Raw genomic sequence first — 56,653 nt, 5'->3', positions numbered from 1 at the left:
CTCCTCGCGATCCGGGCGAGTGGTACCGGCCAGAACCTTGAGGTTGGGCGCCGTTGGCTTCCGTCCTCGGGTCATTTTTCAACCTTCAATTTTCAAATGCTAATTTTGACGGCGCGAAAGAATGGTTTCGGGCGCGGTCTAGAAGCAAAAGGCCCCAGACTTTTTCCCTCCCCCCACCTCAGCAGCGAGATTCAGTCTCATTTCGTCGTTCTTGGTCATTTTTTGAGCCATGCGTGCGCGCTCGGGATCAGGTGCGCCGGGCGTTGCCGAAGCCACCATCCTCTGCCGCCGTCTTGCGCGAGTGGTGCGTTCGGCACAGGCCCTGCCAGTTCGATCTGGACCAGAACAGGTCCTTGTCACCACGGTGAGGGACGATGTGATCCAGCTCAGTGGCAGGCTCTACTCTTCCCTCTCGCTGGCAATGCACGCAAAGCGGATGCTTGCGCAGGTAGCCAGCGCGGGCCTGCTGCCACCTGTACCCGTAGCCGCGCTCGGTGCTGGTTTGTCGCGTCTCTGGTGGCTTGTGCTTGGCCGTAGTCGGCGCATGAGGCTTGTGCGTGCCAGGCCTTACCGGCATGGCGTGCCGTCCAGGTAGGTGCGCGCCTCGTCGTCCAGGTCAGCACCCTGGTCATCAGCCAGCGCTTCGATCAGGGCCAGGTTCTGGGTTGCGATCTGCTCGAGCAGGCCGGTCTGCTTCTTCTGCTCGGCCAGCATCTGCACCAGCAAGGAGACCGCGTGCTCGTTCATATGCCACCTTCGTCCACTTCATCATTCGTTCGCGCCGGGCGGCACATCCAATGCAGGCCATCACATGCCACGCCGGGTCAGTCCGTAGACCTCCAAGGCGCCTGCGATATTCTTGCCTTCGGCCTGACTGATGGTGTTGACCACCTCCACGCAAGCAGCGGTGTTGGGCTCCATGCGAATGGTGATGGATGTGACTTTCGATGGGTCCAGCCCAAGCACTTGGCAGACGGTCTGGCCAAGCTCCTGCCCAAGGATCAGGGGTTTCTTTTCCATGGTGATTCCTCGCGCCACGAAACGGCACTCTCTGATTTTGTGGCGCTGATTACTCGGGTTTGCGGCCCGGCAGCTTGAAGTCGGTAACGCGATCAGCAATCGCACGAACTTTCTCCACCCCAAGGAGGCCAACCCACCCACCAACGAAGGCAGCCATGCTCTGTGGCAGGCCGAAGAACTCGAAGCCACTGATGATTGTCAGGGTCAGGCCGCCGCAGATAGCACCCTCCACCAGCATTTGCCGGCGAGTGCCACCACCGTAGGTGATGCGCAGTACAGCCATGGCGCAGGACAGGCCAGCCGCGTACAGCAGGGGCGAATGCTGGCTCAACCACGCAAGGGCAACTGCCCAGGTGTCTGGTTTGTCTGGCATGTTGGACATCCGGGTTCCTCCCTTGCGGGAAGCAGAAAAAGAAAAGGCCCGCCGTAATGGCGAGCCCTTGAAATGGTTGAAGCGAGTCTGATCGCTTAACGCATAGAGTCGAGCAAATCGTGCCCGCTCCAAGTTAGCTGGAAGTTGATCTCATCGGCCTGGTCAGAATACGGCTCAGTCTCCGTCTTCACTACAAAGCCACCAGTTTCCAATATATTCAGCTGATAGACGATCTGCTCATTGAGATCCTCTTCAGCTTCACCACTGTCCCACACTCCGCGATTTGTGCCGACCTCCTGCATGATCTCAAGCAGCGTCGGCCCGCAATCGTTGACGGTGATCTCGATGAACTGCAGCACCTCATGCACCAGCTTTAAGTCACGCTTCATGGTTAGCCTCAAATCCTGCCTTGGATGATGGCTGAGTCTAGCCGGGGATACGGGCAATAAAAACCCCGACACAATGGCCGGGGTTTCTATGCTCGCGTGCGTCACCTTTTTACGCACCGAACCGCAGGTTATTAAGTTACGCGGTCACTCGGTCACTGTCAAGCGGCGGATTGCAGCAAAAGACCATGCTCCTCGAGCAAACCCTCGACAACGACGTGGGCCTCATTCACACGATCGTCCAGCCAGCGCATGGTCACTGCTCTCCAGCGCCGAAGCGTTCGGTCTGGAGTTCCTTCAGCGTCCCAGCTATGCAGCACATAGAACGACGCCGGTAGCCCGCGACGGCGCTCAGGCACCATCCAGGCCATAACACACTTCATCTTGAACAGGTGGTGCGCCGGGCTCACCACGCGCGGGGTCAGGTATCTGGCAGCCTCCTGTACCTCGGCCTCATTGATTGAGTACTTCCCAGCCAGTGCATGCCACTGCACATCTGGCAGCATTCGCTTGAGCATGGATCGGGTCATGGCGTCCTGGGTGGTCCGCTCTTCCGGGGAAAGCCCGTCATCGATCCGCTCAGTCAGCAACTCATCATCGGCGGTGGCTTTGTAGCGGTTCTGCCATGCCGGCTTGGCCGTGCCGTCATGGATCTCGATCGACATAACACGGCTGATGCAGTGTCCAGCGTCCTTATATACGGTCATGCAGCCCTCCGGATTCGGCGAGGTGGCGGATTGTCGTCCAGACCCAACAGGTTGCGCAGCAGCTTGTCAGCGGCGGCGTTCTTCGTGTTGCCCTCGGCAACCCAGCGCTTGCAGTACTCCCCGAATTCTATGTCGATCCGGGTGGCGTGCCAGCTGGCGACCATGTCCAGCAGCGCGGCCATGGCGTGTGGGCCGGCCTTCTCCTCAGCCAGATGCTGGCCAGCGATCTTCAGGAACTTGCGCTCATGCTCCTGGAGGCTCTTGCGCGGCAGTGCCGCAGTTACCTTACTCATGGCCGTCCCCCGGCTTGGATTCTTGATTAAACATCCTCCCTTGGGATGGATGCTGTGAGGTGCTGCAACCCGCGCCCGTATTGGCGTCAGCGGTTGCAGGTCCAGTTTTCTGTCCCGGCAATGTCTCGGTGTGAATGGCGGCGAAACCCTGCCCATCGAGGTGCTTGTGCCAGGCCTCCAGCGCCTGACGCTTCAGCCCTTCGGCCGTGGTGTGGATGTAGGTGGCGTCCAGATCCTTCATGGCGTGATTCAGCAGCAGCTCGCCCACCATGTAATCCACCCCGAGGTCGGTCCACGCCGTGCGGGCCACCTTGCGCAGGTCGTGGCTTGACCACTCGCCCTTGGCCAGATCGGTGAACAAGGTGTTGGCCTTGCTCGGGCTCAGCGGTGCACCTTGGCTGCCCGGGAACAACAGCAGGCCGGTGTAACCCTGGGCTGCCTGCAGGCGCCGGTACCGGCGCAGCAGTGCGCAAGCCTGGGTGGTCAGCGGCAGGGTGTGTTCGGCCTTCGTCTTCGTGTCACCCGCCGGAATGAACCAGCGGCCCGCTTCAAGGTTGACGTTGCGCCAGCGCGCCAGCCGGGTCTCGCCCAGCCGCGAACCGTGGCACAGCATCATCAAAGCCAGCATGCAGCCCGCCGGCTCCACCTCGAAGCGTTCGGCGACCACCTCCAGCAGGCCCGGCACATCATCCCCACGCAGTCGCGCAGGTCGCGGCCTGATCCGGGTCCGCACGAAGTCGGTGAACTTCAATGAGGCCATGGGGTTGGCGGGCAGCATGTCCAGACGCAGGGCCTGGCGGAACGCGACCGAAAGCACGCCGTAGACCGAACGCACGAAGGACAGGGCATAGCGTTCCTGCAGCGGCCACATCAGGCGCTGGTCGATCGCCTGCTTGTTGGTCTCGGCCAATAGCAGATCCCCAAGGCGCGGCACCAGGTGGCGGTCCAGCGCCGACTTGGCACTGGCCTTGCGCTTGGCGGACAGGCCTCGATCACGGTTCATCCGGTCGCGGTACCACGCCAGCACGTCGCCCACCGTGGCCCAGCTGGTGGTGGTGGACTTGGCGTCGGCATCGGCGGCACGGCGGGCCAGGATTGCCGGCAGCGTGGCCAGCATGGTCTTGGTGTTGATCCCTGGGTAATCGCCTGCCTTGCCCCAGCGCCCGCGCACCACGACGTGCCAGGCGCCGCGGGAGCGGTCCACGGTAGAGAAGCGGAACCGCAGCTCACGATGTCGGGTATCGCGCAGCTGGAAGACCTCGCCGGCAGCGTGGCGACGGATCTCCGCATCGCTGAGGGTGACGGTCAGGGTCTTAGAATCGCTCATTGCCAGCCCCCTTGTAGCGTTGGGCGTAGCTGCCACGCCCGGCCTCGACCTCGTCGTCGCTGGGCAGCGAGCCGGAGAAGTTGGCAAAACGCCCATACTGGCCTTCCTGCTGGACGATGCAGCTGCCCACCCGGGCGTGACGGCACTTGGTCATCAGGATTTCGGTGAGGCCGTTCTGGCCCTCTTCCGTGTCCATGTCACGGTGCACCATCAGGATGCAGCTGGCGTCAGCCTCGATCTCGCCGGAGTCGCGCAAGTCGCTGGACTGGGGCTTCTTGCCGGGGCGCTTGGTCGAGTCGCGGTTCAGCTGGGCCAGCTCAATAACCGGGATACCCATTTCCTTGGCCAGTTGGAGCAGGGCCTTGCTGATCTTGCCCACTTCCTCAGTGCGAGAACGGCCGCCGCGCTCAAGGCGAACCAGAGTCAGGTAATCGACAACGATCCCGGCCAGGCCATGCTCGCGCTGGCACTGCCGTGCAGTGGCGCGAATGGTGGCCGGGGTCTGCACTGGGTCGTCGCAGACAAAGAGAGGGGCATCCAGCGCCTGGGCCACCGCTCCGCCCATGCGCGCCCAATCGTCATCGCCCATCTTGGCGGGGTTATCCAGCTTATGCAGCGCAACCCCACCCAGCGAAGCGATGGCGCGAAGCCCAAGTTCTTCACCCGGCATTTCGATGGAGAACACCAACCACGGCTTCCGCACCTTGACGGCGTTGTGCTGGGCGATCTGCAGGGCCAGGGTGGTTTTGCCGCTACCCGGCAGCCCAGCGATCACGGTTACTTTCTTCGGGCGGATGCCCTGGACCAGTTCATCCAGATCCCCCAGGCCAGTGGCCGGCCAAGCCGGGGCATTGCCATTCAGCTTGTCATCCACCATCTGGGCCGCGTCCCCCATCCAAGCGTCAAGGCGCTTGAAACCCTTGGTTTCGCCGTCGAGATCTCGAAGGTCAGCCATAGCCTGCTGGGCTGCAGCGATGACCTCGCCCGTGGGGACGCCAGCCTGCACCATCTCTTGTGCCCCGCCCGCCACGTCCAGAATGCGGCGGATCACGCCCCACTCCTTGACGTGCTTGGCGTAGGCCTTCCAGTTGGCCAGTGAGGGAACCTTGCTGGCCAGTTCAGCGGCATAGGCCATGACGTTGTCGCCACCCGGGAGCAGGCGCTGAACAGCGCCCAAGGTCACCGGGTCGATGGGCATGGCTTGCTCGCGGCACTCCAGCATGGCCTCGAATAAGGCCGCATTGTCGGCGTGGTAGAAGTCGGCGGAGGTCATCTGGCCGAGCATGTCTTCGACCAGGCCTGCGTCCTGCCGCAGCGAAGCATGGATGACCGCGCCAAGCACGCCGTGCTCGGCCTCGTCACTATAGAGCGCCCTCATGCCGCCGCCCTCATCGAGGACCAGGTGAAGCCAACCTGCTGACCACCGTTCTGCCGCAGGCGGTCGAGGGCACGATCACCAATGTAGGACTTGAGGCCCTCGGCATTCAGGTTGCTGATCACCACTGTCGGCAGTACCGCCTGGTACCGGCGGTCGATGATGCTGTGTAGCATGCCCAGCTCGTACTCGCTGCCCTTCTGGGCGCCAACCTCATCGATCACCAGTAGATCCAGGCTGCCAAGGTGGACCGCTACATCGCGGTCGGTGTAGCCCGAGCCGGGCACCATCGAGGCGCGGGCGATACTCACGATGTCCCCGGCCGGGATGATCAGCGCACGGCATTGATCGGCCACCACCGCGCGGACGATAGCGCTGGCCAGGTGAGTCTTACCGCAACCGACGTTGCCGGTCAGCAGCAGGGACCGGCCCGCCCGGAAGTTGGCCGGGAACTGCTCGGCATAGGCCTGGCACTTGGCCAGAGCCCTGTGCTGCGGCTCCGTCTCGGCGCGGTAGCTGTCGAAGGTGGCGCCAGCAAAGCGCGGGGTGATCCCGGCAGCGATCAGCGCTTCGCTGGCTTTCTCGACCTTGTGCTGGGCAGTGGCCAGGGCGCGTTCTGCCGAGTCGCGGGGGCTGGTATGCAAGGCCTCCCAAGCGCAGCGCTTGCAGCCACGCGCCAGCATCGAGCCGTCCAGCTGCTCGACTTCGCTCATATCGACGCGACCATGCACCGGGCACTCGCCGGAGAAGATGCGCTTGGCCGGGGTACGGTGGAACAGATCAGAAATTTGGGCGGCCATCGTGGCTCTCCTGGTACATGTCATCGGTGTGCTGCGGGAGGTTGTTGAATGCGCCAGGCCGGCCTGGTCGCGCGCCAGCGTTTGCCGTCGCCTCTGGGTAAACATCGGTCCAACAGCTGACGGTGGACTTGTCGAGGACCGCATCAGCGTTCTGGTGCCCTTCCAGCTTCTTGGCAATCAGGTCACAAGCGCGCTTGGTCAGCGGTGCACGTTTTGCCTTGCGCATCTCGCAGAAATCGGCCCAAGCGCGATCAGAGCAGTTCTCCGGCTTGACCATTAGAGGGTCAAAGGATTCTTTTGCCTTCCGCTTCCTTTTGCCATCACCAGAGGCGCCTGCGCCTTCTTTACGGTTATGGGTGGTTAATTGGTGGTTAATTGATGGTTCGGGTGCATGCTGTGCACCCCGTTCTGTCGTGGCGTGCACCCCGTTGTGTTCTGGGGTGCGCCCCGGTACGTCTTGGCGTGCACCGGGTGCATGCTGTGCACCCCGCTCCATAGCGATGTCGTAGCACACCGGAATGCGGTCGCGCTGGGTGATGTAGGCAGCGGGAATCGCTTGGTTGCCCCGGCGGATCGCTCCCTTCTGCTCTAGGTCTCGAAGCCGATACTGGACAGTGCGAGGGCTCAGGCCGGTATCGACTGCAAGACGAGCCACCGAAGGGAACGCGGCGCGCCCATCCTGATCGGCATAGTTGGCCAGGCACAGCAGGACGTGGCGGGCGTGCGGTTCGCCAACCTCCTGCTGCTCTAGGGCCCAGGTCATTGCTTGAACGCTCATGGATTCAAATCTCCAACTCGGCGGTCACCCGCCGGACAAACTGGTCGTAGCTCTCGGCCATCTGGAAACCCTGAAGCTCCAGCGCCTCGCGATAAGCCTTCGCGCTTCCGTACAGCACCCAACGCTCGCGCTCTGGTAGGCCTCGGAAGGCGGCATAGCTTGGCCAAGGGCCGGTGATGATCGACGCGCCAGCGCGCTGCCGGAGCGCCTGGGCATGGATTGGGGTCGTGGTCATTGGAGGGTCTCCGATGAGGGACCGGTGATGGCCGGAAGAGAAGCACTCACATCCTGCGCAGCACTGCCAGCAAGCCGGGAAATCAGTTGGCTGTATGCGTTCAAGGCGTCAACCGAGTGGGCTCTCGCCAGGTCTAGCTCAACCAGCTGAGGGCAATTCCCGTTGATGAGCTCACCGACACGCCTGATGTAGTTGAATCCAGCCTGCGCCAGCTCCAGATCGGCCAGGCCGGCAAAAGCAGACGCGGGCAACGGCTTGAGCTCAGGCGGGCGGATAGGGATCGGTAGCGAACTGATCACCTCTCCCGCCAACAGCGCCTGGCGCTGCTTCTCCAGGTGATCAGCAGAAACAGTCTGCACGGCATGGCCAGTCCGCCTACGGAAGAGCACCGCCAGCGCCATGCATGCCTCAATAAGGCTGACGTGCGTTTCGTCGCGCTCATGGATCTTGACGCCCTCCTCCACCACCTCGATGGCGTTGGCGACGGTCTCGAAGCACGTCATCAGCAGGGCAGCATCGGCGAACTTCTCGAAGAAGGCTTCGTCGATCACCTCAGCTGCGGGGGCGGCGGGGAAATTGATAACGTTGCTCATGCAGCACCTCCCACATCTTTTGCATCATGGAAGGCAGCCGCGTTGCGGTGAGGCCACATAAAGTTTCGCGTGTCGAAAACGACGCGCTCAAACAGGCGCTCAAGTTCGCCGGCTACAGGATTGTCGAATCCCCCGAGCGAGGGCACGACATGTGCCCAGTACAAGGCTTTGATCAACTTGAATGATTCGCGCGCTTCGTTGAAACGCGCTATATCCGCTGCGGTGAGGGTCACGTCGTTAACGATCTCACCATGCAAACCATCTGGATTCCACGCGGGGACAATATGGTTCATTGTGGGATCTCCAAGTCCGTAGCCATCTGACAAAACTCTCGGTGAGCCGCCCAGGCGATTACTCGCATGGAGCGGATGATGCCGTCCTCGCCGCGTTCGCCGATCATTGCTGGGTGTTCGCCTGGGGCGCTGTCCTTGAAGCCGCCGTTGTGCTCAAGCACCTCGGCGAGGATCGCCAGCAGCTCAAGCCCCTCCTCTACGCGCTTGGCGGGGGAAGAAAACTTGGTCATGGGATGGCTCATTCCGACACCCCCGCGCCACGAACCGGAGATGCAAGGTTTTGTGGCGCGAAGTCTTCGGCCTGCTCGACAGGTCCAACCCCGGAGTCGATCAGCGCTCTCGCTTGGCCAACCAATGCGCGGATCGCAAAAGCCAAGTTACAGCTTGCATTGGCCTGGATGAGCTGGCCGAGCAGGTCTTCTGCTGCGCTCAGATTGGCACTTGCAAAGTTGAACGCCTCAGAGCAGCTGATCCCAGGCACCGTCGAGAAGAAGAACTCATCGCCGTTCTGGTTGAACTTTGTCGCCATGGTCACGAGCAGGCCCGCTTGCGTTGGCGGTGCCTCAGTGATATTTTTCGGGTGCATCTCGTCCTCCTACAGAACGAAGATTCAAAAAGTCCCTGCCAGGGGACTGGTTAAGAAGCCCGGCCTGCGAAGCCGGGTTTTCTGCTTTCTGGGCTAAGCCAAATGCAGAAACTGGTGGGGCCGCTCGGTTAAGCCGGCTTTCCGGTGTCTGTGCTAGTCATTGAAATTTCCCCCCTGCCTTCCAAGCTCTCACAGAAAAAGTCGAAATCAAGGCCTGGCGACTGATCTGGCTTGAAATCAATTTTGCCCTGCCTTTCCGCGCTATGAATTTCTTGCCCATGACAGCTTTCCCTGAGGTATCGATATGGCATGAGGGGCATTCATTGGGAGGCCTGCACGGCACTGGATGGATTAACAGCAGATTCGTTGGTCTGCGCTTGATGGCTCTTGGCTGGTACCTTTTGATCCAAGCTCGGGAGCGATTCCGCCAGCGAGGGACGAATGCTTGAAGCGGCGAAACGCCCATGAGTTTTGGCCTGAATGATCAGCGCCATATCAGCAGAGCAGCCATGGACGCCCCGCACCCAACCGCTGACAGTGCCTTGCGTCACGCCAAGCGCTTTCGCTGTTGCCACCTGGCCGCCAAAAAACTTGACCAGGTCATTGAAGATTTCATTCATGGGCTTAACGCCGAATAGAGGTATGCCTTTACTGTATTTTAGAGGCATACCTTTTTGCAAGGAAAAAGGCTAACCATTAGATTGGTGCGTTATGGAACTCAAAGATCGACTCAAACACGCCCGCCGCCTGAAAGGGCTTACCCAGACCGAGCTGGCCGAAAGGGCTGGCATCGCGCAAGCCTCAATCTCGGAAATCGAGAGAGGGCTCTCCCGATCCAGTAGCCACCTGGTGAAGATCGCCCAGATCTGTGGGGTTGACGCGCTATGGTTGGCGGAGGGAGTGGGTAGCATCCCCGCCCCAACCGAGCCTGGCTACGCTCTCGTCGGTGAGGAGATACAGAAGCTCTCGGCTGCTGACATGGTCAGGCAGATGCTGGCAAAAACGGGCTCGGGCCTGTCGGAAGAGGCGCGCAATCGCCTACTCCAAGCTGCCGAAGAGACCGATTCACACCCTGGCGACGGCTCTGCAAAGGTGGGTTCTACTCGTGGCTCCGCTGGCGATATGATCCGAATTGCACACTATGACGTGCGAGGAGCAATGGGTGGAGGCCAAGTAACGCACGACTACCCGGAGATGCTCAGAGACGTTCGCGTCAGCTTGAGCCACCTACGGGAACTGGGGCTTGACTTCAAAGAGCCACATCACCTGAAGCTCGTCACTGGCTGGGGTCAATCAATGGCTCCAACCATCAAGGATCGCGATCCATTGATTGTCGACGTGACTGTTCGCGACTTCATCGGCGATGGAGTGTATTTCATCTCTTGGGGTGGGCATGAGTACATCAAGCGCCTCCAAGTCGCGGACGATGAGCATTACGAGATGATCTCCGACAACCCTAAACATAAGGATCGGATGATCCGCAAAGAGGAGACCTACATCCAGGCAAAGGTCCTATACGTCTGGAATGGCAACCTTCTGTAGCGCGCCGAGCAAGGGCACAGCGCGCAATTGCCGCCCTTAAAACGGGGCGGCGACCTCCTCTTCGGCTTCTGCCTCCTCCATCGCCAAGGTGGAGGTCTGCTCTTCGTCGGCCTCCCACTGAAGCGTCACGCTTCCATCATCGCTGAAGGTCATTTCTATTCCTGGGGTCTCAGCGATCATGCTCATGACCTCCTCCCAACTCTGATCGCTATCAGTATCAAGCTGGTGAATTGTGACCCATCTCTGGGTCTGAGCTATCGGGTGGTTGATCATCGAAGAAACCCTCAAGACCAAGCGCTCCATGCCTGTCATCTCCGTGCGCTGCTCTGCCGCTTGTTTTTTTTGCTTGGCCACAACCCTCTCCTGATAACTGTATATCCATACAGCAAAGGGTACCCAAGCGATACCGTATGAGGGAAGTGTCGCGAAAAAATAAAGGCATACCTGTTGACAGAAAAATAAAGGGAAACCATTATTTGCGTATCAACTCACTCGCACGGAGCGAAGAACATGAACGCACTGACTTTCGGTAACTGGACTGGCAGCCTTGGGCTGGGCTTGGCAGAACGCGAGCTCCAGTGCGTCATGGCTGTGGCATGCGGGATGACCAGCAAAGAAGCCGCCCGTGAGCTGGGCGTAGCCAAGGACACTATCGACAAGCGCTTGCTTGCTGCCAGCACCAAACTCGGTGTGATCAAGCGTGCGCAACTCGTGGCAGAAGCAATGCGGAGAGGCCTGATTTCCCCGATGGTCGTGACCATTTGCGCTGTGTTGGTTGGACATTCCGTATCCAGCACTGACGAATTCACACGCGTACGCCGTCAAGGCGAACGTAAGATTGAAACCCGTATAGCAACCCGACGCGCTGAGTGCGCCTTGGCGGTGGCGTGACGCTGCCAGCCTGACCTGATCCAACCCTGATTTTGCGAAAGCCAACAAACGCGGCAGGCCACCGGCTTGCCTGAAAAAGGAGTTTGACCATGTTGATTTTGACGCGCCGCGTAGGCGAAACCATCCGCATCAACAACGATATCGCTGTCACCATTCTCGGCGTGAAGGGCATGCAAACCCGAGTCGGGGTCGAAGCCCCGGCCGGAGTGCCCGTGCATCGCCAGGAAATCTTCGAGCGCATTCGTGCTCAGGGCGACCATCTTCCATCCACAGCGCCAAGCTCCGAGACCGCGCCAGCATCAGTCGATCCTCGCGACCTGTCGATCGGCGCCAGCGAGGGCGACCTGCAGGCCAGGCTGGCGGAACGTGAGGCCCAACTGCAGGAGGCCGACGTACTGCTGCGCGAGGCGATCGCCTACATCAACGACGATCTGGTCAACGTCGAGTATCGCGACCTGCTCCTAGCCCGGATCGACCGGCTCCTTGATCGTGACCAGGTGCAGCAGACGGAAAAGCCTCGAGATCAGGAGCCATGAGCCAGGCCGGCCTGCTCTTACTGCTGTGGGATGCCCTGCAGCAGCGCGACACCACCTTTGGCCAGGTCCTCGACCTGTCTGCCGCCTGCGGCCTGGACGGGCGACGAGTTCTGGCCGACCACTTTCGGAGCAGAGCGTGACTAAGCGCGGGCCGGTCAAGCGCTGGACTGAGGCGGAGGATGCACTCCTTCGCCAGCTGTATCCCAACAAAACCAACAAGGAGCTTTGCCTGCTTTTGCCAGGGCGGACGAAGACAGCCATCACGTTGAGGGCAGCCCAGTTTGGACTGGTTAAGACCGATGCCCACAGGTCGGAAACGCATCGCCGAATCCTGCTTGCCAGGCTGGAGGCCAAAGGGGGTCAGATTGGCCAAGATCCAATGCCAGTAGGCGCCACCCACCGCAAGGGTCGGTACACGCTGATCAAGGTAGCTCAGCCCGACGTGTGGAAGCCGCTTCATACCTACACCTGGGAGCAAGCCAACGGACCCGTTCCAGAGGGGATGGTTGTAGCAGCCAAAGACGGCGACGTGCAGAACACGGACTTGGCCAACCTATGCCTGCGCACACGTGCCGAGCACCAGCTGCGCAACAACCATCACTACAAAGGTTTGCCGGAAGAGATCGTAGACATCCTCCACCTGCAGAACGAACTGAAAAAAGAGATCAAGAGGAAGACTAGGAATGAAAAATAAGCTCAGTGACCTTCGCGACCACCTCTTCGCTCAGCTTGAAGCGGTGCGTGAAGCCGACGACGACAGTCTGGCCAAAGAGGTTCAGCGTGCCCAGTCAGTATCGGATATCAGCCGCGTTCTTATTGAAAGCGCAAAGGTTGAGATTGACTACTTCCGCCACATTGGCGGCGAGAACTCAGCCAGCACGTTCATCGAATCGAAACCAGCCCTGCCGCCGGCAAAAAGGACCTGACGTGACAGATCAACGTGACAACCAAAACCTGACGCGTCAGGTGGAGTAAGGCAATGCGCTACATGACCGTCAGAAAGTTTGCCAGTGAGTCTGGCTACACCGAGGACGCGATCCGCTCAAAGATCCGCGACGGGATCTGGCGGCTTGGTGAAATTTGGCTAAAGGCGCCGGATGGCCGGACGCTTATTGACATGGAAGGATATGAATCATGGGTAGAGGCGGGAGCGGTGTCAGGGCAGTCTCAGACTCGAGCATCGAGATCACGTTCATGTTCCGGGGTGTTAGGTGCCGCGAGCGCGTCCCGCTTAAGCCCACCGCCACTAATCTGAAGAAGGCCCAGCAGCACAAGGCAGCGATCGAGCATGCGATCGCCCAGGGGACGTTCGACTATGCCGTCACGTTCCCTGGCTCGCCCAGGGCCTCCAAGTTCGCACCCGAGACCAGTCAGGAAACGGTGGGTGGGTTTCTCACCAGGTGGCTGGCCGCCAAGCAAAAGCACATATCGAGCAGCACCTTCGAGGGCTACAGGAAGATTGTCGAGCTTCGACTGGTGCCAGCGCTCGGTCATCACCTGGTGGTGGACTTCAAACGGAAGCTGGTGCGTGACTGGCTGGATGACCTGCAGGTCGGCAACAAGACACTGAGCAACATCCAGAGCTGCCTCCGGTCTGCACTCAATGATGCCGTCGATGAGGAGTTGCTAGATATCAACCCGCTGGCCGGGTGGACCTACGCCAGGAAGGAAGCTCCGCCGAAGGATGACGATGTGGACCCGTTCTTGCCTGAGGAGCAGCAAGCGATCCTAGCGGCCTTGAACGGCCAGGCCAAGAACATGGTGCAGTTCGCGCTGTGGACTGGCCTGCGGACAAGCGAGCTGGTGGCCCTGGATTGGGGTGATGTGGACTGGGTACGGGGGGAAGTGCTGATCAGCCGGGCAATGACCCAGGCTGCAGGTGGAGAGGCCGAGGTGACCAAGACGGCTGCCGGCCGGCGGTCAGTGAAGTTGCTGCGCCCTGCCCTCGAAGCGCTAACGGCGCAGAAGGCATACACGTTCTTGGCTGACAAAGAAGTATTCCAAAACCCACGCACCCTTGAGCGCTGGACTGGCGATCAGCCGATCCGCAAGACCATGTGGCACCCCGCGATGAAGAAGGCAGGTGTTCGGTACCGGCGCCCCTACCAGACTCGCCACACCTACGCTTCGATGATGCTCTCGGCCGGGGAGCATCCGATGTGGGTGGCGAAGCAGATGGGGCACAGCGACTGGACGATGATTGCACGGGTCTATGGCCGATGGATGCCTACGGCGGATACTGTCGCAGGGGAAAAAGCCGTTCAGATGTGGACATCTGATGGGAAGGTCGACAACATCGAAAAAAATCAACAACAGGTGAAGGGATGAACACTGTCGCGCCCGTAGGGCTCCCGCAGCGAATACTAGATTTCTGCAAAAAAATCTCATCAGAGAACCCGATTATATTGGACGTTACGCCTGAGTCGTTCAGCCAGATAGGAGAGTGTTTCGATAACGTCGCAACCAAGGCTCGAAACGAAGGTGGTGAAGCTGTTCACGGATGGCTGATATGGGACTGGCCTGGGGTGTTTACCGAGGCCGAATTTCACGCAGTATGGAAATCCAAGGACGGTGTTATTCGCGACGTAACGCCCACCCATGACGGTGACAAGCAGGTCGTATTTTTGCCCGACCCATCACTCATCTTCCAAGGGCGAAGAGTCGACAGTATTCGAGTTCCCGCCAGCGATAATAAAATAGTTGGCGATTTCATTAAGTTATGCGAAGCAAATCATTTGCGGTTTGGCCAAGTCAGGAACGGTGCGCAACTCGAAGGTCAGGAAGCGCATCTGTACACAAGTTTCGCCCAAGCAAAAGAGTTTATTATGGGCGCCATCATAAACGGAGCTAACAGAAACGCATTGTGCGCATGCGGCAGTGGTGAAAGGTACAAACGATGCCACGAAAAAAAGCTTCATCAGCTGACGGCGGCGCTTATCGGAAAATGACAGCTTAATGCCAGCTTCTGCTCTGGAGAGCTGGAGAAGCAAGGCCTAGACGCGGGTTCAAATCCCCCCGGCTCCACCAAATCCAAAGAAGAAGACGCCCTCGGGCGTCTTTTTTTGTGCCTGGCATTTGGGCGCTGCGGGTCGTAAAAATCGGATTTAACCCCTTTCTTGTAGGGCGTTTCCCAAACCGCATCGAAGCCGGCATTCCTTGCCAAAACGCCCGCGAATAGGCCTCGGAACTGATGGGCTATGAATAGGGTAGGCAACGCGTTGAGATCAGCAATTTGACTCACCAAAGCGCAGTCGCCCTCACCCCACCAGCGACAATCCCCTACCCACCCCACCACGCGGCAGATCCTCGAGCCCGTCGATACCATTGGCCAGGTACCGACTACGCCACTTGAACACCACCGGCGCGGTAACGTTCAGCCGCAAGCTGACCTCCTTCGGTGTCAGTCCACTGTCCAGCAACAGCAGAATCGAGGCCCGGGTAACGCTGCGATAGGGCATTCGCCCGGAGCGAGCAGTCTTCCTCAGATGTGCGCGGTCGTCATCCGACAGCAGGAATTCCAGTGCCTTCCTGGCCATGCAGCCTCCTGGTTACATTCAAAACGGTTCATTTGCTGGCCGACGCCATCAGCATGCCAAAACAGAAGAAAGTGACGCCCGAAAGCTTGCCGACAATCCGAGCGCCGCGGTTGGTCGACAACCAGCCCCTGGCGCCGTTGGCCACCAGCGCATAGCCGGTGTGCACCAGCACCACCAGCAGGGCGTAGGACGACACCAGTATGAAGAACTGGCTGTAGTAGCTGTCCTGCGCACGGATGAACTGCGGGAAAACCGCCAGGAAGAAAAACCCTGCCTTGGGGTTGAGCAACTGGATCGACAGCGCCTCGACAAAACGGCGCCAGGGTTGCGTGGCGGTCACTGTGAGCTCAGAGATAAAGCGCTGCGTGCGCCACATCTTGACCCCCAGGTACAGCAGGTACAGGGCACCAACATACTTGAGCACGGTGAACGCCATCGCAGAGGTCGCTAGGATCAACCCGACACTGCTGGCCGAGAGTCCGGCGACGATGAAGGCGCCCAGGGCGATACCGAGGATCCCGGGCAGCGCGCCACTCCATCCATGGCGCAGGGCGTTGGAAAGTGTCAGCACCACTCCGGGGCCAGGGCTGAGTACGGTAAGCGTCGCGAGAATGAGGAACAGTCCATAACTAGCCATGCAGCATGCCTCCTGGCAGCAGGTTCAACAACGTCCGCGCCGCCCAGAGCAGGTATTGCCCCGGCAGCCGGGTGAACAGCAGGCCGGCACCGACCACATAGAGGTACGGTTGCAAGCCTTGATAACGCCTCTACCCCCGCTCGCCACACAGCGCCTGAATACAGGTGGCGCCATCCAGCGGCTGCATCGACAGCAACAGATACAGCAGGACATCGCCGGGCAGGCACAAGCCAAGTATCACGACGGCGCGCAGCGAATCCCGATCGGCAGCTTGGGTGGTGTTCACAGACACGGGGCGGTGGCCAGGGCAGAAAGAGCGGCCCTCAGGGTGGCGCGAAGCGCGACTGCTGACAAACGCTTTAATTGCGCCTTTGATGTGACTAAATTAGACAGATGATCGCCGACCTCCCGCCCTTGAACGCCGTCCGAGCCTTTTCCTCGGCTGCGCGTCACCAGAGCTTCAGCCGTGCCGCCGAAGAGCTGCACGTTACCCACAGCGCCGTCAGCCGCCATATCCGGCTGCTCGAGGAACACCTGGGGGTGGTGCTGTTCGAACGCCGCAACCGGCAATCGCTGCTGACCCCGATCGGCCAGGCCTATTTCGAACAGATCAGCCAGGGCCTGGCGCAGATCGCCAACGCCACCAACGCCCTGACCCGCGGCAGTGCGCCGCGCAAGGTAATGATCAATGTCCGACCGTCTTTCGCGGTGCGCTGGCTGATCCCGCGCCTGCCCGATTTCATGGCGCAGCATCCGGACATCCAGCCTGAGGTGGTCACCAGCACCCTGGCCCCGGACCAGTCACGGGAAGCCTTCGATGTGGTGGTACGCCGTGGCAGCTCGGGCTGGGCGGCCAACGTGGAACCGCACGTCCTGCTCGAGGACGACATGCTGCTGGTCGCCGCACCCGCCCTGCTGCAGGCGATACCGGTAGTTGCACCGAGCGATGTGCTGCGCCATACCCTGCTCTCGGGCCGCACCCGCAGTGGCGACTGGGCGGCCTGGTGCAAACTGGCCGGTGTCAGCCAGCCGCAGCGCCAGCCAAGTCTGCAGTTCGACCACATGCACCTGGTGCTGCAGGCCGCCGTCGATGGACTTGGCGTGGCGCTGTGTCCGGCCTCGCTGCTGGGCAAAGACCTGGCCACCGGTCGCCTGCACAGCCCACTGCCACACCTGCGCCTGCCACTGACCCGTTACTACTACGGCGTATCCCAGGATGCGGTCGCCGAGACCCAGGTGTTCATCGACTGGATGTTCTCGCAATTCAGCCCGGGCAGCGACCCGTTGCCGTTATGAGCGCCACTGACCCGCAGCGCGCCGTCCTGCACCGGTAACGGCGCATCGAGAAGACACCTGCAGTGTTATCGAAGGGGACCTCGGGCGTCTTTTTTTGTGCCTGGCAGTTGGCGCTGCGGGTCGAAAAAATCGGATTTAACCCCTTTCTTGTAGGGCGTTTCCCAAAGATACTGCCTGCGCCTGTTTTCCGTTGCACATGTTAAATATGGTCTCTAGTCTCGACGTGTCGTTGGCATTCAACGACCGGGTTTAGCCGCCCGCTATCGTCAGACAACACAGCCGTGCAATTCCGAGCAATCGGCATTGGCGCTTTATGGCGGCTGTGCGTGGGGCACCTTCGGGTGCGCCGGGTGCCTGACGTCCCGGTCGGCTAACCCGCGTACAGTTGCCACCTTACTGTTTAGCCGCGGTGGGTGGTTGCTTCACTACGACAGGAGCCACGCCATGCTGAAGATAGTCCCCGACCCACCCCATCACCTCCACTCCCTGGAAGACACGATCATGATGGCCTCGGACTACGCGCTCTGCGCAGAAGCCGTAGCCCAGCAGGCAATTCTGATGCAGCCCAAGTCACCCGCATCGGTGTTGATCATGGCCTCGATGCACGAGCTTGAAACCCTGCGGCGATTACTCGAATCCGCGCTGACGCAAATACAGCAAACAGCCAACCCGCAACCTATGCATTGATTCGCAGACCGAGCGGAAAACTGTGGGAGCCCGGCTTACCGGCGCATCAGCACAACCAGGGAAACTGAACAATGACAACCGAAGACACCCAATGCACAGTCGGTAAAACCATCTTCTTTCAAGGTGAAAACCAGACCCACCCACTGTTCCGTATCGAAGCAGGCATTCCTTGTCAAAACGCCCGCGAACAGGCCTCGGAACTGATGGGCTACGCGCGGGACCTGACCATCGACGGGCTGATGGAAGACAAGCCAAAACTGATCTGGGCGGCGCACTACCTCTGTGCTTTGGGCAAAGCGCTACTGGATGATGCAGAACTCGGCATGATGCGTTGAATCACGCCCCGCGATGCTTAAAGGGGTCAGCGTCAGCCGCTTGGTCCCCTGTTACTCCAACGCCCCCGCCAGTTGCTGCTGGATGAGAGCTTCCAGCCCGTTTTAAATCTATTCAAATGTACCGTTACGATTCAAACAAATATCCAGTTAGTAATCAGGCGCATTGTGCACCGAGAAATTCAGGGTGGACCAGTCCAGCCTAACAAAGCTACAAACCTAACCCTCATATCGGTAAAGTTGGGAAATGGTCGCAACCCAGTTCAGCGACTCAAAACCAGCCCCGGATGCAGGATCTGCATCGTTCGGCTCATAGAAATTACCGAGGGTAGTTGATGTCGACACTCAGATTCCACAAGCAGCCTCACGCCCCATCACGCCAAGTATTTCGCTTGGGAGCTGACGCGCCGTCGTGCAGCCAGCGAAGAAGACCGACTTTCCCAGTCGCTGTTCGACGCCAGTGTCGATCTCAACCCACACCAGATTGATGCCGCCCTTTTCGCCCTGCAAAACCCTGTGAGTAAAGGCGTGATGCTGACTGACGAAGTCGTCTTAGGGATTCTCCGATCAAGTCAGCACAGGCCATCTGACCTGTGCTGAAATAGCCCTCCGTCCAACTGCCTTCTACAAGTCCGCCATCCCATGAGTCAGATGAGCTTTTCCGATTTCGAGTACGCCGGCAAGCGCAGCAAACCCGTCGCGAGCGTTTCCTGGCCGAGATGGAACAGGTGGTTCCGTGGAGTGGACTGGTGGCGTTGATCGAGCCTCACTACCCAAAGGCTGGCGGTGGCCGCAAGCCTTATCCTCTGGAAACCATGCTGCGCATTCACCTGCTGCAGAATTGGTTCTCTTTGAGCGATCCCGCCATGGAAGAGGCGCTGTACGAGATCACTTCGATGCGCCAGTTCGCTCGTCTGACGCTCAGCGCTCCGATCCCCGAAGACACGACGATCATGAACTTCCGGCACCTGCTGGAGAAGCATCAGTTGGCAGCCGGCATTCTGGAAACCATCAACAATTACCTGCAAGACAAGGGCCTGTCGTTGCGCCAGGGCACCATTGTCGACGCTACCATCATCCACGCGCCCAGTTCGACCAAGAACAAGGAAGGCAAGCGCGATCCTGAAATGCATCAAACGAAGAAGGGCAACCAGTACTATTTCGGCATGAAGGCCCACATCGGCGCGGATGCTGAATCGGGTCTGGTGCATCACGTTCATGGCACCGCCGCGAACGTAGCTGACGTGACGGAGGTCGCTCAGCTATTGCATGGCGAAGAGAATGTCGTGTGTGCGGATGCGGGTTACACAGGCGTGGAAAAGCGGCCAGAACACGAGGGACGGCAGGTGATATGGCAGGTCGCTGCCCGCCGCAGCACCTACAAACACTTGAGCAAACGCAGCGTGCTCTACCAAGCCAAGCGCAAGATCGAAAAGGCCAAGGCGCAAGTGCGTGCGAAGGTGGAGCACCCGTTCCGGGTGATCAAACGCCAGTTCGGCTATGTAAAGACTCGTTTTCGCGGCTTGGCCAAGAACACGGCGCAACTGACCACGCTGTTTGCCCTGTCGAATCTGTGGATGGTGCGCCGGCAATTATTGCCTGCTGCGGGAGAGGTGCGCCCGTGAGTCCAGATAACCAAGGCTTTGCCTTGGTTATCCAATAATCAGCGACTGAAAAGCGGGCTTTTCGGCATCCCTAAGCCGCCCATTTCCGACTGATGAGCAACTTGTTCGGAGTTTCCTTAGGTAAAACGATTGAAGCCGCCTTGTTTCTAGGCCAGCTCTGGGCCGAACGTCGCCTCTTGGTCATCTGCCCTGCGGCACTGCGCAAACAATGGGCGCAGGAGCTTTCCGAAATAGAGCCAAGCACTGGGGCTGAACGACAAATTCTTCCAGCAAGAGCGTGAAAACTTGATGCCTGGGCCGAAGACCGCATCCTCGCTGCCGAGCAGGCACTACAAGAAACCAAGCTAAAGTTGAAAGGCCTATCCGTTGTCGCTGTACCTCACTCAAAGGGCGGCAGCCCAACAGGAATCTTGCGGTGTAGTAACTAGCGCAGGATCAACGCAGTGGCTGACTTCAATTTGGCTGTAGCCTCGATCCAGTAGCAAAGCTACAGCCCCACGCGTCAAATCGGCGAAAATCGTGCCTCGTTACTTGCTCGTTTGACACTTTCAGTGAAAATATGTCGGGGATGGCTTTACCACAATACAGTCCATACCCCGACATCAGACTCTTCATTGGCTGAACTCAGCGTTGAGCAGAGATTAGTCTTTAAGTTCAACCAACACGTCCGTTGCCCATTTTTGCTCAGAGTTCTGCACTCGTGCGGTCTCAACCACCCTCGCCATGTGCATTAGCTGATCCTGCGAAGCCTGATCAAAGTCAAACCACATGTCACTGTGCGAGCCGAAGCGCACCTGCCAATAGGCAACCCCTTGGTCAAATCTGACCTTCAGCGCTCTTCCGTCTTCAAACTCAAGCTCCAACGCACGATGATGGGGAATCTCGCGATTCGACGATTCCACTATCAATTGAATTTGACATCCAATCATTGCCGATAGCCAATTGCGCGAGAAGAACTCGAAGTCTTCCTGACTGGCCCAGTCATCAAAAGCCTTACGTCCCTGCATCCGTCCTGACTTGAACAGCGTTTTCACCTGCACAACCGAATCGGCAGAAATACGACTCTTCAAACTCTTGAGTACCGCCCCCAGGATTGTCACAACCGCAGGATTCTGAATATAACGATCGGAGTAGGTCAGTCTCTTGATATTTACAGTCGAAATCACGTCAGCGACTTGCCGTTCTTTAGCCCCAAGTAGCTCCCAGAAACGCTCGCCGAACTGCAGTAACGACCCATTGAGTTCTTCGTGAATTGATACATCAACGATCCCTACCTTACCGGAGGAGTCACCCTCGGCACGGTAAAGATTCATAGCTTCCCAGCCAAGCGCTGGCTGACTTTTCGAGAGTACGACAAGCTCATCACTTTGATGCCAACTATGGCCTGGAACGGTTGCTACGAGGCTGCGCGAGGCCAACGTAATGACTTCGCCACCGATTTGTACTTGAGCAACAAAATGCTCACCTGGCTTGCTAGTCACATTCCCGACATTTACGCCAAGGTTCGATAAGCGCTGGAGATCCTGTACTAACACCCCATCAGTGATATCTGATGGCACAAGCAGATCAACTGCTAGCTCATCAGCCAGGACATAGGTCTGAATCGCTTTACGGAACTGTGGAGCAACGAGATCCCATTCCCCCATATCACCAGAGGTTAGTAGGGTGATCCTCTCGGCCCCCTCGTTGATCAAGCGGCGGAGTACGCTCTCGATGCTGCCGGGGGCATATTGACCATCGTCCAAGGAGAGTTTATTTTCGGCGCTTAGCCCTACGTAATGGATGAAGTCAGCCCCCAACCAATCAAGTGCAGCCTTGCGATCCAACTTGTCGTGGTCATGTCGCGTCTGGGAGTCCAGCAGGCACTCACTACAGCCAGTTTCGCAATGCCCGCACTGGAGCCTCTCCACCATTCCGCGTAGCAGCCGCTCGACATGCAATGGAGCACTAGTAGCAAAGCCAGCACCACCGCTGATGACATCGAAAAGCTGAAGGATACGAATGGACTGCCCGTTAGGCAGTTTGCTTGGACGAGTGGCATAACCCAATTCGGAGGCAGAGACTCCCAGCAGCTCCGCCAGTGCGCTACGTAAAGCTACAGCGAGAGTCATGGCAATTGCCCCCCCCTGCACCGAGTCAGCGATAAACTCCCCACGCACTGGATGATGCAAGGTGAGCTCAAACACATCAGTGGTAGCCACCGTACCAAGGCTCACATTGGGAAGAATGCTCCCACTCCCCTGGCATGGGAGTCGCTTGTTGTTCTGGTCTTTATCCTCTTTAGTCGGGCGCGGTGGATAGTGATCCCCGGACGGTGACAATTCTCGCGGAAAAGTACTATCCGCCTGCATGGACTCAGCTCGACCGCAACTCATGCACAAGGCAAAGCCCGTTCCGTGCTCACCAGAGCTGTGATGGAAGACCTTCCCATCAGTGCCATAGGTCATTGCTCCAACCGCCGGGTTTGGCAACGGAGTCTTGCTGGCATTTACGAAGACCCAAGCGGTTTCAACTGGGATGAATTTCTGATGCTGGATGTCATTGGATGCCGATACATAAGCATCAGTGACAAAGCCGGAGGGCTGCAGGACCGTACGAATGTTCTGAGGTTTAATCAGCGCTTGGCAGTCGACATTGCTGCAAGTCAGCTCGTCGGTCCTCACCAGTGCCTCCTCATAGTCCACCGCGCCACAGACGTCACAACGCCACGCGATATCTAATTTCTGCGCCTCTTTGCTGTCAGCATTGAGGTTGTGCCAGTGGAGTGAAACGCCGGCAGATCTGAACACCCGACCATCCAGAACTATTTCAGCGCCAGGCGCGTACTCACGAATGGCAATCGAGAGGTTGCGTGAAGGAAGCCCCTTGTAACGGGAAACGTTATCCTCACGGTCCTGCTTCAGAGCGCTGCCAGCATTACGCTCACGAACGTAATCCTCGATCGTGAAGTTATCGAAGTTAACCACATCGGTGGGGAATCCGTAGCCGGGAAGGAAAGTGCGCGCCGCCAGATCCCGCAACAGATACTCATTGCAGTGGCGGGTCTTTTCTACTTGAAGGCGTTTCAGATAAGGGCTGTTGGTTTTCGTCTGCCTCTCCTCAGAAAGCAGAAAGCGATAACTATTCAACCAGCGACTCTGCAATGGCTTGATCGCATCGATTGCGCGGCGACGCAGCTGGACCGCATCCACACCGGCCAGAGCAGTACCCCGCACCAAGTCCTTCAGCGCATCATCCAGATCTGTAACGACCTTGCCCAACTGCTCTATAAAACGATCGCACTGCGAGTCACCATGCTCATCGTCATAGAACCACTGGGTATTCAGACTTGTTTTCTCAGTCTGAGTGGGCCCCACAAAATTGCAGAGAAAGTCAGCTAACAGCAACGAGTTGACGTGGCGCTGTACGAGTCGCTCGGAATTCAGCGCTACAACCGGCGCAGGGATCTTAGTCTCGAAGGGCCAACCCGGATTGGCAAAAACCTGTTGATCATGCGGGTTATTTTTACAAAGAGTGTAGGCAAGCGCCCGGGATTCCTTGCTTCGCCCCGCACGCCCTGCGCGCTGCAGATAGTTGGCCGGATGCGGCGGTACATTGTTCATGACCACCGCAGAAATGCCACCGATATCGACGCCCATCTCCATTGTAGTAGAGCAGTTCAGAACGTTGATCTGACCATTTTTGAACATCTCTTCATAGGAGCCGAGGCGTTCGGAGGACTGCTGGGCAGAGTGCTCAGCGGCACGGTAATAGTAGCCACCCTCCACTGCCCGATCATTGACATCCGTCCACAGGTTCCGCTCTCGTAGATCGCTGATCAGAGGATCTTTCGCCACCAGGTCTCTGATTCGCGCCAACCCAGGCGTATAGTCATCCTGGGAACGATCGAACTCCCAGAGGTCTGGCAGCTCAACCAGCTCAGCCTGATACCCCTTACGCTGTTCTTCGGTCAGCTTAGAGAAATCCAGATGAGTCGGCAGGTAGGGGGTAAAGCCTTTGAAGGTGGTATCCAGCAGCTTGTTGGTCACTGGGCAGATATAAGCCCGATCAACCAACGAGAACCGCATGTGTTCTCTGGGTAAAGAGTATCGGTTTTCGTCAGATTTAAGCGCTGCCCCCGGCCCAGTCAACTGCTTCCAGGCAGTACGCAACCATTCGTTAACCAGATCAACGTCAGCGGTGCTGCCCGGGTTTAGGCCAGCGCCAAGCAACAACAGCTTGATTAGTCGCTGGGAATGGTTACCGTTGCGGATCTGAGGCCAGCGTTTGACCCGGATCTCATCCGGTTCTTTCGACTCAGGATTGCGCAGACTCTTGGCAGAAAATCGAGTGCCGATCCAACTCAACCAGCCCTCATCAGCCTGGATGTAACTGTTCTCCCGAACATGAAAGTCCAGCGCCACCTTCAGGAAATCGCGCCAATCATCGAGCGTTAGGCCCTTCTGCTCCCAGTACGCCGGTACCTGCTGGACCTTATCCAGGCCAACGTAATCGACCTTCACCAGCCCCTGGGTTTCCAGGCTGTTCTGCCGTTTTGGACGGCGCATAAACTCACGGAATAGCAACATCTCCGCCAGTTTGAAAGGGCCATCATTGTCCGTGAATATCTCAGGCTTCTGATACTTGTTGTAAAGCAGCATGGAGCCTTTCAAGTCAGCCTTCTGCTTGAGCTCGTTGGCGAGATCCGGCCAGGCTAAATAACCCAACGCTGGCCTAACTTTCGAGCCAGTGGCTGACGCTAGCATTGCCGTTAGCCGTGCGACTTTGTCCTCCGCGGCTCTAGCCTCTTCCTTGATACCTAGACTGCGGTACAGCTCCACGTCTTTTTTTGCCTGGACGATCAATGGCTGCAAGGCCGATGGATCGATGCTGCCAGCATCCACCGGTGAAGTAGCCTGGCTCCGCTGATGCCAGCTCAAAATCTCCACAACAAGCCCGCGCAACCTCCCGCGCTCCGCCTCCTGTTGCATTCGAACAGACATACGCGCTGTACCCTGGCGACTGTCCGTAAAGGTAATCAGCCTACGTCCTCTGCCCGGTAGAGACTGCGGACCATAATCCGGCCTCTGATCTTCGTCCTGATAGTCCTGGCAGTACTCAAGGACTGTCGGCACTGCATTGGCCACATAGAATGGCCCACCGAGCATCGCTCTTCGGAATGGAAAGGTCCCGTGCAACCCGCTAAATCCACAACTGTTGCGACTGCACACAGCATCAAAATCTCGCACCCCAAGCCGGAGCCGCTCAGCAGAAACAGCAGGGGATGAACCGGTGAACTTATCGACCTCTAAGGGTATGTAGGTGCTACCAACACTCTCGAAGGCACACAGCACCAACGGCGTCTTGACCGACAACACCCCAGCAGAAGCACCCGCCGAGTCATCTTCAACGGGTGTTTCAGCCTGCAGGGAAAACTCATCTCCCCCTGAGCTCTCCCACTGGATCAGCTTGCCGCCCTTATCCCGCGCAAGCAGATGCGGCTCATTACAATCATTGCAGAACACCAGCTCGAATACTGGGCTGCCACAGCTACAGGTTTGTCTTTGGTTGGCGTAGACATAGCCAAAGGGCCAGTTCTGATGCAGAGCCGTCCCTGACTTTGCCGAGCAGCTCTTGTCAAAGCAGGCCCAAAGCCCGTGCGTAGTGCGCTGGAAGAAGTGCGCCCGTAATTTCAGGAATGCAGGCTCGCTGGCCGAAGGACGCGTACCTGAACATACATCCAACCAGCGCAGCATCTCACCCTGCGATAGCGACCATCGCCCCTCCTGATGCATATGACTAACCATCGCGGTCAGCTTCAATGGCTTGGAGCTGCTCACCAGCAAATCTCTTAACACGCGGGCTTGCGGAGAATGGACCAGAGCATCGTATCGCTCAGGGTGAACCTCTGGATCGTTCGCGTTAAGCTCCGGCATCGATTCAAGCGCATCCAGAGCAACTGGCGTTTGTTGACACGGTGCAAGTGTTGGAATGACCCGGTTCCCGCCCCAAACATCAATCTGCGCGACCGGCACCCCCGAGAGATCCGAGAGAAACTGCTTTAACTGTCCTGCAGCGTCCTCACCGGCAATGGTCGCCGAGGTCGCAACGAAGCGAACATCCTTTGGCGTAACGCCGAATGCTGTCATCACCCTACGCAGCTGCAATGCCAATTCAGCCGCCTGCGAGCCCACGTAGGTGTGAGCCTCGTCCAGAACGATCCAACGCAGCGACTTCTGCTCCCTGGAAATTCTTACTATGGGCTCATCAACCTGACGCACCATCATGTATTCGAGCATGGTCCCGTTGGTAACCAGAATGGGCGCAGGTTGCGTGCGCATCAGCTCACGCGACAAAATTTCGTTGGGCTTTTGGCTCTGCTCGCTACGCACCTTGGCATGCAGCTCTGGTGTATTGCCATTGTAAAGGCAATAGCGGATGCCATTTCCAAAGCTCTGGGTCCAGGCATTCAAGCGCTCACGTTGCGAATTGATGAGGGCGTTGAGTGGATACAAGAAAAGCGCCCGGACACCGACCAGCGGCTTTCGGCCTGCTTCACGGTACTCGCGAAAGAGATCCTCGAGCACCGGCACCATAAAGCATTCGGTTTTGCCCGAACCGGTACCACTGGTCACGACTACAGAATGCTTCTTATCAAGCAATGAGCGCCAGCTGGCCAACTGGTGGGTGAAAGGTCTCCAGCCTGCCCCAAAGCGATAACGTCCATTCGCCTTGCCGTCGAGCGAAGCAACGATCTCCTTGCTCAGCAAGCGCTCATCACTCGCGAGTTGCGCCATCGTCAGTGGGCACTCTTCCCAGCCGAAGGTCTGCTCGAACAGCGGTGGAGCCAGGAATGCTCCCTCTTTGCCACACTCCGCACGCATCAGACTGCCAAGATGCTCGCGCAAGCCTGGGTCAGTTATGCTCAAGATACTCAAAGTGGACTCGGTGCTACGGGAGAGCGCCTGCTCGGCTAATCCAGAGAAATACTTATCCATTTACCGACTCGGCCTTATGCTTTTCCATGACGCTGTTCAACAAGCAGTACTGGAAGATTGAATTGAACCATTTCGAATCGAAATCACGGACTTGGCGCAGGAAGAAAATCGCCTCCGCTCCCTCCGCAAACACATCGGTGAACTGAGCTTTACCGCAAGCGACTGCAGCAGCAAAAAGCGGCAGGTAGAGCACTGCATTGCGATAATCCATGTCCGACCTAAAAACGATTACCGAGTCACTCTGGCTGCTGTACCAACGCTCCAAACGCTTGGCTCCAAATTCCGGCCACTGGGCTTCGCAGCGATCGCGAAGCAGCTCAAGGTACCAGCCTCGCAGGACTTCCTTGAAAACTCCGAGAGGCAGCTTGATTTCCTGGCCAACAGGCTTGCCTGAAAGGAAGCACTGCACACTCTGGCCGTAGGATGGGTAGGCTTCTCCCAACCGCGAAAACATTCGCCCCACCAGAGCATCAACAGCCTCTTCAGAAACTCCCTTGACCTTAAGGAAAGCGGCAAATCGCTTGGCCGCCAGATGAATTTCTGCAATGGGAAGAAACTCCCAGAAAAGCGGAAACTCAGCCTCCAACCGACCAAGAAACACAGCCTCCATCTCAAACTTGAAAAGCGCCATTGCCAATGCACGGGTATTTCCCACCAGAGCCTTCCAGACCTCGAAGGTCGCCAGCGGCAGATAACCGTAGCCCTCATACAAAGCCCGCAAGAACTGCCAGCCGCTATGCATGGGGTTTATAGCCATGGCATCAAGCACAGACGTGAAAGAACTGACAGGTGAAGCATGATCGAAGGTCAGCACTGCCTTTTGCAGGCTCTGAATCATTTCGTCAGAAGCTATCGGCTTCGAGCCGCCTGCGAGGAAAAGCGGCCTAAAGGATACCGTTGAGCCGCCCCTGGGCAGCACGAGCCAGGGACCATCCCTCTCAACGATTGGAGGCAACTCGAAGTCGCCTGTCAGTACACCTTCGCTGGTGCGTGAACGAAGTGCGATGGAGCTGCGCATAGGATCATGCAACAGCAGCAACACTGGCTCGGGAATGGCACTGGCGCCATCTTGCAGACTCACAGCACTCAGTAACTGGCGGCCATGATCGAGCTGCATTTTCATCGCATATTTGCGGATGCGATAACGGCTATCCTGGCCATTCCCGAACACTCGCAGCTCGACAACCTGGTCGATACCCGACTGCAGAGACAGCAGGTCAACAATCTGCTCACGGATGTTGAAAAGACTGATCTCTAACGGCTTGTCGGCGGTAATGTAAGACCAGCTGTAACAAGCATTCCTAGCCGCGCTGCCTCTGAGGGTCAACTCAATACTGAAGCGAGTGGGCGTGCTGGACCGGCCAAATAGAAACAACCTGGCCCCGAGCAGGTCATCGACGCTGAAAGTGCGTTTAAGCTGCTCCCCATTACCATCAAAAGCCAAGCAACCTGAACTAGGGAATGGCAAGTCAATCTCCACCGGATCAGCCATCAAGTTCGGCATAATAGAAAGCCGGACCCGGATCGGCGGGAAGGCCTTGGCAGAAAGCCGAAGTTCGATGTGATCCTCGTGCCTTACCTGCTGTACTTGAAGGCTTTCGTCATCAATCTGAAGCAAGCAACGCTGCTGGCAATACACGAGGATGCTGCCCGCATCTGGAGTCTCACCACTACGCAGCTCAACACGAAAATCCGTCGGTAAAATACCCACTCTACGGCGTAGCAAGGTATCGCCGTCGCGGTTACGCACTGATATATGCTGGGTACCGAGCACATCCTGCAACTTGCCTGCGCCCGGCTGCTTACCCGCAATGTAGAGTTCACCGCCCCGCTGTTGCAACTCGCCCGCAGCTGCCGGCCACTGCACACGAGGCAGGCCGACAAAAGTCAACGAGGGTTTACTCGGCCATTCAGTCTGAACACCAGTCAATTCCGGCCCATTCACCATTCCGGTGACATGACCTATACGTATCCGGTAATACTCCTCCCCCTCAACCAAGACTTCCGCCTTGCCCTTCACCTTGACCGTACGCCGCGACAGCGCCGGAGGCATATCACTGAATATGGCCTCCCCACGGCTGTCAGGCGTTCTCAGGTTGCAACCGTCTGGCAATACCAGCAGTAACTCTTCACAAGCCGTATTGAATGAAGCCTGGCCGCATAGCCGCCAGCGCTCATTCACTAGCTCGAAACCCAGCGGTACCTCTCCCAGTGCCACCGCACTGCCATCGATTGGCAGGGTAGCGATCTGCCTACCTCCAGCCATGGCCACCAGGCTCAGAGAAATACTGCAATCCCGCCGTTTGCCGACGATCTCTCGCAGGCGCAAACGAATGCGCGCAACGCCGTTTTCTACCTGCGCATAGCCGGGTCCAAGACCAGCAATTACTTGCCCATTTTCTGCAATTGCAAGCTCAAAACGAGTAGTAGATGGCTGCGTCGTCAGACGAAATACCACCTCCTCCGGTAGAGATACCTGAACCTTGAGCACATCCGCCATCGATTCATGCCAGAAATGCTTGCAAGCCCATCCCGCTACCCTTGAGGCTCGCCTTTTACCCTCGCTGGTGGCAGTTTTTAGCAAGCCATTGAGCAGCTCGCTGCCGGTCTGGTTATCCAGCGGCAGAGGGAACAATTCACGCCACTTGGGGTTCATGGCATCCAGATGCGTGACTGGCTCATCGGCTTGCGTCAGTCCGTAGTTGCGGACCAGAGCTACGAGTTCATCGGCCATTCGCGCAATCAGTTCCACCGACGTACGCGAGGCAAACACCTGAGGAAGATTGAATTTATCCAGTTGCTGTTCCACCTGCTGAAGGGTATTGCCTCCCTGCAGATGCCACTGGTCGTAGTACTTTAATAAGCGGTCAAACAGCGTTTGGAAGCGGCTGTCACCCTCGCGCAATACCTGAAAGGGTAAGCCCCCCTCACTAAACAGAGACCCCAGAAAATCCCGGTGGCCAGCGTCGTAGAGATGAAGAGGACGCTTCCAGTACCCCTCAAGTCCTTTGGGAATAGACTTGCTCAGCTCTACCGGAGACAGGCGGAACCCCAAAGCTTTCCAGATGGGGTCCCAGGTCCAGGCATACTCGCTGCGGTACTCACGGCGGTACCATTCCGAGCCGAAAAGCACCAAACAGGCACAGGCCGCCGGGTCCTTTAACGCAACCTCGAAACCGTCCAATTCACGGAGCAAATGCTGCAGCTCGCTATACTCCTCAAGGCTGCAGTGGTAAGCGTAGAGTCCGCGCTGATCTGGGGTCGAAAGCCCTCGACTCTGGAGAAAGCGCCCCAGCCACGACGAGCACTTGATTACGGAGTACGGCATGAACACGCTCCCTGTTGGAACTACCTTCCAACTCTAAATCAATACACACATCAGATCAGCGGAACCCAATCCCCCTCGCCACACCCCGTCCGCAGAGAACTGATCATTCGTTCGACCGCCGCCCGCTCAACGTACTGGGGATTCCCGACCCGGTAGCGGTCTTGAAAATAGCTCAGCCCGCTGAGGGTCAGTCTGAAGCCCTCGGGGACACGCTCGATTCGGCCTGCGTCCAAGTGCTTCTGAAAATTCCCTAGGAATCGCTTCAATGGAAACGATTTGCCTCGATCCATTTCCGTGACCTCAAGAATCGCCGCCATGTAGGTCCACAGTTGACGGCCTCTAGGGGTTGTCTCCAGTTTGTAGAGCTGAGTCGAGCTATCCACCATGAATCCTTTCACTCCACCGCACAGCTATCAGCTAAGCCAGACTTGGTCAGGTATGGCACTTTGCCTGATGGTACCAAATTGGCTGCTGCTTCCAAATGCACATCCTGATCATCAAAAAAGATGTGCGGGTTGAACGCCCGGAGCACCTTGGCCTTGCCCACGCCGCCAAGGAAAAACGCCTCGTCCACGTAAATACCCCAGGCTCGCAAGGTATTGATCACGCGCATTTCCGATGGCGAATTACGTGCCGTGACGATGGCGATTCTGATGGGGGAATCCTTTCCGCCAGTGGGCAAACGTTCCTGTAAACGGGCCAGCTTTTTCAGCAAGCTGGCATAAGGCCCTTCCTCCATGGGCGTGTGCTGTAAGGCATCCTCCTGTGCCTGAAAGGCGTCCAGTCCCTGCGTCTTGTAAACCAACTCGCTCGCGTCGGAGAACAGCACCGCGTCACCGTCGAAGGCAATTCGCACCTGGCCCTCGGGAATTTGCGGGGCGTTGGCTGGCGGCGCCTTGAGGATCGCCGCCGCACAGCGCCTGGAGTCGATGACCTTCTGCGCGTCCTCAACATTGGTGGTGAGAAACAGGTCAACATCAAACGCATCCATGTAATCGGCCACCGACTCACCACCGGTAAAGGCCGAGCGGGTGATCGCCAATTGCTCGTGACGAATGGTCTTGAGCACACGGATGCCCGTATCCGGGCTATTGCGCGACATCACCACCACCTCGACCAACGGGGACGTATCCTCACCTTTCATATGCTGGTTGAGATCGAGCAGCGCCTTTACTAAGTGATAACCGGTGCCCGGCGCCAGCGGCTCGCCCTCACGGGCCTGCATAAAACGGCGATAGTTATCGATCACGCTTTCCGGGTCGGCCTCAAGCGCCGCCTTGAACATCTGGTCGGACTCGCTCATATCGAACAACGCCGTCGCAGAAATTCCCACCACCAGGGTTTCGCTCAAATCCAGCGCCATCACCTATGCTTCCCTTTGTGCTCAGTTCGGCCAGAGCGGCCATCTCACGCAGCCAGAAAACGAATTTCCGTGACCTCTTCATTGAGTAGTCCTGCCGCCTCTGGGTGGCTGGCGGCGTATTCCAACAAGCCGAGCTGATATTCAATGGCGGGAGCCGCTTGCTTGCGGAACTCCAGGAAAGACACGACGTTATTACCTTGGTCCTGGGTTAATTGCTCTACCCACTCCTGATTGGCGACAATCGCCTCGACAACTACCGTACTGATTTTCATCCAGTCCGCTTGCAGCTCTTGCAGTACCTCGATGGCGTACTTCTCGCCCGCCGTATGCTGCTGAACGTATGCCTGCATAAAGCCGAGATACATCATGCGTTGCTGCAGGTTCTGCAGCACTTCAAGGGAGTCGACAAAACCTTTGCCAGTGGCATTGGCTGCTGCCTGATTCAGCGTCAGCTTGGTAAGCTCATACTGCTCGCGCATGTTATTCACCTGACTCTTGAGCCCCTGCAGATCACCCTGTTCAGCAGACTGGCGAACCGTCCACAGCACTGCGCTGAAGCGCGCACTGTCACGCAGTTCTTCCCGGGCCTTGGCAGCACTGGCCATTTCGATCAGCACATCGAGCTTTTCCGACTGACGCTGCAACTGCTCGGAAATACCATTGAGCTTCTTGCAAACGATGGCAAAGCCGGCGACCGAAACCGCCAGATTGAGCCCGGACAATGCCAGATTCGCGTACTGCAGGCTTTGCAACACGCCCAAGGCTCCTTCCACGCCACTCAGCGTCTGCTGCAGCATAGCAAGCTGTTCGGCAGCCTGAGCTGCATCACCAGGGAACTGCAGATGCCCAACAATCTGCCCACCCTTGGGATGGCCGGCGGCATACCTGACGACGCCACCCCACACCTTAAAAAGCCCGGATTTAATGCCTTCGATAATCTCCGGGGCAGAACTGATCGCCCTGGCAAGAATTTCCGCGCTCATAAACACGCCCTCAAACGATTAGCAAAATCCTCGTGATCCGCAGCAACACCGCCAGCGCGAATTCGCGCGATGTGCATGACAATGGCCACCAGCCCTTGCAGCTCTGGGCGCTTCTTGTTGGTGAGCGCCCAAACACCTGCACTGACAGTGCCAATCGCCGTCAGCGGCAGTGCCGCCACCACGCCGGCCGCCGTCACTGAGCCGACAGCCGCCACCGAGCCCAATGCACCGCTCAGCAGGCTGCCGCCGGCAGCTCCCATACCCAACTTGCCCAATGGCCCCAGCACAGCTGTGAAGGATTTATTAAGACGTGCCCGACCAAACCACAAACCACCTCCGGCCTGGCTTTCCGACTCTGCGGACTCAGCCTGTTCAGCCAGCTTTTCCATCAGCTTGGCCAGCACCTGCTCTTCGATAACTACAGTGCTATCGGCCTTGCTGAATGCCACCTTCAGCTCGCCAGCCACATCGCGCACCACCTCGTCGTAACTGACCGGTTCGCCCCGGCGTAACAAGCTGGCCAGGCTGACACTGCCCAACGCGCGGATCTCGTACGCGATTTCATCAACCGCCTTGTACAGCTCGCCAGCAGCAAAGCAATGCGCAAGACGCTGCCGCGCCGAATCATCGCCAAGCAGGCGGTCATGGGCTTTATCCAGCAGGATCTCGCTGATGGCGACCAACTCATCCGGCGTTGCCAGCTGCAGCAATTCCTTCAGCCCGATATGCCTTCTGATCAGAGGCCGTTTTTCGTTATTGCTCATACATAGACCCTTTGCATGCCTGATCTAAGTGGTTGTCGTTCACTCATGACTCAGCCTGCTTCCGGCATAACCAACGGCAGGTCATGGCATCGTCGATGGGGGTGGCGCTAGTGGCGCGGTAGCCGCGGAAATGGGTGAGCTTGACGGACTTGAGGCGCATGGGGATTTCCTTATCTACAGCTGGCCGGAAAAGGCTTTTTGGCTGAGTGATTTGAACCCATCCAACAAACAAACACTTGATTGCTCCAGCGATGCAAGTGCTGTAGTCATTAACTCAATTTTTCTTTCGATTTTTTTCTGCAACTCAATCGGTGGAACTGGGATTTTCAGCTGTTTGAGATCAGTGAGATTAATCCCCTTAACTGCAGCCCCCTTTACAAAGCGCTGCATTTCCTGTTGCATTTTACGGTTTTCCAAGCAAGCATATAAATACAAAGAACTGCAGTTAGAATTTGTCGCCAAGCGCGCAGTATCTTGAGTGATATTGGCACCCTCCAGCTCCTTTGGCACAACAGCCAAGCGCCCGACATGACCACGAATAGATATGAGAACGTCCCCTGCCCTAAGGGATGATCTTTTATACTGCTGAGCAATTTCAATCGTGGTCCTACGAACTCGATCTACAAGAACAACGCCGTCTTTCATATCTACAACTCTGACATAGGGCACGCCACCTTCTATATCGTCACCAGGCATCAGAATTCCGTAGGTAATAGGGCGAGCAGGATCAATTAATTCAATTAAAGGTCGAACCTCCCAACCCTTCGGATTAGTCACCGGGTCGCCGAACATGTCCAAAAACACGGCGCGGAGGAAGTCGTCGGCGAGCTGAATGGCTAGCTGGCGTTTGCGGCGGATGGCGTCGGCCTTGTCGAGAATGGCGGCGATGCGCCTTTGTTCGGGCAGGGGTGGGAGGGGGATTGCAAACTCCTCAACGATTTTCTTGGACACTTCTTTAAATGTCGCGCCATTTCCAAGCGCCTGCAACCGCTCAGAGCTGCTTTTCATGCAGTAATACAGATACAGGCCATCTACATTCGAGCCAGGAACAAGACTCTTAAAGCCTTGATTCGTACACAAATCTCTACCAACAATTGCGATATTTCCAATCGGCGCACGGGAAGTTACCAACACGCTTCCCTTTGGAATTATGGATGTCGAGCAGCTCTTGAATCCAGCCTCAGAAATATACTCAGGCGCATCCTCTAGGGTTGGACAGGCCAAATCAGACACATCCTTGGGGGTCACCCACGGTACGTCAGGCGTGTCCCAATACTCTGGCACTTCGCGCCTGGGAGTAGCACCACCTACAACCTCACAACAATCTTTGAGCTTTACCAAAGGCCAACTCACAGCATCGCCTCCAGCTCACCCAAATCCGCCAGAATCTCCTGTTCCAGCCCTTTGAGCCGCTGTAAAATCACCTTCGGGTCTTCGTACGCTTCCTGCTGGTACTCCACTTCCTTGTAGCGGTTGATGGAGAGGTCGTACTTGTTGGCAGCGATATCCTTGGCCTGGACGACAAAAGCCTTTTGGCGCTTGTCACCGAACAGGATGTTGATGGTGCTGGCGCTGATATTGCTTTCGACCATCTGCCGGTATTTGTGCCATTGGGCAATGGCATCGGGCAGGTCGTTGCTGCCGTCGCCCTTCAGCTCGGTGCGCTTGTCATCCAGCGAGTAGCCGTCGGCCTTCAGGTCGTAGAACCACACACACTCGGTGGTGCCGCCCTTGGTGAAAATCAGGATGGCAGTGCTGACGCCGGCGTAGGGCTTGAACACACCGCTGGGCAAGCTGACAATGCCTTCAAGCTGGTTGTTGTCGAGCAGCTCCTGACGCAGTTGCTGGTGAGCCTTGGATGAGCCGAACAGCACGCCGTCCGGCACAATCACGGCGGCGCGGCCACCGAGCTTGAGCGAGCGGAGAATATGGGCAACGAACAGCAGCTCGGTCTTTTTTGTTTTCACCATGCCGAGCACGTCGGGGTTGGTGTTGGTTTCGTCCAAGCTGCCTTTGAACGGTGGGTTGGCCAGCACCACGTCGAAGAAGTCCTGCTCCTGACGCGGGTAGTGCTCTTTGATGGATTTGCTCAGCGAGTCCTGATAGCGAATGTTCGCGCCGTTCACGCCGTGGAGCATCATGTTCATGCTGGAGACGCGGAGCATTGTGGTGTCGAAGTCGAAGCCCCAGAACATTTCGCTGTTGATGTGCTGCCGGTAGGGTTCGAGCAGGTCACCGGAGTAATGCAGGTTGCCGTCTTCGTCGGTGAAGGTACCTTCCTGGCTGGAATAGACGCGGTTGAGGTACTCCATGGTGCGGGCGAGGAAACCGGCGGTGCCGCAGGACGGGTCGCAGATCACCTCGGTGGGCTGCGGGGCGATCAGCTCGATCATCGCGTCGATGATATGGCGCGGTGTACGGAACTGGCCGTTGATGCCGGCGGTGGTGAGCTTGCTCAGCAGGTATTCGTAGATATCGCCTTTCACGTCGCTCTGGGTCAGGGGCAGGTCGTTTACCATCTCCACGGCAGAGGTGAGCACAGACTCGTTCTTGATCTCCAGATCGGCGTCCTGCATATACTCGCTGATATGGCCGAGGCCTTCGCGCTCACCGCCCTCGCCTTCGGCACTGCCGAGTTGGGCGAAGAACGGATAGACCTTTTTCTTGAGGTGGCTGTGTAGTTCCTTCCCGCTCATGTTGCGAAAGTTCTTCCAGCGCAGCAGTTGGCCTTCCGGTGTATTAGGAAACAGACGGTCGAAGACCTTGCCGGTGCGGTTAGCCTTGCGCTCGGCCACGTCCTCCTGCATGTCGAGCATGCGAGCGAACATTAGGTAGCTGATCTGTTCGATCACAGTCAGCGGGTTGGTGATACCGCCAGTCCAGAATTTTTCCCAGAGTTTGTCGATATCGGTGCGAATCTTGCCGGTGAGCATCAGGCGTTCTCGTAGTCGGTTTCAGTGTCAGATTCAGCGAGCAGGTCTTGATCTTCGGTGCTGTCAGTGAGTACCTCAATGTTCTGCTCGGCAGGGATAAAATCTATTTCCAGCGCAGCTTTGTCGGCGAAATAGGCAGGCAACTGGGCTTTGATGGCAGGCGCCAGGTTCTTGAATTCGCCCACCTGTTTGACCAGGTTGCCCTTCCCGCTGACCAACTGGCCTTCGGCCTTAACATATGCTTCGGTGGCAGTTTCCAAGCCCTTTTTGATTTTCTCAAAGCTGGCCAAGAAGGTGTTGAGCTTTTTGAACACGCTCTCCGCCCGACTGGCCAGCGCGGCGGTGTGCTTGTTCTGATCCTCATAGCGCCAGAGCTGGCGCACGATATTTAGGCTGGTAAGCAGCGTGGTAGGTGTGGCCACCAGCACGTTGTTTTCGATGGCCTGCTGGAACAGGGTTTCGTCTGCCTTGAGTGCTTCGACGAAGGCCGACTCAATGGGGATGAACATGAATACCATGTCCGGAGAATTGAGCCCCGGCAGTTTGTAATAGTCGCGGTCAGCCAGTTCCTTGATGCGGCTGGCCACGGCCTGCACATGCTCTTTCAGGGCCTGCTTACGCTCTAAATCGTCTTCTGCGTTCACATAGCGGGTATAGGCGTTAAGCGAAACCTTGGCGTCGATGATCAGGTGCCTGGCCTGAGGCAGGTACACCACGGCGTCGGGGCGCTGGCGCCCCCACGCCGTGGTGATGCTGACTTCGCGCAGATAGTCCTTGCCCAACTGCAAGCCTGAGCGGTCGAGTACGTTCTCCAGCACCAGTTCGCCCCAGTTGCCCTGCAGCTTCTTTTGGCCACGCAGCGCGGTGGACAGCTCATGGGCTTCGGTGGTGATCTGCTGATTCAGCGTTTTCAGCTGCTCCAGTTCTTTGCGCAGCTCACCCTGCTGGGTGGTTTCGCGGTGGTGGATCTCCTGCACTTCACGCTTGAAGGTGTCGATGGACTGCTGGAACGGCGTCATCACAGCACTCAGGCTGAGCTTGCTGCTTTCCTGTAGAGCCTGCGTTTTCGCTTCGAGAATCTCGTTGGACAGCAGCTTGAATTGCTCGGTTAAGCTGGCTTTCTGCCGTTCGAAGTTGGCGAGCTCGCGGGCGTGGCTGGCCTCGCGCTCATCCAGTTCGGCCCTAAGCTTGGTTTCCTGGCGCTTGATCTCTGCCTGCTCGCCCTGCAGCCTTTCAATCTTTTCGCCTGCGGCCTTCATCTGCTCCTTCAGCTCTGCCAGCTGTGTCCGAGCATCCGTATTGGCAGCCTCAAAGCCTTTGGCTTTTTTGCCCTCTTCGGCCAGTGCCGACTTGAGACCACTGACCGATTCACGCTCTTGCTGAAGCAAGGTATTCGCCTGCTCCAGACGGCTCTGGTAGTCCTCAACTTTCGCGTTAAGGCTCCGAATTTCAGTCAACGCCGATTCATGCTGAATGACCGCTTCATGATGTTGTTTGGCAGACTGCTCCAGCTTGGCCTCCAGGGTTACATGACGACCCTTGGCTTCCTGCTGTTCCTGAGTCAGCCGCGTCACGCTGTCCAACGTGCTCTGCAGCTTGGTTTTCAGGGTGCTCTCGGCAACCTGGAGCTCATGCCCTTGTGCTTCCGCGGCTTTGAGCTGCTCACTCAACGCGGCGCTGCCGGCCACTGCTGTCGTTTGAGCCAGTTGGGCCTGCTTCAGCTCGGCCGCCAGCTGACTGAGTTGCCGGCCCTGACGCAATGCTGCCGCGAAATAACCCAGCAACGCGCAAGCCAGTGCGAGTACAACTGTGATGACGATGATATCGGTGGTCCATTGACTGGCTTGCATGTGCACTCCTAGTGACTGGTAGGCGGGTTGTCCCCGCGCAAGAAGGGCTTGAGCACGGATACCAGCACGCCCACATCGGCGGGGGCAAATACACCGTCGATGCCTTCGTGGGAAATGCTGGAAAACGGTGCGTCGTAGAGCTTTTCGATGACGATGCTGCCGTGCTGGGCAATGTAGCTTTTCAGCAGGTTCATGAAGCGTACCTGCTGGGCCGTGAGGCTGGGATGGGTATGCAGGAACTGGGCAAAATGCTGCTCAATGGCCTGTACATCCAGGCCTATCAGCTCGCGCACAGTCAACTGCAGCTCGCTGGCAGTGCGGCCATAGAACTCGTTCAGCACTTGCAGGCTGATGCCTGGGTGAGTGGTGAGGATGGTCGAGGTGAGCGAGTTGAGCTCCTGCTCGGCAATAGGCTCGCCCTTGTGGATTTTCTGCAGTGTCGGGTTGGCAGCCAGCATGCCGTCGAGGATGTCCTTGAGACGGTGCCGGTAGATCATCGCCTCGTTGGCCCCGGGAATCTTGATCTGACGTTCAGCCACCTGAACGCCGCTATCGGCGGTGCGAGTGCCGGGCGTGCTGTAGAGCACTCCCTCACCCGACTTGCGATATTTCATGATTCCGCGCAGTTCCTGCCGAGCTCGTTCCAGCTTGTCCACATTGGCGTTGAGCCAGAAGTCCGCGCTACGCACCTCCGTAATCAAGGCATCCTTCTGGCGCACGGCCTGAATATTGATGGCGAGCTTGTCGATCTCTTCCAACAAGGTGATCTTGCCATCCTCGAAACAACTGGCGTTTTCCACCAGACAGCGCTCGATAGCGGCGATCAGTTTGTCGAGCGCAGTGGCATGTTTGTCGCGCAGCACACGAGCCGACATCAGCGGGGCAATGGTATTTGCCAGCAGATGCTGGGTCTGGGCGTCGAACTTTTGCAACTGGTCGCCCTGCTGCAATTGGTGCACAGCCCGCAGCTCGCGCTTGACGGCAACGCTACTCTCCGGCAGGTCATTGATGTCGGCACGCAGCAGTTCAATGGCGGTATCAAAAGCGGCGGCATGGTTCTGTTTGAGAGCCGCCTGCGCCAGCTTCAGACGCGCTTCGAAGGTGGTTTGCAGGAGCGACTTGCCGTTCTTGTCTTCTGGCTCTTCGTACTCCTGCTCGAAGAAGTCAAAGTTGCCGTAGTGATCGAAGATGAGGAACTCGCTCTTGTGCTTGCCCTCACCAAACAGATTGGGGCACAGGCGTGTGCCGCGACCGATCATCTGCCAGAACTTCACCCAGGACTTCACCGGCTTAGCGAATACTAGGTTAACCACTTCGGGCACATCGATGCCGGTGTCGAGCATGTCTACCGAGATGGCGATGCGGAAGTCATTCTCCGGCTTTTTGAATTCTTTGATCAGCGTACCCACGTGCGGGATTTGGTTGTGGATGACCTTGCAGACCTTGCTGCCATACTGCGGGTAGAGCTTGCAGAAGAGTTCTTCCAAGTGCTCAGCATGGTCCTGACGTTGGGCAAAGACGATGGTCTTACCGACCAGTGACCCGGTCTCATCCTTGATGCCGTTGTCGATCAAGTTTTCCAGAATGAGGCGGTCAGTGTCTTCGCTGAAGATCCTGCGACCGATGTCCCTGCCGGCGATGGTGGTGCGCTTGGCCTCCTCCTCGCCGAGGTCCTCTTCAAGCTGACGTTGCTGTTCTTCGTTCAGATCTTTGTAGTGAATGCCGTCGCGTAGGAAATCGGTGGTAAGGTCCTTAACGCGGAACGGCACCAGGTACGGCGGATCATTGTTGATGGCTGCATCGAGACCGAACTCGAAGGTCGGGTCGGTCGTCTCGCAGTCGAACATGTCGAAGGTATTGCGGCTGATGAATTTCACCGGAGTGGCGGTGAGGCCTACCTGCAGGGCATCAAAGTAGTCGAACAGGTCGCGGTACTTGTTGTAGATGCTACGGTGGCTTTCGTCGGCAATGATCAGATCGAAGAAGCCCACATCAAGCTGGGCGAAGCGGCTCATCATGCCCGGATAGGTGGCGATGTAGACACGTGCGGTCTGATCGACCTTGTTGGTTTCACCGATCACGCAGCGCGGCTCGCTGGGTAAGTTCTGCTTGAAAGCATCATCAGCCTGGACGCGCAGCTCCTTGCGGTCACACAGGAACAGCACGCGCTTAGCCCAACCGGTGAGCAGTAGCAGCTCGGCCAAGGCGATGGACACACGAGTCTTACCAGTGCCGGTGGCCTGAATGATCAGCGCACGACGACGCTGCTGCTGGAAGTTAGCGGCAACCGTCTTGATCGCTTCGATCTGATAAGGGCGGTCAGCGATATTCAGATTCGGGTTATGACGCTCCAGCTCCGCTTTGCGGTATTGGCGCTGATAGATCAGATACTCGAGGCTGTCTTTGCTGTAGAGGCCGTACACCGGACGGTAGGTGTTGTATTGCGCGTCGTCCCAGATGAAGGTCTCGTAGCCGTTGCTGTAGAAAATCACCGGGCGCTGCATGCCCATGCGCTCGAAGCCATCGGCATACATCCGGGCCTGTTCGCGTCCGGCCTGCAGACTGACATTGCCGGATTTCTTGGCCTCGATCACAGCCAGCGGTTGGCCGTTGTCACCCCATAGCACGTAGTCAGCACGGCCCTTGCCAGAGACGTTATTGGGAAAGTCGACGTCCACTTCCTGGCCTACCTGCGAGGGATTACTGATATCCCAGCCCGCCTGAACCAGCATGGCATCGATCAGCAGAGCCCGGGTCTTGGCTTCGTTCCACTGCAGGCTGTCGGCAACTTTCTGACTCTGCTGCTGACGGCGCTGCTGATCCGGCTTAGCAGGCGGCTCCAGCTTATCAAGATTGCGGGTGCGCTCCTGCTCCAGCTTATCCATGACTCGCTGTAGCTCTTCCTGCTGCTGAGTGAGCTCCCTCTCGTAGTTGGAGACAGTCTTCTGCAGGCTGGCAAGAGTCGCAGTCGGGTCCTGCACCTCGGCAAAGGGCGAAATATCAGCCTGTGCGGTTCCGTAGTACTTGATAGCCATGTACATGGCCAGTTGATGGGCGGTCTTCAGTGCCAACTGCGCATTGCGCAGTTCACCTTCCGCACCGTGAGCGGTATCATTGCCCTGGATACGCAGGAAGTTAATCTGGTGAACCAGGGGCTTGCTGACGCAATCCGTGAACACCGAGTTTTTAACCAGTTCGTAAAAGGTTGACTGCGGCATACGCGGCAGCAGTTCTTCCTTGTAGATGCCTTTGGTCAGCTCCTCGGCAAAACTGCGCAAGCGCGTCAAGGCGCTGCCCGGATCAATATGAATCACGGCCTCGGCCAGGCCAGCTAGGTTTGCCAGCAACTCGTTGCCGGGACGAAGGAACTCGAAGTTGACTGATTTCATATAGGCGATTCTGTCCATAACCATCCTCTGAGCGAGGATCGTGCCAAGTTTCTATTCGACGTCGTACTTGCTCATCCAGTTTGTCAGCGTTTGCTGGCTTTTCAGCCCCAGCAGACTGGCTGCCCGGGTCTTATTGTGCCCGGTCACTTTCAGGGCCTGACGCAGATAGCGCTTTGCGGTATTTGCAATTATCCCTTGTAAATCAATAGGTTGAGAAAATCTCTCAAACTGTTCAGCGTGCCCATCTTGAGGTATCTGGAACAGCGCCTGCTCTATGTCTCCAGCCTCGATCAAATCGCCCCGGCACCACAGCGCTGCACGTAACAGGACCGATTGCAACTCACGAACATTACCGCGCCAAGGATGGCGAAGAATAAGATTCTTTGCCTCTGCGGAAATTTTCTTATCGCCTAGAGTGTCATCTTGCTTGGCGGTCTCCCCAAGCAAGGCGTCAGCCAGGAGCAACAGATCACCCTCTCGCTCGCGTAATGGCGGCAGGTGCAAAACGCCAACGGCGACTCGATAAAACAGATCCTCACGGAAACGCCGTTCCGCCACCGACTGCATGAGATTGCGGTGGGTAGCCGTAATCAGGCGTACATTGACCCGCACCTCCTGACTACTGCCCACTGGCGTAATCACTCCATCCTGCAGCACCCTCAGCAAACGCACCTGGGCGTCCGCCGTCAGTTCGCCGAACTCATCAAGGAACAGGGTTCCGCCATCCGCCTGCTGGAACACCCCAGCACGATTCTCCACCGCGCCGGTGAAAGCGCCTTTACGATGGCCAAACAAGGTAGAGTCGATCAGCTCAGATGGAATAGCCCCGCAATTAAGCGCGATGAAAGGCGCTGACGAACGCGGACCAGCATTATGGATGGCTCTGGCGAACAACTCTTTACCAGTGCCTGTCTCTCCATAGAGCAACACTGGGACCTGCTTCTGAGCCAGCACCTGCGCTTGCGATTTAAGCAGCAGCATGCGCTCGCTTTGCGTGATGATGCTGGCGAAAGCGGCATCAACCGGCGCCCGACTGTCGGCGAGGCGCAACAGCTTATCGGCACTGATGGAGTTAGCGGCCGGCACATACTCGGCCGCAATCTCAAATGGCACATCAACCTGCTGCACCCCCTGCTCCAGCGAGGACTGATAGAAAGTCACCGGGTAGCGGGTCTTGCCTAGGAGAATCCACACAGCCTGCATGGCCGGAGTGCCAGGGCTGAGGAGAATGGAAAGGTGATTGGAATGCAGGTGCAGGCGCGTCAGGTGCGCATTGGCAGCCTGGTAGATATCCCCGAAATGTACAGGGTTCGTCAGTGACTCATAACTGACGGTGACCGGCATACAGACCCGCTCACGGAGCCAGGCGACATAAGGCTCGACCAACTCAGACGGATAAGACGAAAGCAGTTCCGCGCGATCAAAGGATTGCGCTTTTAGCGTCGCCAGTACAGGCCCAGTTTCACTGCCCGACAACGCCTTCAGATCGTTCCCTCCGACCCAGCAGAGCAGCACCTTCTGCTTTGTAGACACGCCTTCCAATCCCCTAGGTCCTCTCGCGTCCAGATGCGCGGCTTGCTGGCATTGTGCCTTGTGGCAAAGATGCCGGAAAGTAAATCGTCGGGTTAGTTTCAATCACGCTACCGCCCTGGCTACGAAAGGTATGAAGATCATCCTGAGAACCGCTTAATGAACCGACTAGGTGATGCATAACCCGGAATATGTGCTGCAGCGATATCAGATCGCCCCTAAGAGGCTCGATCGAAGCCTGAGACGCGGCAGGTTGTGATGGGACCTGAATGGGGCGCGGTAGGGACGGTAGTTACCTGCCATCCCCGGCACTGATCCGTATGTGCGGAACTGACGGCAAGCCTGCAGGACGCTGAATGGCCGATCTACGCGTGCATAACACGCAACAAGTATTCAACAATTTTCCCGCTCGATACGTTGCTATCATCTTTCGAATCCTGCACTGCTCGGTTTTCTTGATCTGAAAAATATATCTCCTTCAGCCCCGGTAAATTCTGACGGCGTAAACGCGCAGGCATACAAGGCGCAGTAAATGCCAGTAGCAAGCAAAGGATCACTTTCTCGCGCAAGGCTCCACGTGGGCGATGGTCTCCAGACCTAGCCATGGCCTCGAACAATTTATGCATGAAGCACGACAGATGAAAAATGTCGTCTTCCCCCACTAAAGCCTGCGGATGAACGCCTATATTCACGTAGCAGGTGTAACGTATCTGGCTGTCGACTGGCGGCAGCGCGGGCCGAGGCCATATCAGTTCGCTCGCGGCCTGGAGCACATCGGGCTGTACGCCAGGCACAGTAAAGTTGAATCCTTCGCGCTCGCGGGCTTCCTCCCCTGAAGGCTGGCTGCGATGCAATACGATAGTGGGGGCTTTTTCTTTGCGCGGCGAATCATCTCGTAGCTCCACATCAACGTAAAAGCCGCGCAACTCCAAATCAACCAGGGCGTTGAGAATGATTTCAACCAGCTGCTGTCGGAAGTCCCTGTTCAGCTTGCCCTGGTGGTCGAAAATTACGCCTTGTATTTCTTTGACGTCCCAAAGAATACGATGCAAGTCTGGTGTCACAAGGCTGTACCAATCGCGCAACCATCCGGCATCCTCGGATACATTTTCGCAAAGCGCGGCACGTTGTCTAAGCGCAGCCAATTCAGCTTGCAGCTTTGCAATTTCGGCCTGGGCAGCCTTTAGTGAGTTCTGTGCCTGCTTGTCACGTGCTTTCACGGCTTTGGCGAGGCCATCACCGTCAGTAAGGTTCGAAAACCGGGTTTGCCCAGCAACGTCCCCATGGAAACGGGCTACAGGCACGCGCTCAATCGGCCCAAGCAACTGATCATGCCAAGCAGCAAAAGTGAGATCTTGTGCAGCGCCTGCGGGAACGCTGCCTTTAATCGCACGGTCGAGAACGCTTTCTTCGACCCCAGAAAAATCAGCCAGAACACCATATTTGATCAGCACATTCAGTTGCGCTTCTCTAACCTTCTTCTCCAACCCCACGCTCGCGCTCCTTTGCGTCAGCCCTACTTGCTAGCAGATTGTGCAAAGCATGCCCGCAGCACCGGCAAAGTGCTAGCATTCGAACGTCGGGAGGAAGAGTCGATAGACGGATAGCCTTGAATAGCGAGAGGCTCGGCATACCACCCTTCCCCCGCGACGCTCACTTCAATCGCGCCATAGCGTCTGCAAGCACTTGATCAGCGTTAGTGGACTCACGCTCAATGTTAACCAGCGCCGCTTCCGAAGTGCGTAACTCATTGCGCGCGCTCTGTGCATTCAGAACGCGACCAACACACTGAAGCGTGTCCTGATAGCCCTGCTCGATCCACGATGGAATTTTCTCGCCATCAAATCCTAGCAAGTCGCGAGCCCCCGCCAAAGGCCCATTCGCACGGGCCAAACTCTTGCTCGGGCGAATCTCCAAAATGGTGGCGTCAGGGAATCGCTGCCTGCTCCAAACTGATCCATCACTTAGATGCGTGACGATAACCAGGTTGCAACCCGCCTCTAACAAGGGCGTAATCGGCGTATTGCCTTGCATGGTTTGCCAGCCGCCCTGCCCTCCATCTGACCAGCTTCGCCCATCATGGCGACGTGATTTGAAAAGCAGCGGAAGCGCCGCCGAGGCCAGCAATATGCGTTTCTGTTCCTCCTCATCTGCAATCGACTGGACATGGAAAAACTTTGAATGTGGCGTGTCACCAAAGCCAAGTTCAGCACAAAGAGCACGCGCTATATCCTCGAGCCCTCCCAAGCTCTCGTAGAGAGAAACGTAAAGTGGCAGGCCGCGCTGCAGATCTTTGCTGACCAAAAACTCATCCATCAGTTGCTGCAACGGCTTGTCGTCTAGAAAGCCGTCTTCCCAGCCATTCAACCACTCGGGGAATTCGACATCAAAGCTCTGGGCTAACCTCTTGGCGCCATGAGCTGCAGCAAGAATGGCAGGCGCGCCGTTCATACGTAATCCTGCAGCTACCAGCAATGACACATAGCCCGGCATTTTCAAACTCAAAGGGGAGCTTTTACTCAAACGCCCCCACAATTCTTCCAGACGCTCTATGGCAACATCCAGCGAAGGCGCTGACGCAAGAATGCCGCCATTGAGTGCTCCGATACTTGCACCTGAAACAGCATCAATGCGAGTACCCAGCTCGCGCAAGGCTTTCAGCACACCAACTTGGTATGCACCTTTCGCTCCTCCACCCGACAGCACCAAGCCCACTTTCAAGGATGCATTCATGCTGAGGTCTCCAAGAACAATTCATTGACCAACCCTTCGGTCATACGCCGGGCAGAACCCAGCAGAGGCACTTGGAGGGGTAACTCGTCAGGCACCTGCGAAATTGCGTAAGTCATTGGCGAACGATCAGGACACGACCAATCACCCAGATAAGCAAGTGTCTCTTCGCTTACATTCCTTGGTCCGTCAGGCGAAGGCCTCGCCAGCCAGCGATTTCGGGTATCGATGCGCTCCCCTTGCCCCACCTGAGCATCTCGACTCAGCTGTATGATCGCCCGGTTGGCTAGATCCTCCAGCAGTTGCTGACGTTCAGTACCAGATATGGTTAGGCAATGATCGCCGAATGCCCCCCAGCGCAACTCTTCCAGCACCGCATAACAGCGGCCAGTGAGGCTAAGACCAGCGAACCGACCCGCGCCCCACTTGCCCATAACACTCTCAAGGTGTAACTGGGCACGCTGTGTACAATCGATTCTCGCAACATTTAGCTCTAAAGCACTGCATCGATCGCCAAGGTGCTGCGAAAGTCGCTCCAATGCATAGCGGGTATCAGCTGAATAGTTAGCGACCGTAGCTAAATCATGCTTCATTCCACTCACCCGCATCTGAACCTGATAGATCGCGCGGTTACTCTTGGCCAACGATTGAGTCAAGTCGACCAGCCACTCCAGTGCCCCTTCGACGCCGTCGGTGAGGCTTGCATTGATTTCCGCCTGGTTTTGGGATGCTTTGCCAGTAAACCCATCGTAAAGGCGGTCGAACATCCCAGTCCGAGTCGACATGTGCCTCTGGCGCTCGCGCACCACATCGATACCGTTGGCAAAGTCCACCACGAATTTTTCCGGCAGGCAGGTAAACAGACGAGTCACTTCGCCAATAAACTCATCGTTTTGCGCTTCGCTCATGCTGGCACCCCAGCCGGGCTCACATCTCGCAGCAGCTCCTCGCTGTCGCGCTTGATGGGCATGACCTCGCGTTTGTAACTAGAAAGCAAACCAGCCAATGCAATTTGCTCGTCTTGGCTGCGCTCCTGATCGCGAATACTCTGTTGCAAGTCGCTTCGAATGCTTTCGATGCTGCCTTTCAGTTGCTCGAAGAAGGTGTGAAGCCCTTCATTGAGCGGCTGAGCGATGGTGTCCGCAGCAGAGGCCTCCAGGTCTTTGAACAGATGCTCGATCGATGCGTCGATGGCTTGGCGTACCTTGTTGATATCGACTGCGTAATAGCCCTGCTTGACCGTGTACTCTTCCCAGCCCCAGTCAGAGGTACCGAACCAGCTACAAATGGTGCCCCATGCCCCTTTACTGCGGCGAGAGCGCGTGACGTTACGGTGCTTGCTATCCACGGAATCACGCAGAACCTCGCCAGCGGTGTACTTGAGAGTCAGCGGGGTTGTGTCAGGTATTTTCACATCGATGGAAAAACCGCTGCGATTGAGCCGCTCATTCAGGCCCGCGATAAGTTTGTTGGCTTCGGCTTCGATATCAACTGCGAAAGTGATGCGGAAATCCTTGAGGATTTCACCCATACGCCTTACCAGTTCGACTTCACCATCGCTAATGATACTATGCACCCCATCTTCGATTTTTTTCAGCAGCGCTTCAGCCTCAGACTGCTTATCGAAATTGATCACCGGGCTTTCTTCGTCGAATTCAAAATCGAAACCGTTGCGCGCGCGACGAGCCCGTTCGCCGCCCAACCAAGTGCTAAACGCTCCCTTGAGGAGCCCTGCCATGGTCGGTGCGAGCTGCTCTTGCATTCGGGCGACGGCTTGTTGCTGCTCTTGCCGCTTTCCCGCTTTGAACCCTTCGCCGACCTCATGCTTGATAGCCTCCGCCAATTCGGTGAAGGTCATGCTCATCTCGCACTTGATTTCCGTCAGCGCGTTCTGCGAAGACTCCTCGCTGTCCTGTTCCAGGCGATCAATCATTGCAATGTCATCGCGCAGCGACCCAATCTGCTCCTGAAGTTCTTCGGCGCTCTTGGCCAGCGCGGTATCACGCACTTCCAGGAAGCGTGCAAGGCGGGTCGCAGTGTCAACCAGTTTCGACGCAGCAGAGGACAACGCCATAACGGCTGCCTGCCGGTGGGCCTTGAAAATCACTTTCTCCAGCGGCTCGGCGAAATTTGATTTTTTCCAAAGATGACTGGCACCGCGCTGGACAAGTTCGGTATCTTGCAAGGCGTCTTCCCATTCCATGCCCAGCACCAACTGGCCGAAGTCTTCGACCCAGGCATTTTGGCCTCTATTGGCCTCAGGGAGCTTGCCGTGGTTGGCAATTTCCTGTTGGGCACGGCTGGCCAAATATCCCCAGCGCGAAGAGACTGGATAGACATCTGCTGCATCGAGCCTGCGATTCATCAATGACTCGGCCACGAAGGTACGTGTTTGGTCAGCACTGTCGCCGTTGCGGTCCCTTTGGTCGAACTTGTTCACCAACGCAAACAGTCGCCCTTCGGCAATATCGGCAATCTCATCCAGCTCCTTTCGCACCTGCTCATCGGCGTCAGACTTGAGCTGTGTGAAGTCCATGACAGCCAGCACAGCCGAAGCCTTCTTCAACTGTTCCTTGAGCATTTTGCGAAGATGCTGCTGGCCCGCCTCATTGGGGCCGGGTGTATCGAGCAATGCCAATTTACCCTGACCCGCGGCGTGGCCGAGATGAGAAAACTCGATGCGGATGACAGGGTAATCGTCGATACTCGAGTAACTGCCAAAGGGGAAGTCCACCCCCAGAAACGCCGCAAGCCGTACCAAATCGTTCAGGCTTTTGAGGAACCAGAAGATATTTTCCGACCCCTCATATAGCGCTTTGAAACTTCCCCGCTGATCAATCAGCTTCAGCAGGTCAAGCATGTCATCGGTACGCTCCAGATTCTGAAGCGCCGCGTCACCTCGGTCAGATGAGATTACTTTACCAAGCTGCACAATGAGGTCGTTGATCGGCTTGCAGTTTTTCAGCTCCAACACTGGCTCGACTTGGCCAGGGGTGTGCTCGATCAGAGTCGGCAACGCAGTCATCGGCCGGTTGCGGTTTGGCAGCACTTCATGTCCAACGATGGCATTGATTGTGGTCGATTTGCCGGCCTTCATGGTGCCGACCACGGCCAGGACCATCTTCAACTCGCCGACTTTGGCCAGCTCCCCTTCGAGGTAACCAATCTCTTGGGTGACATTCGCTTTGCTGAAGGTTTGATGCTCATCACCCTGATCATCAGACAGCACACCCTCGCCTTCCTGCACGTGATGCAGCAGGCCTAGCTCCAAGCTGAGAAGCCTACGAGCCTCATCACGTAGCAGATCTATCGATTGTTCCTGCATCAAAAACTCCTTGCGCGAGGCGCCATTGGCCCCCTAGTCATCCGTAAAACGCCTACCGCAGACAAGCGGCCTATCATCGTCACGCCGATAATATCAAAATGAAGGCAATCTACTGTTAACTCAAATTACGATTGCCAGTGGAGCAAACAAAGAACGGAATAACCCTGGCCACGCCAGCCCAGACATGGCGACAGCCCGCTATGCAAACGCCCTGAACGGTACGCTACTCAACCCATTGCCGCTGATCACTCCTCAACCGGCAGCAACGCCTCCAGCAACTCCAACTTGCGGCGCAACTGCACCACATGCTCTCGCTCCGCCCGCAACGCTGACCGTAGTTCGCGATACTCCATCTCCCAAATCTGCACCCAGCGCAGATCCCTCTGGCAGTGCTCCACCGTCTTACCAAGCTCACCGAGCTTTAACCCCTGCTGAATCAGCACCAGCAGGATGATCCCCATCGCCACCAATGCGCCTGTCGCGACCACTTCCGGCATAGTCATGCTCATGTCCTTTGCTGCCCCGAAGTATTTCGAAGACCTGCGAAAGGTATGTAATGAAAAACTACACGTCCACAATGTAGACTTATACAGGTAAAGTAATCGCGCACATGGAGAGGGTATGAAACGCAAGCAATCCATCGAACAGGTTCGCTGGGATCTGGCACTTCGCTATCGTTTAATCGAGACCGTTGCCTGGTGGGAAGGCCGGTTGACCACGGGCCACCTGATACAGAGCTTTGGTATCAGTCGCCAGCAGGCCTCCAAGGACATCAATACCTACATCACCGAGCATGCGCCCAAAAACTTGACATATGACAAGCAGCTCAAGGGCTATGTGCCGAGCAAGCTTTTCAAGCCGCTGTTCATCGACAACAGCGCCAGCGCCTATCTGCACCTGCTCTATCAGAACAATGAGCGCGCCCCGCACATCGACGGGCTGGCTCTGGCGTATGCGCACACCCGTGTACTGGAAGTGCCTGACCGCCCTATTCGGCCAGAGGTACTGCGCCCCTTGCTCAAGGCCTGCCGTGAAGGCCTACGCCTGGAAACCGAATACGTGTCCTTCAATACCCCCAATGTCGAGGTGCGCCTGATCGCCCCGCACACGCTGGTCTACACCGGCATGCGCTGGCACGTGCGGGCCTATTGCGAAAAGAACGGCCAATACCGCGACTTCGTCCTTAGCCGCCTGCGTGGGCAGCCAGACTTGCTGGACGCGTCGCCGAATACGCGCGAACAGGATGAAGACTGGAATGTCGAAGTGCCGGTCATCTTCGCGCCTGATGGGCGGTTGAACGAAGCCCAAAAGGCAATCATTGAAACCGACTTCGGCATGACAGACGGGCAATTGGTAGTGCCCAGCCGCAGGGCATTGGTGAAGTATGTGTTGCAGCGATACCATTTCGACCACCGCAACATGGCGATACTTCCCGAGGCCCAGCAACTGGTGGTGAGTAACCTCCAGGAACTGCAGCCGTGGTTGATGAAGTACTGAAATTTAGATCTCAGCAGCGTCAACCGAAATAAACTGCGTGACTGCGCCAACCTGCTCAACAAGCTAGTTCCGGTCATTATTCTGCTGATGCTGGATAACCCGAACACATTGTGGGGTGATACCTGTTATCCCGTAGTCGTTTAGCTCGGTGACAGCGCTTGGACCGAGGTCGCCCGAAAGCGGGCGACCTAGCTGGTCAACGATAGGCCGGGAATACTTGTCGCAGTATTCCAATCGCTATTCCAGCTTAAAATATAAACCGGAGTTACCTCAATTAATCAATGTGTTACTGAGCTAATTCAACTTACCCCGGCCCAAGCTGCAGCGCACCTACGTCCGAACACGCCAACCTGCTAGGCATCAAAGACTCTTCAAACGTAACCGCTGCGCTTAGCGTTTTCTGGCACGGTCGCCATAGCAAAGTGTGTAACTATCCCTCCCGCACCCCAAACGCATCGTACGCCGCTACCGGCAAGCTGATCCCCTCACAGACCGCACGAGCATAAGCTTGCTCTTTCCCCTTCCCCGGCAAGTAAACCCCCAAGGCTTCAAGCCGAGCCATCTGCTCGTCCAACCTTGAAGCAAAGCACTCATCCAGCAACCTGGGAGCAATACCAATCACCAGCATCCCAGCCCCAGGCGATTCGCTCCCAGCACGAAAATCGCCTGCATCCAGCGACCAATTGGCCCCCGTCACCCCCGCCGCAAGCACCTCAACCATCAACGCAATATTAGCCCCACGACCGCCCCCAAACGCCAGCAACGTCCCATGCAATGCCTCCCGCGCACTACACGTTTCATTGCCTTGCCCATCAACCGCCCAGCCTGCCGGTATCGCCTCCCCCGCTTCAGCGGCCCGCAGCAGGTTTACGTAAGCCGTGGCGCTGCTAGCTTGGTCAATCGCCAGTAACCGCCCCGTGTCACTGGCGGCGGCAAATGCGATGGGGTTGGTGGAGTACAGCGGTCGGCTCTGGCCGGCCACGGTGAGCAGCGGTGAGCCATTGGTGAACGCCAACGCGACCAGGCCCTCGCGCGCCAGCCGACGGGTGTAATAGCCCAACTCGCCGCAGGTGAACGCGTTGAACTGCGCAAACAGGGCGATACCCAGTTGATGCGCATTGCTGCACAGCGCTGGGAAGGCGCGATCGAACCCCAGTTGCGCGATGCCTCGGGCCGCGTTGCAGCGGATCATGGCCGGCGCGACCTGGGTCACGATGGGCTCGGCAGCCGTGGCGATTCGGCCGGTGGCAAAGCCGCTGAGGTAGTCAGGCAAATGGCCGAAACCGAGTTCGTGCTGGCCATGGGCCTGGGCTGATACGGTGGCGTTGGCAAGCGCCGTGGCCACGGCGTAGCTGGTGCCGTGGGCCAGGCAGAGTTGGCGCGCGAAGGTGGTGGCATCGGTCAGCGACAGGCGCTTTTCGGGTTTGTGGTCGTCCATGGGGGCTTCGGTGCTCTCGGAGTGTAGGTGTGCCGCAGCCTCAGAACCTGCAGGGGCGGTGTTAGCCGCGAATGAACGGTAGCGCGTAATTCTTGAAAGCTCGCGGTGCCTTCATTCGCGGCTAAAGCCGCTCCTACGGGATCTGATTGTCTTTACTGAATCATCCTGGGCTCACCCACTTTTGCAGCCTCGCGGTCCAGGCCAAACGAGGCGAGGATTTCTGCGATTTCGCCCGAGGCGTGCAAGGCCTGGATGTTCTTGCCCAGCGCCTCGCCCAGGGCTGCGTTGGCCTTGGTGTACGGGAAGGCGCTCTGCCCGGGCTCAAGCGTGGCCTTGACCCGTTGATCGGGCTCGGACACCTTGATGCTCTTGCCGGGGTAGCCGCCCTTCTGCTGCGAAGACACGGCCACCGCGAAGCTGTCCGCGCCCACCTGGATGCGCCTGGACGCCAGGTCCTGGGCCATGGCCACAGGGTTCGGGTAGAGCACCAGGTTATCGCCAAAGGCTTTCTTCAAATCGTCCACCCACAGGTAGCCTTGCACGGTGCCGATACGCTTGCCGTCCAGTTCGGAAATCTTCGTGTAACCCTCATCCGAAATGATGCCCATCACGTCCAGGTACAACGGTGCCGACAACCCCAACGCCTTGCTGCGCTCTGCCGTGCGATACCAATCACCGATGCCGACATCGGCGCGCTTTGCCACCACTGCCTGGACGACGGCTGCCGTGTCCACCACCATGGTTTTGACTTTCAGGCATTCGCGCTCGGCGATGCGCTTGATGATCTCGCCGTCCACGCCGCTCAACTGGTTGTTCGGCCCCGGTATCGAGTAAGGCGGGAAGACATACGCCGCCACGGTCAGCACACCCGGGGTGATGGTTTCAAACTGGTTCGCGGGGGTGCATTCGGCCAAGGCGTACGGGGCGCCGGCCAAGGTCGAGCACAAGAACATCCAACGGGTAAAACGCTTGAATGAGCGAGTCATGACGTCACCTTTGCAATAAGAGAGCAGCAGCCGAAATCGGCGCGAGTGGATTTGTTGTTATGGCTGGCTGGGGGCCAGTCTTCTTTCCAGCGCTGCCACACCCAGGGTCGCCGGGGCGCAGACAGCGGCATACATCAAACCGGCCAGTATCAGCACCGGCATGTACTCGAACGTGGAAGAGCCAATGGAGGACGCCCGGCTGACAATTTCTGGCAGGGCGATGGTGAAACACAGCGACGAGGCCTGGAACATCATGATCGAGAACCCCAGCAGCGATGGCAGCGCCACCCGCAAGGCCTGAGGCAGGATCACAAAGCGCAGCGCGTCGAACCGGTTGAGGCCGATCACTTCAGCGGCCTCGGTTTGCCCTGCGGCCACCGACTCGATGCCACCGCGAATGATTTCACTGGTGTAGGCCGCCGTGCAGTACGCCATGGCCAGCGCAGCAGCCCAGAACGAGGTCAGGGTCAGGTTGACGCTGGGCAGGCCAAAGTAGAAATACTGCAGAAGGATCAACGCCGGTGCGCCACGCCCCAGTTCCACCACCACCAAGGAGGGGTAACGCAACCAGCGGCTCGGCGCCGAAACGCCCAGTGCCAGCAACAGCCCCAGCACAACGCCCAGGCCCAGGCTCACGGCCGTGACCTGCATCGACAGCACAAAGCCCTTCCACAACTCCGGCAACCATTGCGCCCACATCGTCAGCAGTTCGCTCATCGGGCAATCCTCTGTTTCAACGTGGCCGACAGCCAACGAGAGAACAAGGCCACGGGCACGCTGAGCACCAGGTACACCACCGCCGCCGCGCTGTAGACGCTCAGGCCCTGAAAGGTTTGCTGTGAAACCTGGTAAGCCTGAAAGCTGATTTCACCAACGCCAATCGTCGAGGCCACGGCCGAATCCTTTAGCAGGCCTATGGCGTAGGTGGCTGAGGTGGGAATGGCGATACGCACCAACTGCGGCAACACCACATCGAAAAACCGTTGCGACGCCGACAGGTTGAGCACATAGGCGGCTTCGAACTGGCCGGCGGGAATTGCCGCGAACGCACCGCGGTACACCTCGGACATGTGCGCCGCCGTGATCAACCCCAGGCCAACCACCGCTGCGGTAAACGGCGACAGGCTGATATAGCCGCCACCGATGCCGAAGAAGATGAAGAACAGCCAGACAATCGGGGGGATTGAGCGCAGGATCAGCACCAGCATGGCAGCCAGAATGCTCAGCATCTTGAACCTGGACATGCGCAGGGCACAGATGGGAAACCCCAGCACTACGCCGACACAGAATGCGAGCACGGTAACGGCAATGGTCCAGGGTATGCCATTCAACAGCATCATCAGGATGTCTTTCATCAGCGATTCCTCACTGCCTGAAGGAACTGGATCACCCGTTCATGCTCGGGCTCGCGCATCACTCGCTGGCTCGGCCCGTGTTCGATGATGCGCCCGTCAGCCATGACCACCACCCGGTCGGACACGGTTTCGGCGAAGTGCATCTCGTGAGTCACGACAATCATCGACATACCTTCGCCGGCCAGCTCTTTCATCACCGCCAGCACCTCCAGGCCCAGCTCGGGGTCCAGCGCCGAGGTCGGCTCATCGAACAGCATCAGCTCAGGGTCCAGTGCCAGGGCGCGGGCGATGGCGATCCGTTGCTGCTGGCCACCAGAGCAGCGCGCCGGATAATGCTGGGCCTTGTCAGCCAGCCCAACGCGTTCGAGCAGTTGCAAGGAGCGGGCGTCGGCTTCCTTGGCGCTGCGGCCCAAGGTGCGGATTTGCGCCAGGCTGACGTTGCGCAGCACCGTCAGATGCGGGAACAGGTTGAACGACTGGAACACCATGCCAATGCGCCGGCGCAACTTCAGCAGCTCTGTACGGGGCAACGCCTTGCCAGCTTCAATGTGCACGCCATCCATGCTGACCCGCCCCTTGGTCGGCGGCTCCAGTTGGTTGATGCAGCGCAACAAGGTACTTTTGCCCGACCCACTGGGGCCGATAATGGCCACCACCTCGCCCTTGTTCATTTCAAAACACACGTCGTGCAAGACGGGGTAAGGGCCAAACTGTTTATGAATGCCCTCCAGGCGCAAGAACGGTTCGGCGCTGGTCACCGAGCGCGGCGCCAAGGTGGGTGCGGTTTCGATCACAGTCATGCTGCTCATGGTTTTGCTCCAGCTATCGATCGCCGTCGACCAAGGGTGTGCGCGAGAGTTTGATAGGCCCGTTGGCGCTGATCAGCACCTGTTCTTCGAGCTTCACCCCTTCCCCACCGCCTTGTTCACCGATGTAACTTTCCACCGACACCACCATGTTTTCCTCGAACAGGCCGTCGTACCCCCACTCGGCGAAATCCACGGCGTAGGCGACGCTGGGGTACTCGTCCACCAGCCCGACACCGTGCAGCATCATCATGTAGCGGTTGTGCTCGAAGCGCTGGGGCACCGGCCAGCAGCGTTCGGCGAACTCGCGAAAGGACAGGCCCGGGCGCAGCAGTTCGACGTTGTGGTTGATCTGCTGTGAGGCGATGTCCAGCAAGTCGCGTTGGGCCATGGTCGGCGCCTTGCCGGGGCAGATGAAGCTGCGCGAGATGTCTGAAAGGTAACCACCGGGCCCGACCATGTCGGTGTCGAAACAGACCATCTCACCTGCCTTGATGACCTTGTCAGTGGCGTCCTGAAACCACGGATTGGTGCGCGGCCCGGAGCTGAGCAGGCGGCTTTCGGCCCACTCTCCGCCGTGCGCGACGTTGGTGCCGTGCATGATGCTCCACAGCTGGTTTTCAGTAACCCCCGGCACCAGGCTTGTGCGCATCCGGGCAATGGCCAGATCGCACACGCCCATGGACACCCGGTGGCTGGCCACTTCTTCAGCCGATTTGATCAAGCGCGCCTGCTCCATCAATGGCTGCGCATCGAACAGCTCAATGCCCTGGTGTGTCAGGCGCTGCGCGCCCCAAGGGTCGCAGCGGTCGACCGCCAGGCGGCGATTGCCGCCACCGTGGCGGGCCATCAGGTCCGCCACCTCCTGTGCCCAGCGCTCGGCTTTTTCCTGCACGCGGGGGCCGGCGAGAAAATACAGCCAGGGAATCGCCGGGCGAATTTCATCGATGGTTTCCACGTGCTCGCTGTTGTGCCGGCTGCTGGTGAACTCGAACAGCACCACCGGGCCGTCGGTGGCGACGAACACATAGCGGCTGGGCGAGTGCATCACCCACAAACCAAGGTTATTGGTGTCGGTGGCATAGCGAATATTGATCGGATCGGCCAACAGAATGCCGGCGTAATCCTGGGCGCGCAGTTGCTCGCGAATGCGCTCCAGGCGGTAATGGCGCAAGGCTTTGCGGTCGATGGCGGCATACGCATCGAGTAACGCCGTGTCGACCGGCGCGATCGCATGTTCAGTGACCTTGGCATCGCTGCGAAAGCGCAGGTCGCGTTCGGTTAACGCCGTGAGCAGCTCAATGGAATCAGAACCCGTTTGCATGTAACAACCTCCGCTGAGTCAAACCAACTTTCGGGGCAGTAACTAAAAGGTTTCTAAATCTGGTGACGGCTGTCTTTATTGTTGTGGGCGGCGCAGGGCAGCTAGAGGTCCTTGACCAGCCGCAGGGCATCGTAGATGGCCGCATGGGTATTGCGCGACGCCACTGCATCACCAATGCGGAACAGCTGGAAGCGCCCTTCGGGGTTGCTGACAACGGTTTGCGGCTT

At 57.6% G+C, this 56,653-nt stretch carries 54 protein-coding genes and 3 pseudogenes (1 of these 57 cut by a window edge); 13 read left to right on the top strand and 44 right to left on the bottom strand.

Annotation, left to right across the window (positions count from 1 at the left end; all coding sequences use genetic code 11):
- Nucleotides 1–247 precede the first annotated feature (247 nt).
- From ACYCCG_RS13140 to ACYCCG_RS13060, 17 genes are all read right to left on the bottom strand, one after another.
- Entirely contained in the window at nt 248–577 is a 330-nt protein-coding gene (locus tag ACYCCG_RS13140; RefSeq protein ID WP_459670700.1) for an HNH endonuclease, read from the bottom strand.
- On the bottom strand, nt 568–747 hold the full coding sequence (locus ACYCCG_RS13135) for a hypothetical protein (RefSeq protein WP_277836233.1): 180 nt from the start codon (nt 745–747) through the stop codon (nt 568–570). The genes ACYCCG_RS13140 and ACYCCG_RS13135 overlap by 10 nt, the downstream gene beginning before the upstream one ends.
- A gap of 60 nt (nt 748–807) precedes the next feature.
- Nucleotides 808–1,020 carry a hypothetical protein gene (locus ACYCCG_RS13130; protein WP_459670698.1) on the bottom strand — a complete coding sequence of 71 codons (213 nt, stop codon included), beginning with the start codon at nt 1,018–1,020 and terminating at the stop codon, nt 808–810.
- A 49-nt stretch (nt 1,021–1,069) separates the two neighbouring features.
- Nucleotides 1,070–1,402 (bottom strand): phage holin, lambda family, encoded by a 333-nt coding sequence (locus ACYCCG_RS13125; RefSeq protein ID WP_459670696.1) that lies wholly within the window; start codon nt 1,400–1,402, stop codon nt 1,070–1,072.
- A gap of 86 nt (nt 1,403–1,488) precedes the next feature.
- Nucleotides 1,489–1,782, bottom strand: a complete 294-nt coding sequence (locus ACYCCG_RS13120; RefSeq protein WP_459670694.1) for a DUF2513 domain-containing protein — start codon at nt 1,780–1,782, stop codon at nt 1,489–1,491.
- Nucleotides 1,783–1,940: 158 nt separating this feature from the next.
- Entirely contained in the window at nt 1,941–2,486 is a 546-nt protein-coding gene (locus tag ACYCCG_RS13115) for a hypothetical protein (RefSeq protein WP_459670693.1), read from the bottom strand.
- Complete coding sequence (locus ACYCCG_RS13110; RefSeq protein ID WP_459670691.1) at nt 2,483–2,779, bottom strand: hypothetical protein; 297 nt, start codon at nt 2,777–2,779, stop codon at nt 2,483–2,485. Before ACYCCG_RS13110 ends, ACYCCG_RS13115 begins: the two co-directional genes overlap by 4 nt.
- Nucleotides 2,772–4,106, bottom strand: coding sequence for a tyrosine-type recombinase/integrase (locus ACYCCG_RS13105; protein WP_459670689.1), 1,335 nt, complete (start codon nt 4,104–4,106; stop codon nt 2,772–2,774). Before ACYCCG_RS13105 ends, ACYCCG_RS13110 begins: the two co-directional genes overlap by 8 nt.
- Complete coding sequence (locus ACYCCG_RS13100; protein ID WP_459670688.1) at nt 4,093–5,484, bottom strand: replicative DNA helicase; 1,392 nt, start codon at nt 5,482–5,484, stop codon at nt 4,093–4,095. Before ACYCCG_RS13100 ends, ACYCCG_RS13105 begins: the two co-directional genes overlap by 14 nt.
- Entirely contained in the window at nt 5,481–6,281 is an 801-nt protein-coding gene (locus ACYCCG_RS13095; protein ID WP_459670686.1) for an ATP-binding protein, read from the bottom strand. Before ACYCCG_RS13095 ends, ACYCCG_RS13100 begins: the two co-directional genes overlap by 4 nt.
- Nucleotides 6,262–7,059, bottom strand: a complete 798-nt coding sequence (locus ACYCCG_RS13090; protein ID WP_459670684.1) for a helix-turn-helix domain-containing protein — start codon at nt 7,057–7,059, stop codon at nt 6,262–6,264. The genes ACYCCG_RS13095 and ACYCCG_RS13090 overlap by 20 nt, the downstream gene beginning before the upstream one ends.
- Before the next feature lie 4 nt (nt 7,060–7,063).
- Nucleotides 7,064–7,294, bottom strand: a complete 231-nt coding sequence (locus ACYCCG_RS13085; RefSeq protein ID WP_392545499.1) for a hypothetical protein — start codon at nt 7,292–7,294, stop codon at nt 7,064–7,066.
- Nucleotides 7,291–7,887 carry a hypothetical protein gene (locus tag ACYCCG_RS13080; protein WP_227696364.1) on the bottom strand — a complete coding sequence of 199 codons (597 nt, stop codon included), beginning with the start codon at nt 7,885–7,887 and terminating at the stop codon, nt 7,291–7,293. The genes ACYCCG_RS13085 and ACYCCG_RS13080 overlap by 4 nt, the downstream gene beginning before the upstream one ends.
- Nucleotides 7,884–8,180, bottom strand: coding sequence for a hypothetical protein (locus ACYCCG_RS13075; protein ID WP_392545498.1), 297 nt, complete (start codon nt 8,178–8,180; stop codon nt 7,884–7,886). The genes ACYCCG_RS13080 and ACYCCG_RS13075 overlap by 4 nt, the downstream gene beginning before the upstream one ends.
- Nucleotides 8,177–8,410, bottom strand: a complete 234-nt coding sequence (locus ACYCCG_RS13070) for a hypothetical protein (RefSeq protein WP_392545497.1) — start codon at nt 8,408–8,410, stop codon at nt 8,177–8,179. Before ACYCCG_RS13070 ends, ACYCCG_RS13075 begins: the two co-directional genes overlap by 4 nt.
- A gap of 8 nt (nt 8,411–8,418) precedes the next feature.
- Nucleotides 8,419–8,766, bottom strand: coding sequence for a hypothetical protein (locus ACYCCG_RS13065; protein ID WP_459670682.1), 348 nt, complete (start codon nt 8,764–8,766; stop codon nt 8,419–8,421).
- Between the two features lie 320 nt (nt 8,767–9,086).
- Nucleotides 9,087–9,386, bottom strand: a complete 300-nt coding sequence (locus tag ACYCCG_RS13060) for a Cro/CI family transcriptional regulator (RefSeq protein ID WP_392545495.1) — start codon at nt 9,384–9,386, stop codon at nt 9,087–9,089.
- 91 nt (nt 9,387–9,477) lie between these two features.
- On the opposite strand from ACYCCG_RS13060, the gene ACYCCG_RS13055 reads away from it, so the two are divergent.
- Nucleotides 9,478–10,308, top strand: a complete 831-nt coding sequence (locus ACYCCG_RS13055) for an XRE family transcriptional regulator (RefSeq protein WP_392545494.1) — start codon at nt 9,478–9,480, stop codon at nt 10,306–10,308.
- A gap of 36 nt (nt 10,309–10,344) precedes the next feature.
- Here ACYCCG_RS13055 and ACYCCG_RS13050 read toward each other — a convergent pair whose 3' ends face one another.
- Nucleotides 10,345–10,662, bottom strand: coding sequence for a DUF1654 domain-containing protein (locus ACYCCG_RS13050; protein WP_392545493.1), 318 nt, complete (start codon nt 10,660–10,662; stop codon nt 10,345–10,347).
- 156 nt (nt 10,663–10,818) lie between these two features.
- On the opposite strand from ACYCCG_RS13050, the gene ACYCCG_RS13045 reads away from it, so the two are divergent.
- The 7 genes and pseudogenes from ACYCCG_RS13045 (at nt 10,819) to ACYCCG_RS13015 (ending at nt 14,683) form a co-directional block, all read left to right on the top strand.
- Entirely contained in the window at nt 10,819–11,199 is a 381-nt protein-coding gene (locus ACYCCG_RS13045; protein WP_368805468.1) for a LuxR C-terminal-related transcriptional regulator, read from the top strand.
- An 89-nt stretch (nt 11,200–11,288) separates the two neighbouring features.
- Nucleotides 11,289–11,468 (top strand): annotated as a pseudogene (csrA, locus tag ACYCCG_RS13040) (carbon storage regulator CsrA); the annotation flags it as partial.
- Between the two features lie 263 nt (nt 11,469–11,731).
- On the top strand, nt 11,732–11,875 hold the full coding sequence (locus ACYCCG_RS13035; RefSeq protein ID WP_392545492.1) for a hypothetical protein: 144 nt from the start codon (nt 11,732–11,734) through the stop codon (nt 11,873–11,875).
- On the top strand, nt 11,872–12,429 hold the full coding sequence (locus tag ACYCCG_RS13030; protein WP_459670679.1) for an HNH endonuclease signature motif containing protein: 558 nt from the start codon (nt 11,872–11,874) through the stop codon (nt 12,427–12,429). Before ACYCCG_RS13035 ends, ACYCCG_RS13030 begins: the two co-directional genes overlap by 4 nt.
- The gene (locus ACYCCG_RS13025) at nt 12,419–12,661 is read left to right on the top strand and encodes a hypothetical protein (RefSeq protein WP_114941952.1); all 243 of its coding nucleotides are present in this window, start codon (nt 12,419–12,421) and stop codon (nt 12,659–12,661) included. Before ACYCCG_RS13030 ends, ACYCCG_RS13025 begins: the two co-directional genes overlap by 11 nt.
- A gap of 208 nt (nt 12,662–12,869) precedes the next feature.
- On the top strand, nt 12,870–14,063 hold the full coding sequence (locus tag ACYCCG_RS13020) for a tyrosine-type recombinase/integrase (protein ID WP_459670677.1): 1,194 nt from the start codon (nt 12,870–12,872) through the stop codon (nt 14,061–14,063).
- Nucleotides 14,060–14,683 (top strand): YecA family protein, encoded by a 624-nt coding sequence (locus tag ACYCCG_RS13015; protein ID WP_459670676.1) that lies wholly within the window; start codon nt 14,060–14,062, stop codon nt 14,681–14,683. Before ACYCCG_RS13020 ends, ACYCCG_RS13015 begins: the two co-directional genes overlap by 4 nt.
- Nucleotides 14,684–15,022: 339 nt before the next feature.
- Here the strand turns inward: ACYCCG_RS13015 and ACYCCG_RS13010 are convergent.
- From ACYCCG_RS13010 to ACYCCG_RS12995, 4 genes and pseudogenes are all read right to left on the bottom strand, one after another.
- Nucleotides 15,023–15,172 (bottom strand): annotated as a pseudogene (locus ACYCCG_RS13010) (helix-turn-helix domain-containing protein); the annotation flags it as partial.
- A gap of 127 nt (nt 15,173–15,299) precedes the next feature.
- Nucleotides 15,300–15,908 (bottom strand): LysE family translocator, encoded by a 609-nt coding sequence (locus ACYCCG_RS13005; RefSeq protein ID WP_041167081.1) that lies wholly within the window; start codon nt 15,906–15,908, stop codon nt 15,300–15,302.
- Nucleotides 15,901–16,023 carry a hypothetical protein gene (locus tag ACYCCG_RS13000; RefSeq protein ID WP_459670673.1) on the bottom strand — a complete coding sequence of 41 codons (123 nt, stop codon included), beginning with the start codon at nt 16,021–16,023 and terminating at the stop codon, nt 15,901–15,903. The genes ACYCCG_RS13005 and ACYCCG_RS13000 overlap by 8 nt, the downstream gene beginning before the upstream one ends.
- 15 nt (nt 16,024–16,038) lie before the next feature.
- Nucleotides 16,039–16,200, bottom strand: coding sequence for a hypothetical protein (locus ACYCCG_RS12995; RefSeq protein ID WP_459670672.1), 162 nt, complete (start codon nt 16,198–16,200; stop codon nt 16,039–16,041).
- A 101-nt stretch (nt 16,201–16,301) separates the two neighbouring features.
- On the opposite strand from ACYCCG_RS12995, the gene gcvA reads away from it, so the two are divergent.
- From gcvA to ACYCCG_RS12975, 4 genes and pseudogenes are all read left to right on the top strand, one after another.
- Nucleotides 16,302–17,204 (top strand): transcriptional regulator GcvA, encoded by a 903-nt coding sequence (gcvA, locus tag ACYCCG_RS12990; protein WP_459670670.1) that lies wholly within the window; start codon nt 16,302–16,304, stop codon nt 17,202–17,204.
- A gap of 444 nt (nt 17,205–17,648) precedes the next feature.
- Entirely contained in the window at nt 17,649–17,891 is a 243-nt protein-coding gene (locus ACYCCG_RS12985) for a hypothetical protein (protein ID WP_003249899.1), read from the top strand.
- A 71-nt stretch (nt 17,892–17,962) separates the two neighbouring features.
- Nucleotides 17,963–18,226: a DUF3077 domain-containing protein gene (locus tag ACYCCG_RS12980; protein ID WP_003249898.1), complete on the top strand. Its 264-nt coding sequence runs from the start codon at nt 17,963–17,965 to the stop codon at nt 18,224–18,226.
- Nucleotides 18,227–18,865: 639 nt separating this feature from the next.
- Nucleotides 18,866–19,848 (top strand): annotated as a pseudogene (locus ACYCCG_RS12975) (IS5-like element IS2000 family transposase).
- A 641-nt stretch (nt 19,849–20,489) separates the two neighbouring features.
- Here the strand turns inward: ACYCCG_RS12975 and ACYCCG_RS12970 are convergent.
- The 15 genes from ACYCCG_RS12970 to ACYCCG_RS12900 all read right to left on the bottom strand — a co-directional run bounded on the left by ACYCCG_RS12970 (nt 20,490) and on the right by ACYCCG_RS12900 (nt 49,523).
- Nucleotides 20,490–26,825 carry a DEAD/DEAH box helicase gene (locus ACYCCG_RS12970; RefSeq protein ID WP_459670667.1) on the bottom strand — a complete coding sequence of 2,112 codons (6,336 nt, stop codon included), beginning with the start codon at nt 26,823–26,825 and terminating at the stop codon, nt 20,490–20,492.
- Entirely contained in the window at nt 26,818–30,153 is a 3,336-nt protein-coding gene (locus tag ACYCCG_RS12965; protein WP_459670666.1) for an STY4851/ECs_5259 family protein, read from the bottom strand. The genes ACYCCG_RS12970 and ACYCCG_RS12965 overlap by 8 nt, the downstream gene beginning before the upstream one ends.
- A gap of 394 nt (nt 30,154–30,547) precedes the next feature.
- Nucleotides 30,548–31,516, bottom strand: a complete 969-nt coding sequence (locus tag ACYCCG_RS12960; RefSeq protein WP_401098293.1) for a 5'-nucleotidase — start codon at nt 31,514–31,516, stop codon at nt 30,548–30,550.
- Between the two features lie 44 nt (nt 31,517–31,560).
- Nucleotides 31,561–32,499 (bottom strand): hypothetical protein, encoded by a 939-nt coding sequence (locus ACYCCG_RS12955; protein WP_401098290.1) that lies wholly within the window; start codon nt 32,497–32,499, stop codon nt 31,561–31,563.
- The gene (locus ACYCCG_RS12950; protein ID WP_401098287.1) at nt 32,496–33,263 is read right to left on the bottom strand and encodes a hypothetical protein; all 768 of its coding nucleotides are present in this window, start codon (nt 33,261–33,263) and stop codon (nt 32,496–32,498) included. The genes ACYCCG_RS12955 and ACYCCG_RS12950 overlap by 4 nt, the downstream gene beginning before the upstream one ends.
- A gap of 174 nt (nt 33,264–33,437) precedes the next feature.
- Nucleotides 33,438–34,616 (bottom strand): restriction endonuclease subunit S, encoded by a 1,179-nt coding sequence (locus tag ACYCCG_RS12945; protein WP_401098284.1) that lies wholly within the window; start codon nt 34,614–34,616, stop codon nt 33,438–33,440.
- The gene (locus ACYCCG_RS12940) at nt 34,613–36,196 is read right to left on the bottom strand and encodes a type I restriction-modification system subunit M (protein ID WP_459670664.1); all 1,584 of its coding nucleotides are present in this window, start codon (nt 36,194–36,196) and stop codon (nt 34,613–34,615) included. Before ACYCCG_RS12940 ends, ACYCCG_RS12945 begins: the two co-directional genes overlap by 4 nt.
- Nucleotides 36,196–38,046: a DNA recombination protein RmuC gene (locus ACYCCG_RS12935; RefSeq protein WP_459670663.1), complete on the bottom strand. Its 1,851-nt coding sequence runs from the start codon at nt 38,044–38,046 to the stop codon at nt 36,196–36,198. The genes ACYCCG_RS12940 and ACYCCG_RS12935 overlap by 1 nt, the downstream gene beginning before the upstream one ends.
- 8 nt (nt 38,047–38,054) lie before the next feature.
- The gene (locus ACYCCG_RS12930) at nt 38,055–41,435 is read right to left on the bottom strand and encodes a type I restriction endonuclease subunit R (RefSeq protein WP_459670661.1); all 3,381 of its coding nucleotides are present in this window, start codon (nt 41,433–41,435) and stop codon (nt 38,055–38,057) included.
- A gap of 51 nt (nt 41,436–41,486) precedes the next feature.
- Nucleotides 41,487–42,968 carry a sigma-54 interaction domain-containing protein gene (locus ACYCCG_RS12925; RefSeq protein ID WP_459670705.1) on the bottom strand — a complete coding sequence of 494 codons (1,482 nt, stop codon included), beginning with the start codon at nt 42,966–42,968 and terminating at the stop codon, nt 41,487–41,489.
- Between the two features lie 362 nt (nt 42,969–43,330).
- Nucleotides 43,331–44,458, bottom strand: a complete 1,128-nt coding sequence (locus ACYCCG_RS12920; RefSeq protein WP_459670659.1) for a hypothetical protein — start codon at nt 44,456–44,458, stop codon at nt 43,331–43,333.
- Nucleotides 44,459–44,618: 160 nt separating this feature from the next.
- On the bottom strand, nt 44,619–45,698 hold the full coding sequence (locus ACYCCG_RS12915; protein WP_459670658.1) for a patatin-like phospholipase family protein: 1,080 nt from the start codon (nt 45,696–45,698) through the stop codon (nt 44,619–44,621).
- A complete protein-coding gene (locus ACYCCG_RS12910) occupies nt 45,695–46,603 on the bottom strand; it encodes a diguanylate cyclase regulator RdcB family protein (protein WP_459670657.1) in 909 nt (302 codons plus the stop codon). The genes ACYCCG_RS12915 and ACYCCG_RS12910 overlap by 4 nt, the downstream gene beginning before the upstream one ends.
- The gene (locus ACYCCG_RS12905) at nt 46,600–49,020 is read right to left on the bottom strand and encodes a dynamin family protein (RefSeq protein WP_459670655.1); all 2,421 of its coding nucleotides are present in this window, start codon (nt 49,018–49,020) and stop codon (nt 46,600–46,602) included. The genes ACYCCG_RS12910 and ACYCCG_RS12905 overlap by 4 nt, the downstream gene beginning before the upstream one ends.
- A gap of 245 nt (nt 49,021–49,265) precedes the next feature.
- Nucleotides 49,266–49,523 carry a hypothetical protein gene (locus ACYCCG_RS12900; protein WP_459670654.1) on the bottom strand — a complete coding sequence of 86 codons (258 nt, stop codon included), beginning with the start codon at nt 49,521–49,523 and terminating at the stop codon, nt 49,266–49,268.
- 118 nt (nt 49,524–49,641) lie between these two features.
- Here ACYCCG_RS12900 and ACYCCG_RS12895 point away from each other — a divergent pair, with 118 nt between their 5' ends.
- On the top strand, nt 49,642–50,517 hold the full coding sequence (locus ACYCCG_RS12895; RefSeq protein ID WP_459670652.1) for a WYL domain-containing protein: 876 nt from the start codon (nt 49,642–49,644) through the stop codon (nt 50,515–50,517).
- Nucleotides 50,518–50,947: 430 nt separating this feature from the next.
- On the opposite strand, the gene ACYCCG_RS12890 is transcribed toward ACYCCG_RS12895, so the two are convergent.
- The 7 genes from ACYCCG_RS12890 to ACYCCG_RS12860 all read right to left on the bottom strand — a co-directional run.
- A complete protein-coding gene (locus tag ACYCCG_RS12890; RefSeq protein ID WP_459670651.1) occupies nt 50,948–51,955 on the bottom strand; it encodes an Ldh family oxidoreductase in 1,008 nt (335 codons plus the stop codon).
- A gap of 152 nt (nt 51,956–52,107) precedes the next feature.
- On the bottom strand, nt 52,108–52,941 hold the full coding sequence (locus tag ACYCCG_RS12885; protein WP_004576158.1) for a substrate-binding periplasmic protein: 834 nt from the start codon (nt 52,939–52,941) through the stop codon (nt 52,108–52,110).
- A 57-nt stretch (nt 52,942–52,998) separates the two neighbouring features.
- Entirely contained in the window at nt 52,999–53,658 is a 660-nt protein-coding gene (locus ACYCCG_RS12880) for an amino acid ABC transporter permease (RefSeq protein WP_459670649.1), read from the bottom strand.
- Nucleotides 53,655–54,296 (bottom strand): amino acid ABC transporter permease, encoded by a 642-nt coding sequence (locus ACYCCG_RS12875; RefSeq protein ID WP_459670647.1) that lies wholly within the window; start codon nt 54,294–54,296, stop codon nt 53,655–53,657. Before ACYCCG_RS12875 ends, ACYCCG_RS12880 begins: the two co-directional genes overlap by 4 nt.
- Complete coding sequence (locus ACYCCG_RS12870) at nt 54,296–55,105, bottom strand: amino acid ABC transporter ATP-binding protein (RefSeq protein WP_209963321.1); 810 nt, start codon at nt 55,103–55,105, stop codon at nt 54,296–54,298. The genes ACYCCG_RS12875 and ACYCCG_RS12870 overlap by 1 nt, the downstream gene beginning before the upstream one ends.
- Nucleotides 55,106–55,118: 13 nt before the next feature.
- Nucleotides 55,119–56,426 (bottom strand): M24 family metallopeptidase, encoded by a 1,308-nt coding sequence (locus tag ACYCCG_RS12865; RefSeq protein WP_014592431.1) that lies wholly within the window; start codon nt 56,424–56,426, stop codon nt 55,119–55,121.
- Nucleotides 56,427–56,527: 101 nt separating this feature from the next.
- Nucleotides 56,528–56,653: the 3' portion of an oxidoreductase gene (locus tag ACYCCG_RS12860; protein WP_459670645.1), read on the bottom strand. The gene runs 1,911 nt beyond the window's last position; the window shows 126 of its 2,037 coding nt (coding positions 1,912–2,037); its start codon lies off the right edge, out of view; its stop codon occupies nt 56,528–56,530.

This window comes from Pseudomonas sp. VEM90, from assembly GCF_054611535.1.
Note: the sequence above shows the minus strand (reverse complement) of the source record. Positions and strands in the feature narration are given on the sequence as shown.

Bases quoted from the DNA above. Each gene is read 5' to 3' on its own strand.
- ACYCCG_RS12910 (WP_459670657.1), bottom strand. From the start codon at position 46,603: ATGAGCGAAGCGCAAAACGATGAGTTTATTGGCGAAGTGACTCGTCTG.
- ACYCCG_RS13085 (WP_392545499.1), bottom strand. From the start codon at position 7,294: ATGACCACGACCCCAATCCATGCCCAGGCGCTCCGGCAGCGCGCTGGC.
- ACYCCG_RS13065 (WP_459670682.1), bottom strand. From the start codon at position 8,766: ATGCACCCGAAAAATATCACTGAGGCACCGCCAACGCAAGCGGGCCTG.
- ACYCCG_RS13130 (WP_459670698.1), bottom strand. From the start codon at position 1,020: ATGGAAAAGAAACCCCTGATCCTTGGGCAGGAGCTTGGCCAGACCGTC.
- ACYCCG_RS12950 (WP_401098287.1), bottom strand. From the start codon at position 33,263: ATGAGCAATAACGAAAAACGGCCTCTGATCAGAAGGCATATCGGGCTG.
- ACYCCG_RS12955 (WP_401098290.1), bottom strand. From the start codon at position 32,499: ATGAGCGCGGAAATTCTTGCCAGGGCGATCAGTTCTGCCCCGGAGATT.
- ACYCCG_RS13025 (WP_114941952.1), top strand. From the start codon at position 12,419: ATGAAAAATAAGCTCAGTGACCTTCGCGACCACCTCTTCGCTCAGCTT.
- ACYCCG_RS13005 (WP_041167081.1), bottom strand. From the start codon at position 15,908: ATGGCTAGTTATGGACTGTTCCTCATTCTCGCGACGCTTACCGTACTC.
- ACYCCG_RS12900 (WP_459670654.1), bottom strand. From the start codon at position 49,523: ATGACTATGCCGGAAGTGGTCGCGACAGGCGCATTGGTGGCGATGGGG.
- ACYCCG_RS12965 (WP_459670666.1), bottom strand. From the start codon at position 30,153: ATGCCGTACTCCGTAATCAAGTGCTCGTCGTGGCTGGGGCGCTTTCTC.
- ACYCCG_RS12865 (WP_014592431.1), bottom strand. From the start codon at position 56,426: ATGCAAACGGGTTCTGATTCCATTGAGCTGCTCACGGCGTTAACCGAA.
- ACYCCG_RS13055 (WP_392545494.1), top strand. From the start codon at position 9,478: ATGGAACTCAAAGATCGACTCAAACACGCCCGCCGCCTGAAAGGGCTT.
- ACYCCG_RS12980 (WP_003249898.1), top strand. From the start codon at position 17,963: ATGACAACCGAAGACACCCAATGCACAGTCGGTAAAACCATCTTCTTT.
- ACYCCG_RS12960 (WP_401098293.1), bottom strand. From the start codon at position 31,516: ATGGCGCTGGATTTGAGCGAAACCCTGGTGGTGGGAATTTCTGCGACG.
- ACYCCG_RS13100 (WP_459670688.1), bottom strand. From the start codon at position 5,484: ATGAGGGCGCTCTATAGTGACGAGGCCGAGCACGGCGTGCTTGGCGCG.
- ACYCCG_RS13125 (WP_459670696.1), bottom strand. From the start codon at position 1,402: ATGTCCAACATGCCAGACAAACCAGACACCTGGGCAGTTGCCCTTGCG.
- ACYCCG_RS12940 (WP_459670664.1), bottom strand. From the start codon at position 36,196: ATGCTCACCGGCAAGATTCGCACCGATATCGACAAACTCTGGGAAAAA.
- ACYCCG_RS13015 (WP_459670676.1), top strand. From the start codon at position 14,060: ATGAACACTGTCGCGCCCGTAGGGCTCCCGCAGCGAATACTAGATTTC.
- ACYCCG_RS13035 (WP_392545492.1), top strand. From the start codon at position 11,732: ATGAGCCAGGCCGGCCTGCTCTTACTGCTGTGGGATGCCCTGCAGCAG.
- ACYCCG_RS13075 (WP_392545498.1), bottom strand. From the start codon at position 8,180: ATGAACCATATTGTCCCCGCGTGGAATCCAGATGGTTTGCATGGTGAG.
- ACYCCG_RS13090 (WP_459670684.1), bottom strand. From the start codon at position 7,059: ATGAGCGTTCAAGCAATGACCTGGGCCCTAGAGCAGCAGGAGGTTGGC.
- ACYCCG_RS13120 (WP_459670694.1), bottom strand. From the start codon at position 1,782: ATGAAGCGTGACTTAAAGCTGGTGCATGAGGTGCTGCAGTTCATCGAG.
- gcvA (WP_459670670.1), top strand. From the start codon at position 16,302: ATGATCGCCGACCTCCCGCCCTTGAACGCCGTCCGAGCCTTTTCCTCG.
- ACYCCG_RS13135 (WP_277836233.1), bottom strand. From the start codon at position 747: ATGAACGAGCACGCGGTCTCCTTGCTGGTGCAGATGCTGGCCGAGCAG.
- ACYCCG_RS12890 (WP_459670651.1), bottom strand. From the start codon at position 51,955: ATGGACGACCACAAACCCGAAAAGCGCCTGTCGCTGACCGATGCCACC.
- ACYCCG_RS13070 (WP_392545497.1), bottom strand. From the start codon at position 8,410: ATGACCAAGTTTTCTTCCCCCGCCAAGCGCGTAGAGGAGGGGCTTGAG.
- ACYCCG_RS12905 (WP_459670655.1), bottom strand. From the start codon at position 49,020: ATGCAGGAACAATCGATAGATCTGCTACGTGATGAGGCTCGTAGGCTT.
- ACYCCG_RS12875 (WP_459670647.1), bottom strand. From the start codon at position 54,296: ATGAAAGACATCCTGATGATGCTGTTGAATGGCATACCCTGGACCATT.
- ACYCCG_RS12930 (WP_459670661.1), bottom strand. From the start codon at position 41,435: ATGAAATCAGTCAACTTCGAGTTCCTTCGTCCCGGCAACGAGTTGCTG.
- ACYCCG_RS12880 (WP_459670649.1), bottom strand. From the start codon at position 53,658: ATGAGCGAACTGCTGACGATGTGGGCGCAATGGTTGCCGGAGTTGTGG.
- ACYCCG_RS13020 (WP_459670677.1), top strand. From the start codon at position 12,870: ATGGGTAGAGGCGGGAGCGGTGTCAGGGCAGTCTCAGACTCGAGCATC.
- ACYCCG_RS13095 (WP_459670686.1), bottom strand. From the start codon at position 6,281: ATGGCCGCCCAAATTTCTGATCTGTTCCACCGTACCCCGGCCAAGCGC.
- ACYCCG_RS13045 (WP_368805468.1), top strand. From the start codon at position 10,819: ATGAACGCACTGACTTTCGGTAACTGGACTGGCAGCCTTGGGCTGGGC.
- ACYCCG_RS12985 (WP_003249899.1), top strand. From the start codon at position 17,649: ATGCTGAAGATAGTCCCCGACCCACCCCATCACCTCCACTCCCTGGAA.
- ACYCCG_RS13105 (WP_459670689.1), bottom strand. From the start codon at position 4,106: ATGAGCGATTCTAAGACCCTGACCGTCACCCTCAGCGATGCGGAGATC.
- ACYCCG_RS13140 (WP_459670700.1), bottom strand. From the start codon at position 577: ATGCCGGTAAGGCCTGGCACGCACAAGCCTCATGCGCCGACTACGGCC.
- ACYCCG_RS13110 (WP_459670691.1), bottom strand. From the start codon at position 2,779: ATGAGTAAGGTAACTGCGGCACTGCCGCGCAAGAGCCTCCAGGAGCAT.
- ACYCCG_RS13115 (WP_459670693.1), bottom strand. From the start codon at position 2,486: ATGACCGTATATAAGGACGCTGGACACTGCATCAGCCGTGTTATGTCG.
- ACYCCG_RS13060 (WP_392545495.1), bottom strand. From the start codon at position 9,386: ATGAATGAAATCTTCAATGACCTGGTCAAGTTTTTTGGCGGCCAGGTG.
- ACYCCG_RS12885 (WP_004576158.1), bottom strand. From the start codon at position 52,941: ATGACTCGCTCATTCAAGCGTTTTACCCGTTGGATGTTCTTGTGCTCG.
- ACYCCG_RS12915 (WP_459670658.1), bottom strand. From the start codon at position 45,698: ATGAATGCATCCTTGAAAGTGGGCTTGGTGCTGTCGGGTGGAGGAGCG.
- ACYCCG_RS12970 (WP_459670667.1), bottom strand. From the start codon at position 26,825: ATGGATAAGTATTTCTCTGGATTAGCCGAGCAGGCGCTCTCCCGTAGC.
- ACYCCG_RS12870 (WP_209963321.1), bottom strand. From the start codon at position 55,105: ATGAGCAGCATGACTGTGATCGAAACCGCACCCACCTTGGCGCCGCGC.
- ACYCCG_RS12895 (WP_459670652.1), top strand. From the start codon at position 49,642: ATGAAACGCAAGCAATCCATCGAACAGGTTCGCTGGGATCTGGCACTT.
- ACYCCG_RS12935 (WP_459670663.1), bottom strand. From the start codon at position 38,046: ATGCAAGCCAGTCAATGGACCACCGATATCATCGTCATCACAGTTGTA.
- ACYCCG_RS13080 (WP_227696364.1), bottom strand. From the start codon at position 7,887: ATGAGCAACGTTATCAATTTCCCCGCCGCCCCCGCAGCTGAGGTGATC.